At 49.8% G+C, this 57,671-nt stretch carries 50 protein-coding genes (2 of these 50 running past the window's edge); 14 read left to right on the forward strand and 36 right to left on the reverse strand.

What is annotated here, in order from left to right; all coding sequences use genetic code 11:
- Positions 1-23, forward strand: the final stretch of a protein-coding gene (ispA, locus tag QP938_10045; GenBank protein ID WIO73634.1) for a (2E,6E)-farnesyl diphosphate synthase. The gene continues 859 nt to the left of window position 1, outside the view; 23 of the gene's 882 nt are visible here — the last part of the coding sequence; its start codon lies beyond the left edge, outside the window; it ends in the stop codon at positions 21-23.
- 475 nt (positions 24-498) lie between these two features.
- Positions 499-2,433, forward strand: a complete 1,935-nt coding sequence (gene dxs, locus QP938_10050; GenBank protein WIO73635.1) for a 1-deoxy-D-xylulose-5-phosphate synthase — start codon at positions 499-501, stop codon at positions 2,431-2,433.
- Positions 2,434-2,566: 133 nt separating this feature from the next.
- Here dxs and pgeF read toward each other — a convergent pair whose 3' ends face one another.
- Together pgeF and rluD are read right to left on the reverse strand one after the other, a co-directional pair.
- Entirely contained in the window at positions 2,567-3,313 is a 747-nt protein-coding gene (gene pgeF, locus QP938_10055) for a peptidoglycan editing factor PgeF (protein WIO73636.1), read from the reverse strand.
- Complete coding sequence (rluD, locus tag QP938_10060) at positions 3,294-4,268, reverse strand: 23S rRNA pseudouridine(1911/1915/1917) synthase RluD (protein ID WIO73637.1); 975 nt, start codon at positions 4,266-4,268, stop codon at positions 3,294-3,296. The genes pgeF and rluD overlap by 20 nt, the downstream gene beginning before the upstream one ends.
- Positions 4,269-4,365: 97 nt before the next feature.
- Here rluD and QP938_10065 point away from each other — a divergent pair, with 97 nt between their 5' ends.
- The 4 genes from QP938_10065 (at position 4,366) to QP938_10080 (ending at position 9,373) form a co-directional block, all read left to right on the forward strand.
- Positions 4,366-5,349 carry an outer membrane protein assembly factor BamD gene (locus tag QP938_10065; GenBank protein ID WIO73638.1) on the forward strand — a complete coding sequence of 328 codons (984 nt, stop codon included), beginning with the start codon at positions 4,366-4,368 and terminating at the stop codon, positions 5,347-5,349.
- 150 nt (positions 5,350-5,499) lie between these two features.
- Positions 5,500-6,333 (forward strand): ammonia-dependent NAD(+) synthetase, encoded by an 834-nt coding sequence (gene nadE, locus QP938_10070; protein ID WIO73639.1) that lies wholly within the window; start codon positions 5,500-5,502, stop codon positions 6,331-6,333.
- A gap of 41 nt (positions 6,334-6,374) precedes the next feature.
- Positions 6,375-8,006 (forward strand): ATP-binding protein, encoded by a 1,632-nt coding sequence (locus QP938_10075; protein WIO73640.1) that lies wholly within the window; start codon positions 6,375-6,377, stop codon positions 8,004-8,006.
- Complete coding sequence (locus QP938_10080; protein WIO73641.1) at positions 8,003-9,373, forward strand: sigma-54 dependent transcriptional regulator; 1,371 nt, start codon at positions 8,003-8,005, stop codon at positions 9,371-9,373. The genes QP938_10075 and QP938_10080 overlap by 4 nt, the downstream gene beginning before the upstream one ends.
- Positions 9,374-9,581: 208 nt before the next feature.
- Here QP938_10080 and QP938_10085 read toward each other — a convergent pair whose 3' ends face one another.
- From QP938_10085 to murJ, 13 genes are all read right to left on the reverse strand, one after another.
- A complete protein-coding gene (locus QP938_10085; protein ID WIO73642.1) occupies positions 9,582-10,031 on the reverse strand; it encodes a type IV pilin protein in 450 nt (149 codons plus the stop codon).
- A 32-nt stretch (positions 10,032-10,063) separates the two neighbouring features.
- Complete coding sequence (locus tag QP938_10090; protein WIO73643.1) at positions 10,064-13,393, reverse strand: PilC/PilY family type IV pilus protein; 3,330 nt, start codon at positions 13,391-13,393, stop codon at positions 10,064-10,066.
- Between the two features lie 14 nt (positions 13,394-13,407).
- Positions 13,408-13,899 (reverse strand): pilus assembly PilX N-terminal domain-containing protein, encoded by a 492-nt coding sequence (locus QP938_10095; protein WIO73644.1) that lies wholly within the window; start codon positions 13,897-13,899, stop codon positions 13,408-13,410.
- A 60-nt stretch (positions 13,900-13,959) separates the two neighbouring features.
- Entirely contained in the window at positions 13,960-14,925 is a 966-nt protein-coding gene (locus QP938_10100; protein WIO73645.1) for a PilW family protein, read from the reverse strand.
- Between the two features lie 2 nt (positions 14,926-14,927).
- The gene (pilV, locus tag QP938_10105; protein ID WIO73646.1) at positions 14,928-15,500 is read right to left on the reverse strand and encodes a type IV pilus modification protein PilV; all 573 of its coding nucleotides are present in this window, start codon (positions 15,498-15,500) and stop codon (positions 14,928-14,930) included.
- A 23-nt stretch (positions 15,501-15,523) separates the two neighbouring features.
- Positions 15,524-16,024: a GspH/FimT family pseudopilin gene (locus QP938_10110; protein WIO73647.1), complete on the reverse strand. Its 501-nt coding sequence runs from the start codon at positions 16,022-16,024 to the stop codon at positions 15,524-15,526.
- A 227-nt stretch (positions 16,025-16,251) separates the two neighbouring features.
- Complete coding sequence (locus QP938_10115; protein ID WIO73648.1) at positions 16,252-16,794, reverse strand: GspH/FimT family protein; 543 nt, start codon at positions 16,792-16,794, stop codon at positions 16,252-16,254.
- 75 nt (positions 16,795-16,869) lie between these two features.
- On the reverse strand, positions 16,870-17,826 hold the full coding sequence (gene ispH / locus QP938_10120) for a 4-hydroxy-3-methylbut-2-enyl diphosphate reductase (protein WIO73649.1): 957 nt from the start codon (positions 17,824-17,826) through the stop codon (positions 16,870-16,872).
- The gene (gene fkpB, locus QP938_10125; GenBank protein ID WIO73650.1) at positions 17,826-18,266 is read right to left on the reverse strand and encodes an FKBP-type peptidyl-prolyl cis-trans isomerase; all 441 of its coding nucleotides are present in this window, start codon (positions 18,264-18,266) and stop codon (positions 17,826-17,828) included. The genes ispH and fkpB overlap by 1 nt, the downstream gene beginning before the upstream one ends.
- Positions 18,259-18,765, reverse strand: coding sequence for a signal peptidase II (lspA, locus tag QP938_10130; GenBank protein ID WIO73651.1), 507 nt, complete (start codon positions 18,763-18,765; stop codon positions 18,259-18,261). The genes fkpB and lspA overlap by 8 nt, the downstream gene beginning before the upstream one ends.
- A 93-nt stretch (positions 18,766-18,858) precedes the next feature.
- Complete coding sequence (gene ileS, locus QP938_10135; GenBank protein ID WIO73652.1) at positions 18,859-21,672, reverse strand: isoleucine--tRNA ligase; 2,814 nt, start codon at positions 21,670-21,672, stop codon at positions 18,859-18,861.
- Positions 21,673-21,725: 53 nt separating this feature from the next.
- Positions 21,726-22,685, reverse strand: coding sequence for a bifunctional riboflavin kinase/FAD synthetase (gene ribF, locus QP938_10140; GenBank protein ID WIO73653.1), 960 nt, complete (start codon positions 22,683-22,685; stop codon positions 21,726-21,728).
- Positions 22,686-22,811: 126 nt separating this feature from the next.
- A complete protein-coding gene (murJ, locus tag QP938_10145; protein ID WIO75653.1) occupies positions 22,812-24,353 on the reverse strand; it encodes a murein biosynthesis integral membrane protein MurJ in 1,542 nt (513 codons plus the stop codon).
- 812 nt (positions 24,354-25,165) lie between these two features.
- On the opposite strand from murJ, the gene rpsT reads away from it, so the two are divergent.
- On the forward strand, positions 25,166-25,432 hold the full coding sequence (gene rpsT / locus QP938_10150; GenBank protein ID WIO73654.1) for a 30S ribosomal protein S20: 267 nt from the start codon (positions 25,166-25,168) through the stop codon (positions 25,430-25,432).
- 75 nt (positions 25,433-25,507) lie between these two features.
- On the opposite strand, the gene proB is transcribed toward rpsT, so the two are convergent.
- The 4 genes from proB to rplU all read right to left on the reverse strand — a co-directional run bounded on the left by proB (position 25,508) and on the right by rplU (position 28,678).
- Complete coding sequence (gene proB / locus QP938_10155) at positions 25,508-26,635, reverse strand: glutamate 5-kinase (GenBank protein WIO73655.1); 1,128 nt, start codon at positions 26,633-26,635, stop codon at positions 25,508-25,510.
- A 104-nt stretch (positions 26,636-26,739) separates the two neighbouring features.
- The gene (gene cgtA / locus QP938_10160; GenBank protein WIO73656.1) at positions 26,740-27,948 is read right to left on the reverse strand and encodes an Obg family GTPase CgtA; all 1,209 of its coding nucleotides are present in this window, start codon (positions 27,946-27,948) and stop codon (positions 26,740-26,742) included.
- A gap of 132 nt (positions 27,949-28,080) precedes the next feature.
- Positions 28,081-28,338 carry a 50S ribosomal protein L27 gene (rpmA, locus tag QP938_10165; protein ID WIO73657.1) on the reverse strand — a complete coding sequence of 86 codons (258 nt, stop codon included), beginning with the start codon at positions 28,336-28,338 and terminating at the stop codon, positions 28,081-28,083.
- A gap of 25 nt (positions 28,339-28,363) precedes the next feature.
- On the reverse strand, positions 28,364-28,678 hold the full coding sequence (rplU, locus tag QP938_10170; GenBank protein ID WIO73658.1) for a 50S ribosomal protein L21: 315 nt from the start codon (positions 28,676-28,678) through the stop codon (positions 28,364-28,366).
- A 297-nt stretch (positions 28,679-28,975) separates the two neighbouring features.
- On the opposite strand from rplU, the gene QP938_10175 reads away from it, so the two are divergent.
- The 3 genes from QP938_10175 (at position 28,976) to QP938_10185 (ending at position 32,874) form a co-directional block, all read left to right on the forward strand.
- Complete coding sequence (locus tag QP938_10175; GenBank protein ID WIO73659.1) at positions 28,976-29,938, forward strand: polyprenyl synthetase family protein; 963 nt, start codon at positions 28,976-28,978, stop codon at positions 29,936-29,938.
- Between the two features lie 36 nt (positions 29,939-29,974).
- The gene (gene pgi, locus QP938_10180) at positions 29,975-31,612 is read left to right on the forward strand and encodes a glucose-6-phosphate isomerase (protein WIO73660.1); all 1,638 of its coding nucleotides are present in this window, start codon (positions 29,975-29,977) and stop codon (positions 31,610-31,612) included.
- A gap of 182 nt (positions 31,613-31,794) precedes the next feature.
- On the forward strand, positions 31,795-32,874 hold the full coding sequence (locus QP938_10185) for an NADH:flavin oxidoreductase (GenBank protein WIO73661.1): 1,080 nt from the start codon (positions 31,795-31,797) through the stop codon (positions 32,872-32,874).
- 1 nt (position 32,875) lies between these two features.
- On the opposite strand, the gene QP938_10190 is transcribed toward QP938_10185, so the two are convergent.
- Together QP938_10190 and galU are read right to left on the reverse strand one after the other, a co-directional pair.
- Positions 32,876-34,252 (reverse strand): phosphomannomutase, encoded by a 1,377-nt coding sequence (locus tag QP938_10190; GenBank protein ID WIO73662.1) that lies wholly within the window; start codon positions 34,250-34,252, stop codon positions 32,876-32,878.
- Positions 34,252-35,109 carry a UTP--glucose-1-phosphate uridylyltransferase GalU gene (gene galU / locus QP938_10195; GenBank protein WIO73663.1) on the reverse strand — a complete coding sequence of 286 codons (858 nt, stop codon included), beginning with the start codon at positions 35,107-35,109 and terminating at the stop codon, positions 34,252-34,254. The genes QP938_10190 and galU overlap by 1 nt, the downstream gene beginning before the upstream one ends.
- Positions 35,110-35,297: 188 nt before the next feature.
- On the opposite strand from galU, the gene fabB reads away from it, so the two are divergent.
- Positions 35,298-36,515: a beta-ketoacyl-ACP synthase I gene (gene fabB / locus QP938_10200; GenBank protein WIO73664.1), complete on the forward strand. Its 1,218-nt coding sequence runs from the start codon at positions 35,298-35,300 to the stop codon at positions 36,513-36,515.
- Positions 36,516-36,580: 65 nt separating this feature from the next.
- Here fabB and QP938_10205 read toward each other — a convergent pair whose 3' ends face one another.
- The 8 genes from QP938_10205 to QP938_10240 all read right to left on the reverse strand — a co-directional run bounded on the left by QP938_10205 (position 36,581) and on the right by QP938_10240 (position 50,221).
- The gene (locus QP938_10205; GenBank protein ID WIO73665.1) at positions 36,581-39,016 is read right to left on the reverse strand and encodes a thioredoxin domain-containing protein; all 2,436 of its coding nucleotides are present in this window, start codon (positions 39,014-39,016) and stop codon (positions 36,581-36,583) included.
- A gap of 236 nt (positions 39,017-39,252) precedes the next feature.
- Positions 39,253-42,282, reverse strand: a complete 3,030-nt coding sequence (locus QP938_10210) for a TonB-dependent receptor (protein ID WIO73666.1) — start codon at positions 42,280-42,282, stop codon at positions 39,253-39,255.
- Positions 42,283-42,414: 132 nt separating this feature from the next.
- Positions 42,415-43,467 (reverse strand): FecR domain-containing protein, encoded by a 1,053-nt coding sequence (locus tag QP938_10215; GenBank protein WIO73667.1) that lies wholly within the window; start codon positions 43,465-43,467, stop codon positions 42,415-42,417.
- Positions 43,464-44,048, reverse strand: a complete 585-nt coding sequence (locus QP938_10220) for a sigma-70 family RNA polymerase sigma factor (GenBank protein WIO73668.1) — start codon at positions 44,046-44,048, stop codon at positions 43,464-43,466. Before QP938_10220 ends, QP938_10215 begins: the two co-directional genes overlap by 4 nt.
- A 291-nt stretch (positions 44,049-44,339) precedes the next feature.
- Positions 44,340-45,383, reverse strand: a complete 1,044-nt coding sequence (locus QP938_10225) for a thioredoxin family protein (GenBank protein ID WIO73669.1) — start codon at positions 45,381-45,383, stop codon at positions 44,340-44,342.
- An 89-nt stretch (positions 45,384-45,472) separates the two neighbouring features.
- Complete coding sequence (locus QP938_10230) at positions 45,473-48,424, reverse strand: TonB-dependent receptor (GenBank protein WIO73670.1); 2,952 nt, start codon at positions 48,422-48,424, stop codon at positions 45,473-45,475.
- Between the two features lie 158 nt (positions 48,425-48,582).
- A complete protein-coding gene (locus QP938_10235) occupies positions 48,583-49,641 on the reverse strand; it encodes a FecR domain-containing protein (GenBank protein WIO73671.1) in 1,059 nt (352 codons plus the stop codon).
- Complete coding sequence (locus QP938_10240) at positions 49,634-50,221, reverse strand: sigma-70 family RNA polymerase sigma factor (GenBank protein ID WIO73672.1); 588 nt, start codon at positions 50,219-50,221, stop codon at positions 49,634-49,636. Before QP938_10240 ends, QP938_10235 begins: the two co-directional genes overlap by 8 nt.
- A 166-nt stretch (positions 50,222-50,387) precedes the next feature.
- Between QP938_10240 and QP938_10245 the strand changes: the two genes are divergently transcribed.
- Positions 50,388-51,149: a glutamine amidotransferase gene (locus QP938_10245; protein ID WIO73673.1), complete on the forward strand. Its 762-nt coding sequence runs from the start codon at positions 50,388-50,390 to the stop codon at positions 51,147-51,149.
- A 21-nt stretch (positions 51,150-51,170) separates the two neighbouring features.
- Here QP938_10245 and QP938_10250 read toward each other — a convergent pair whose 3' ends face one another.
- The 4 genes from QP938_10250 to QP938_10265 form a co-directional block, all read right to left on the reverse strand.
- Positions 51,171-52,055 (reverse strand): fused MFS/spermidine synthase, encoded by an 885-nt coding sequence (locus tag QP938_10250; protein ID WIO73674.1) that lies wholly within the window; start codon positions 52,053-52,055, stop codon positions 51,171-51,173.
- Positions 52,036-52,647, reverse strand: a complete 612-nt coding sequence (locus QP938_10255) for a fused MFS/spermidine synthase (protein WIO73675.1) — start codon at positions 52,645-52,647, stop codon at positions 52,036-52,038. Before QP938_10255 ends, QP938_10250 begins: the two co-directional genes overlap by 20 nt.
- Positions 52,648-52,735: 88 nt before the next feature.
- The gene (gene ssb / locus QP938_10260) at positions 52,736-53,257 is read right to left on the reverse strand and encodes a single-stranded DNA-binding protein (protein WIO73676.1); all 522 of its coding nucleotides are present in this window, start codon (positions 53,255-53,257) and stop codon (positions 52,736-52,738) included.
- A gap of 140 nt (positions 53,258-53,397) precedes the next feature.
- Positions 53,398-54,756, reverse strand: coding sequence for an MFS transporter (locus QP938_10265; GenBank protein WIO73677.1), 1,359 nt, complete (start codon positions 54,754-54,756; stop codon positions 53,398-53,400).
- Positions 54,757-54,875: 119 nt separating this feature from the next.
- Here QP938_10265 and QP938_10270 point away from each other — a divergent pair, with 119 nt between their 5' ends.
- Positions 54,876-55,190 carry an MGMT family protein gene (locus QP938_10270; GenBank protein WIO73678.1) on the forward strand — a complete coding sequence of 105 codons (315 nt, stop codon included), beginning with the start codon at positions 54,876-54,878 and terminating at the stop codon, positions 55,188-55,190.
- Positions 55,191-55,193: 3 nt separating this feature from the next.
- Here QP938_10270 and QP938_10275 read toward each other — a convergent pair whose 3' ends face one another.
- Entirely contained in the window at positions 55,194-56,762 is a 1,569-nt protein-coding gene (locus QP938_10275) for an MFS transporter (GenBank protein WIO73679.1), read from the reverse strand.
- A gap of 180 nt (positions 56,763-56,942) precedes the next feature.
- Between QP938_10275 and QP938_10280 the strand changes: the two genes are divergently transcribed.
- Positions 56,943-57,122 carry a DUF3012 domain-containing protein gene (locus QP938_10280; protein ID WIO73680.1) on the forward strand — a complete coding sequence of 60 codons (180 nt, stop codon included), beginning with the start codon at positions 56,943-56,945 and terminating at the stop codon, positions 57,120-57,122.
- A 61-nt stretch (positions 57,123-57,183) separates the two neighbouring features.
- Here QP938_10280 and QP938_10285 read toward each other — a convergent pair whose 3' ends face one another.
- Both QP938_10285 and rlmB read right to left on the reverse strand, forming a co-directional pair.
- On the reverse strand, positions 57,184-57,621 hold the full coding sequence (locus QP938_10285) for a hypothetical protein (protein ID WIO73681.1): 438 nt from the start codon (positions 57,619-57,621) through the stop codon (positions 57,184-57,186).
- A gap of 2 nt (positions 57,622-57,623) precedes the next feature.
- Positions 57,624-57,671, reverse strand: the 3' end of a protein-coding gene (gene rlmB, locus QP938_10290; GenBank protein ID WIO73682.1) for a 23S rRNA (guanosine(2251)-2'-O)-methyltransferase RlmB. 690 nt of this gene lie beyond the right edge of the window; 48 of the gene's 738 nt are visible here — the last part of the coding sequence; its start codon lies off the right edge, out of view — the gene reads right to left on this strand; the stop codon is at positions 57,624-57,626.

Below are 57,671 nucleotides of genomic sequence, written 5' to 3' on the forward strand. Positions count from 1 at the left end.
ACATCGTAACCCGCAGTCATTAAGAGCGGATTCTGCACACATTGTGGTGGCAAGAGGATACGGGGACAGGTTTCTGGAACTCGCCGTACTCCCCATAGGTAAAGAGTCATCCATGTAGGCTCGAGGCCAGCGTCCGTGCTGGCCACGATTCCAGAAACCTGTCCCCGCACCCTCTTTTCGCATCGAGAGTCGAACACCAAATAACCACTGCGCTTGAATAAATCCCCAATATTCAATGCAAAGACCCGGGGCAGGTATTGCTTTTCTGGACCGTATGCGACATGGACGTCGCATCCGAGCTACATGGATGTACTTGCCGCGTGTTCAGGAAAGCAATACCTGCTCCGTGTCGCCACCATAACTTGTGTACAGAACCCACCAGTGTTCATTTCATCTACAGACAGCAGCACAATTCCTGAGCGAATTCAGGGTCAAATTGTTGTAATATTGTTCCCTTGGCTTATCAGCAGGCAGTGTGCCTGGCACTAGTGAAACCCTATGGCAGAAAAGTTCACCGAAATCCCGCTTACCCGCCCCGACACGCCGTTGCTGGACAGCATCGACGCCCCTCAACAGCTGCGCGAGCTGGATGAAGAGCAACTGCTGCAACTGGCCGATGAACTGCGTGCCTACCTGCTATACAGCGTCGGTAAAACTGGTGGACACTTCGGCGCTGGCCTCGGAGTGGTGGAACTGACCATCGCCCTGCACTATGCCTACAACACCCCTTATGATCGACTGGTGTGGGACGTGGGCCACCAGACTTACCCACACAAGATTCTCACTGGCCGTCGCGAGCAGATGTCGGGAATCCGCCAAAAAGACGGTTTGTCCGGCTTTCCGAAACGCAGTGAAAGCGAATACGACACCTTTGGCGTTGGTCACTCCAGCACCTCCATCAGTGCTGCACTGGGTATGGCACTAGGCGCAAAAATGGCCGGTGAACCGCGCCGTACTGTTGCAGTAATTGGCGATGGCGCAATGACCGCGGGAATGGCCTTTGAAGCCCTCAACCACGCAGCCCATACCGATGCCGATATGTTGGTGGTACTAAACGACAACAATATGTCGATCTCCCACAATGTCGGCGGCCTGGCTACCTATTTCTCTAAAATCTGGGCCAGCCGCTTCTACAACACCATTCGCGAAGGGGGCAAAAAAGTACTTAAGGCCATCCCCTCCGCTGCTGCCTTTGTTCGTCGTACCGAAGAGCACATGAAAGGCATGGTGGCTCCGGGAACCCTGTTTGAAGAGTTGGGCTTCACTTATATCGGCCCGATTGATGGCCACGACCTGCCGCAGCTGATTCACACGATCGAGAATTTGCAGCACCTGACTGGTCCAATTCTGTTGCACACCATTACTCGTAAGGGCCAGGGCTTTATTCCTGCGGAAGAAGATCCGGTGGGCTACCACGCGCTAAGCAAGATCGAGCCCAAACAACCTCCTCAGGTGGCTGTAAGCCAACCTGACAAAACTATTAAAAAAGCAAAGCCCAAGTACCAGCAGGTGTTTGGCGACTGGCTCTGCGACATGGCGGCTCAGGATCAACGTCTCGTAGGTATCACCCCGGCAATGTGTGAAGGCTCCGGCATGGTGGAATTTGCCAAGCGGTTTCCGGATCGATACCACGACGTTGCCATTGCCGAGCAACACGCTGTGACACTGGCTGCCGGGCTGGCCTGCGAGGGACAAAAACCCGTAGTGGCAATTTATTCGTCTTTCCTGCAGCGCGCCTACGATCAGCTGATTCACGACGTCGCCCTGCAAAACCTGGATGTCACTTTTGGCATCGATCGCGCCGGACTGGTGGGTGAAGATGGTGCCACCCATGCAGGCAGTTTTGATTTGAGCTACCTGCGATGTGTTCCCAACATGCTGGTAATGGCCCCTTCTGACGAAAACGAGTGTCGCCAGCTGCTCTACACCGGCTTTGCATTCAACGGCCCTGCCGCCATACGCTATCCACGCGGCAGTGGAACCGGGGTCGATATTGAGCAGGAAATGACAGCCCTTCCGATCGGTAAAGGCCTGGTTCGTCGTGAGGGCAAGCGCGTTGCTATTTTGAGCTTTGGTACCCTGCTGAATAACGGAATGGAAGCAGCAGAAGCACTCAACGCCACCGTTGCCGATATGCGCTTTGTAAAACCACTCGATGAAGCACTGATTACCGAGCTTGCCGAGAAACATGAGTTGTTGGTGACGTTGGAAGAAAACAGCATCCATGGCGGCGCTGGCGCTGCAGTCTCCGAGTACCTGGCGCACAGTGGTGTGGTAATTCCAGTCTTACATCTCGGCCTGCCGGACAGCTATCTGGATCATGCAAGCCACAGTCAGCAGCTCAAAGCCGTCGGCCTGGATGCTGCCAGCATTCAGCAGGCCATCGAACAGCGCCTGCAACTACTGGATGGAAAACACTCAGCAGCTTTGTAAAAGACCTGCCTGAAAAAGGTAACGCTATTCACTTAAGTTATCGGAAGTACTTGTCATCCCCGCGTAGGCGGGAATGACGATATTTCTTAAGTGGACCACATTACGTCTGAAAAAGGGCCTGCGAAAACAAGCCCTATTCAATCCAGATCAACGAGGCCATTCGGCCGGTTACCCCATCGCGTCGGTATGAATAGAACAGGTCTGGTTGACTGTAAGTGCAGTAATTACCGCCATAGACAGCATTTACGCCAATCGCATTAAGCTCTGCTTTAGCCAGCGCATAAATATCGGCCTGCAATCTATCACCCTTCCCTGCTATAAACCCGGCATCAATCTCCTTGCCGTGCCCTGAATTTATCGCGTTAGCCTGAAAGGCCGCTTTAACTTCAGGACCGACCTCAAAATGTGTTTGGGAAATGGCCGGTCCGAGATAGGCCAGAATTTGACCCGGCTCCACCCCCATCGCATCGACTGTATTTCGAAGCACACCTCCAGCCAGCCCTCGCCATCCCGCGTGAGCGGCTGCAACCACACTGCCATTCTCGGCGCAAAACAGAACCGGCAAGCAATCCGCCGTCAGTACTGCGGCGGCCAGGCCGGGTGTGCGACTGACCGCTGCGTCTGCTTCCCGCTCAACGCCATCAGCTGATGCCTCAACCACGGTTTTCCCATGAACCTGATGCAACCATTGAGGAGATTGTCCAAGGCCTGTTGCATCGTTCAACAGGGCCCTGTTACTCGCCATATGCTCTTGATCATCACCGGTTCGTAACCCGAGGTTAAAGCTGTCCCAGGGAGCTTCACTGTACCCGCCCAGACGCGTCGTCAGAACCGCTTTTACCTCAGCGGGTGCAGGCCAATCAGGTGTCAGCAGTTTCATTGCGTTTCAATACCGACAATAGATTCTGGAAATCTTCCGGCAGCGGCGCATCCCACTCCATCTCTTCGCCAGTATCCGGATGAATCAGGGCCAGTGAAGCAGCATGCAGGGCTTGACGCTTAAATCCATGCCTAAGCAGCTCAACCAGCTCTGGCGTTGCATTTCTAGGTAGTTTCAGCCGACCAGCGTAAGTAGCATCCCCCACCAACGGATGGGCAATATGGGCCATGTGGACACGAATCTGGTGGGTGCGACCGGTTTCCAGCGCCAAGCGAACATGAGTGTAGTCTCGAAAGCGCTTGATTAACCGATAATGGGTAATGGCTTCCTTACCGCCAAATTCCACCACCGCCATCTTGGTACGCGACCTCGGGTGCCTGCCAATGGCGGCCTCAACCACGCCACCTCCGGTCATGGTCCCCATTACTACCGCCTCGTATTCCCGAGAGACAGTGCGGGCCTGCAACTGTTTGACCAGATCATGGTGTGCGGTCAGCGTTTTCGCCACTACCATCAAGCCAGTCGTATCTTTATCCAAACGGTGGACAATACCCGCCCTTGGCACTGACTCCAGTTCCGGGCAGTGATGCAGTAACGCGTTCAATACCGTGCCATCCGGGTTACCAGCAGCGGGATGAACAACCAGATTGGCGGGCTTGTTAATCACCAGCAGCGTGTCATCTTCGTAGACAATATCCAGGGGAATATCCTGGGCCTGCCACTCTCCTGCAGGCTCCAGTTCAGCCGCCAGAGTCATTAATTCGCCCCCCAGCAACCGCTCCTTGGGCTTGCGCTGCTGACCATCCACTTGCAGTGAACCGTCCTCTATCCACTGTTTTAAGCGTGATCTTGAGTATTCATGGAACAATTCCGCAGCCGCCTGATCCAATCTGGACCCTGCGAGTGAATCGGGCACCTGTGCTTCGCACTGGATGGTGGATTCTTCATTTATCATAGAGTGATCGTTATCCCACTTTTGCTAACCACACTGCTGTGGTTAAATAACCGGCTATTGAGCCGAAAAATAATCAGATCGTTAAGGATCCGCGTTGATGCGTATTTTAACTCCCCTTTGTCTCTGTCTCACCCTTTCCATTACAGGTTGTTCATGGATGGGCTTTGGCGACGATGAAGAAGAAAAGAAATCGGAAACCGAAAACTACACCGAACGCCAGTTTTACGAGGCTATCGAAAAGAGCATGCGTGCCAACAACTGGCAGCGCGCCATCCAAACTCTCCAGGCCCTGGAAGCCAAGTACCCCTTCGGCGGATACGCCGAACAGGCTCAATTGAACCTGATCTACGCCTATTATCGCAGTCGTGACTACCAGGCCGCTATTGCTGCTGCCGACCGCTTTATTCGACTCCAGCCTCAACACCCTGACGTTGATTATGCCCATTACCTGAAAGGTTTGGCCGCTTTCAGCGAAAGCCGCAGCTTTGTGGGCAACTTTCTGCCAACGGATATTACCAAACGCGACCCCGGCGCTGCCCGTGAATCCTTTGCAGCTTTTAACCAGCTGCTGTCACGATACCCCAACAGCCCCTACGCCGCTGATGCCCGCAAGCGCATGATTCACCTGCGCAACCATCTCGCGCGTTATGAAATCCATGTTGCCAATTACTACTTTAAGCGCGGCGCTTACCTGGCGGCGGTCAATCGCGGCAAATATGTGGTTGAGAGCTTTCAGAAAACTCCTGCCGTTGCCGATGGACTGGCCATTATGGCACAGGGCTACTTCCTGCTAGGCATTCAAGACCTGGCAGATGACGCTGTTTCTGTTCTGGTTGCCAACTACCCGGATTACCCGGCACTGGACAAAGACGGCAATTTCAACTTCCGCGAAGACGTCAGTGGCGAAAAACGCCCCTGGGTTAACAAGCTGTCATTTGGCTTGATCGGCAATCCTGAAGCGCCCGGCTACGACACCCGCGAGATCTACAACCCGGTCTACAAACCCAAGCACGGAAAAGGCCGAAATGTTGAGGAAGAGCGCTCCTGGCTGAGCATCCTCACCTTTGGTTTGTTTGATTGAACAACTTCAGATAAAAAAAGGAGCTTCGGCTCCTTTTTTTATGCCTGTAAATCAACCTTTGGATCCATACACCCAAAGGGACTATGCCTTATTGCTGTGGTAATCTAAGGTTCGTGTAATAAATTAAAACAGCGAGCAAATTCAGAAGTAATGGACAGAGAATCAATCATTCAGGAAATGCGGGTATTACCCCGGATTGAACCGCAATTTGAAATCCAGCGCCGCGTTGCTTTTATCAAAAAGCAGCTGCTCCAGTCTCACTTGAAAAGCCTGGTGTTAGGCATTAGTGGCGGTGTCGACTCATCCACCTGTGGCCGACTCGCTCAATTAGCTGTAGATGAATTAAACGCGGAGACCGACGGCGGCTATCAATTTATTGCTGTGCGCCTCCCCTATGGGGTTCAGGCAGATGAACACGATGCCCAGGCGGCACTCAGTTTTATCCAGCCCACCAAGAGTCTTGCCATCAACGTTAAGCTGGGTGCTGACGGGATACACGAAGAGACCCTGGGTGCCATGCAGGAGTGTGATTTATTGGCGCACACATCTGATTTTCATATCGACTTTGTCAAAGGTAATGTAAAAGCCCGTACTCGCATGGTCATACAGTACGAAGTTGCCGGACTGGTAAGCGGCCTGGTTTTGGGAACCGATCATTCAGCCGAAAATATCACCGGCTTTTTCACCAAATTTGGTGATGGTGCCTGTGATTTGGCACCGCTGTTCGGGCTTAGCAAACGCCAGGTCAGGTTATTGGCAAAAACACTGGGTGCCCCGGATGAACTGGTAGGTAAGGTCCCAACAGCAGATCTTGAATGCCTTTCACCCTCTAAAGCGGACGAAGAAGCATTGGGTATTCGATACGATGAGATTGACGATTTCCTGGAAGGGCTGCCTGTTAGTGACGAAGTCGCCGAGAGGCTGATTTCGATTTACAAATCTACCCAGCACAAGCGCCAGCCCATCCCGACCATTTACGATTGATCGGGCGGGCGACCGGAGAAATAACTATTACAAGCTCAACAATGAAGCAATCAAATAAAAAACTGGACGCCCTGAAGGATCAGGGTAACCGGTCTTTGCTCAGGGTTTACACTCTCTACCGCTTTGCTTTAGCCGGGCTTATTCTGGCCATGCACCATTCCGGCATTGCCAATGATATTCTCGGCAGTTATCGACCGGAGCTGTTCTCCTATACAGCTATCGGCTACGCCGTAATCAACACATTGACGCTGATATTTTTTATCCGCCCATCCGTAACCCCCAATACAGCACAAATATTCTTCCTGGTACTAGTGGATATTTGTGCCATTACGCTGTTAATGCATACCAGTAATGGCATTCAAAGTGGCTTGGGATTCTTGCTGCTGGTCTGCGTTGCTGCAGGTAGCCTGTTTATCTCCGGGCAACTGGCGTTGTTGCTTGCTGCTGTGGCAAGTATCTGTGTTATTTCGACCAGTATTGTTCGTTTACTTGGCGAGGACTCCAGTAACAACACTGTCTTTCAGGCAGGACTGCTGGGCGTATTACTGTTTGTCACTGCCCTGGCCTTTCAATTACTGACCCGCCGACTTCGTCGAGCACAGATAGATGCTGAGTCGAAAGCACAACGCGCTGCACAGCTACAGCAACTGAACAAACATATTATCGCGCGGATGCGAACCGGAATTATTGTGCTTGATTCAGACAGTCACATTCAGCTTATCAATGACGCCGCCAAAAGACTACTTGGTGATGAAGCCAATCAAGAGAATCTGTCTCAAGGAAGCTCATTAACTTCTGTGCCAACCTTACAAAATACTTACCAACACTGGAGAGAATACCCCTGGATTCGTCCAGAAGTCTTTCAGGAAAACAATGCCGGTATTGAGGTCCAGGCAAATTTCACTTACCTGACTGAAGGTGAAGAGCAACAAATTCTGATCTTTTTGGAAGACACCCGCACCCTCTCCCAGCATGCCCAATTGATAAAACAGGAGTCTCTCAGTCGGCTGACTGGCAGTATTGCCCATGAAATTCGTAATCCATTAGGCGCAATCAGCCATGCCGCGCAATTACTGGAAGAAGACCCGCAACTGGGCCAGCAATCGCGGTTGATGCAAATCATTAAAAAGCAGAGTGACCGGGTCAATCAAATCATTGAAAACGTTCTACAACTTTCCAGGCAGCAACCACCCAAATTACAGAAGCTCGACATCAAAGCCTGGCTTAACGACTTCATTGAGGATTATCGCGCTACTCATGCTGACCAGATAGTCATCGACCTCAATATTGAGGATCACTGTCAAATACAATTTGATCCTTCACAGCTCAATCAGGTGGTTAGTAACCTACTGGACAACGCCCTGCGATACAGCAATGAGCACAACAACTGCCACTGGGCTGGCATAACACTATCAACGTCTCAATCCACCGGACGTCCATATCTGGATATAGAAGACAAGGGCCCAGGCGTTTTACCTGAAAATACAGACAAAATATTTGAGCCTTTCTTTACAACTTCGCATCAAGGCTCTGGTTTAGGTCTATATATTTGCAGAGAACTTTGCGAATTGAACTTCGCCACCTTGAATTATCATCCCAGAAATGGCGAAAATGGCTTTTTCCGAATCGGGTTCGCGCATCCTGATCGCTTGCTGCCGGGGCAAATGCAATGACAACTGAATCCACTGCATTAATAGTCGATGATGAGCCAGATATTCGGGAGCTCCTCTCAATGACATTAACCCAAATGGGGTTAAGGGTAATTGAGGCTGAGAACCTGAACAGTGCTCGCCAGCTTTTGAATATGAATCCAGTCGCTTTTTGCCTGACCGATATGCGCTTACCAGATGGCAATGGATTGGAACTCGTCGAACATATTCAGGCAGATTATCCTGAAGTACCTGTCGCGGTGATCACCGCTCATGGCAACATGGAAATTGCTGTTGACGCCTTGAAAAAGGGTGCGTTTGATTTTGTCTCCAAGCCAGTCGAGCTTGGCCGCTTGCGCCAGATTGTTCAATCCGCACTGGAGTTGAATGAAAGCACTACCAAGTCAGGCCAGCACCTTCAGGACCTGCTTGGTAACTCACCCGCAATGGATACACTGCGCAACCAAATACGCAGGGTGGCTAGAAGCCAGGCACCGGTATTCATCAGCGGTGAATCGGGCAGTGGTAAAGAGCTGGTTGCCCGAGCTATTCACTATAGCGGCCCCAGAGCCAATGGGCCTTTTATTCCAGTTAACTGTGGCGCGATTCCTTCCGAGCTGATGGAAAGCGAGTTCTTTGGCCACAAAAAAGGCAGCTTTACCGGTGCTTATCAAGACAAACAAGGGCTTTTCCAGGCCGCTGACGGCGGCACACTGTTTTTGGACGAAGTGGCAGACCTCCCCCTGCAAATGCAGGTAAAACTGCTCCGCGCCATTCAGGAAAAATCCGTACGCCCCGTAGGTTCGGAAAAAGAGATTCCTACCAACATTCGCATTTTAAGCGCCACACATAAAAATCTTCCCCAAGAGGTGGCCAACGAGAAATTCAGGCAGGATCTTTTTTACCGCATCAATGTGATCGAGTTACTGGTACCGGCTCTCAGGCAGCGAACAGAGGACATACCTGAACTGGCCCAACACTTTCTGCGTGAGTTTGCCAGTGAAGCTGAAGTAAGCTGTCCCAAGATTAGTCGAGAAGCCTTGCAGGCGCTCAATGAATACAATTTTCCGGGCAATGTTCGCGAGCTGGAAAACATTCTGGAAAGAGCATTCACCCTCTGCGATGGCCAGACTATCAAGGTGCATGACCTTCAACTGCGGGATCAAGTACCAGCAAGCTCAAACGGAAATTCCAACGGCTTCACAAATATCAGCGACCTCTGCGCCCAGCAAGTGGACTGCATTGACGATTTTCTTGAAGAAATCGAAAAAGAGATATTGACTAAAACACTGGAAAAAACTGCCTGGAATAGGACAGCCGCGGCCAAAGAGCTGGGAATTTCTTTTCGCCAGATTCGCTATAAATTGAAGAAACTTGGACTTGATGAGTAGCTACCTGTATCGGGGAAAAACCTCCACCCCGCATTACATGTTGCTGCAAACTACCTAACTGTCATTCTGAGCGTAGCGAAGAACCTCGTTATTTATTTCCAAGCCAGAGATCCTTCGCTAAGCTCAGGATGACACAATCGGGCTAACCCCCATTACACTACGATGGCCGTAAACAATATTATTTCCGTAGAATCGCTTCAAACCAAACTTACCAGCAAGTATCGGTCGCTGCCGTAGCTCCATCAGTCTGGTATTTCAGCCCCTGCTCATCAAGACCCAGAGTTTTACAGTCGGTATCCTTCGTCTGTGATTTTTGTGGCGTAGCCTTAAGAGTAAACTCCAAACCGCCATTAGCCGTAGTCGCATCCAGCAGGTAAATGGTGTCATCAGTAATAGCAGCTGACGCATCGCCATCGGCAGTAACGTAATAATCTGCAGCAGGATATCCCAGGTCTGTCAGGTCATCCGTATAGGTTTTATTGTTGACAAAATACTGCTCCTGTCGAGCAGCGATCTCCATCAGCTCAGCTTTACCTATTGCACGCTTGGCCTTTAACACTTGCCCAAAGTAACTGGGAATAGCTACCGCAGCAATGATGGCAGCAATGGCAACCACCACCATCAATTCAACCAATGTGAAGCCTTTTTGCTTATTCATATATTTCACACTCAATTTCTCAAATTTCAAAATTAAAGCTCATCCATACCGGGTTCACGCCAGTAGATAATGAATTTGGATTTAACAGTACGGGGAGGTGCACCTACTTTTGTGCTGCCATCAATAATTCCGTCGCCATCCGAGTCTACACCTATACCACCACCTGGAATAATAATGGCATTACCAATAGAAACCACACTGGGAGGGATTCCCGGGCCAACATCATAGCTGCGCTGATTGTCCAGAACAGCTGATCCATCGGATAACTCAACGAGATACACGTAACCATTACCCTCTGTGACATCACAGATGCTAACGGCATCCGTAGGGGCATAACTGGTAAACAACACCACACCAGCATCAATCAGTGGTGATGCCAGGCCTTTTTCTCCTGCAATTCCCAGCTCCAGCTTCCAGCCATTGGTTTTCGCAGAGGTACAGGCTGAATTGGTGTCGTCACGAGTGACACAGCCAGTCACATCATCCAGATCAGAAATGGTAAGTGCTGTCGCGCTCCTGGCCGCACTGCTTCCGGTAGTCGTATTGCGATCCTTAATCAGGAAGGCGTAGTTAACAACATCGGTATTTAATGGATCAGCACGGTTACCACTGGTAATTACCACACCATCGTAATCACCAACAGAGTCATAGGTGGGCACTACTTCCGGCTGATGGAAAAATCTTCTGTCGGTCGTTACTCCATCAGTACCCAATTCAGCCAGCTTGCTAACGAACCAATTATCTTTTCTGTGATCACTGTTAGTACCATCCCCTTCAGGAAGGTCAACACGCCACACCGCACCTCCAGTATCGCCCACATACAGTCGATCAATAATACCGTCACCATTTGAGTCAAATGCGGTCACTTTTGAAGGAATGCTATCTACCATATCCGCATGTTGGTAGTTTGTATTGGAAGCACTGCTATTACCTTGAGTAGCCTTCCAGATCAAAGCTCCTGTTCGGGCATTAACGATATAAATGGCATTGCCAATAGTGTCGTCCGCATCACCCAGATCCTTTCCTACACGGTCAGTCAACGCATCATTCCAGCCACCGTTATAACCACCGGCAAAAATAACCACACCTACTGATGAGCTGCCGTATTTCACCTTACCCACGATAGGGTCAGAAAAGGTAAGACCAAGCTCGGAAAAGTCACTGTCAGTATTGGTTATTTTCCATTTCAAGGTCGGGTTGGCGGTAACGTCCGAGACGTCCAGCGCATAGTAACTTTTTCCACCGCGGCGCAGACCAAAATAGACATAGGCCTCATCAGAATCGGCAACACTGATAGTACCGTCACTATTGTTGTCCACAACAAACGCTGTTGGTGTACCGTCAACGCCGTAAATCATTGCAGAGCTGGAACGGGAATCACTACGCAATTCAACGAGGTTTGGCAGCAATTCTCTCGGCATAAAGGCAAAAACCTCTTCACCGCTTTCGGCTCCACCACTGGTAGTGTTTTCATAAATATGAAAGAAACCGTCATTGGAGCCCATCATCAAGCGAATATTGGGATTAGATTCGCTATGACTGCCGGCTGTACCATAGTTTAAGGCCAATGGCTGTGAGTGAATTGATGACCCCAGGATCCAGCTTCGCACATCAGTGTCATCACCATCACCATCTGTGTCATCAACATCACGACCACGAGCCCAGCGGATTAATTCCAGTGCCTCATCATCAGTCGATACACCAAGCTCGGACCTCAACGTAGCCGCGATAGCAGTAGTTGCGTTTAACGCTGTAAATGTCGACCCGGAAGAAGGCTCCAGATATAGCTGTCTTGCGTCGGTCTGTGAATTCATATCCGGAGCAACGTCAGTAAGAAAACCTGGCAACTGCTGCCCAGCACCACCGCGGTCCACTTTACGGCCATCTTTACCGGTAACGAAATCATCTTGCTCAGATTCTGTGGGATCGGGCAAATTTGCACTGTCGGTCCAGTATGTAAGCGCAGTGAGCTTTAATCGGCCTTTATCATCGCCTATTTCCTCGAAGGCACTTACGTTGTTGGCATCAACGATGTCATCAAAAATACCGTCGCCAGCATCAGCGGTGCCATCACCATCTGAGTCAACATCAATAGAATCAACAAGCTTGAGTTTTTTCAGGTTTCCAGGCCAATCAACGGTTCCCTGCGCTTCAAACAAAGCCACAAAGAGGCTGTTCAGCGTTTCGGTACGGTTAAAAACGTTTACTGGTACAGACGAAGCCACAAACGTAGAACTTACAGAGATAATTTTTACAAGAGCAGCTTCCAGATCTTCTTCCAGCTCTACGGCATCATCGAAGTTCAATACACCTTGCCCTGAGTTACCTGCTGCAGCCCAGTTGGTAGTTGAACCTTTACTTCCCGAGTCAGAAATTACCCAGGTAATCAGGTCTTCTGTCGCTGATGTTCCGGTAATATCGGAGCCAACCAGATCATGGTCAGCCATATAATCGAGCATATTTTCGAATTTGGCACTGGCGCTATCTTCTGGCATTGCGCTTGCAATTTCAGAATCCAGGTCATCATCCTGGTTAGCTACGTTCATTGCCATAACGATGGCGTACAGGTTAGTACAATCAAATTCGGTAAACTGGCTTGGCGAAATATAGTTTGCAGATATCCCTAAACCTAAGAGATCCTGCTGGATAGTGGCATCAAAGGCTGGATTTGGTGCAACAATACTCTGGAAGTTATTGGATGTACCGGCAGCATCACTGTATTGAACTTCAAGGCCATTCCAGTAACTGTACATTTCATAAAATGTCTCACTGGGCTGAAGCTTATGTGACTGGCTGTTATTTGATGGGGCTTTTATCTGGCGCAAACGCCAGATCAGGTAATCTTTGTAAAGAGGAGTCGGGACATCAACACCACCATTGGTGTTACTCCAGTAGGTTTCAAAATCACCATAGTTCGAACGTTCGGTAAGGTCTGTAGGAATCTCAGCACCCAACTCGTTATAACCTTCAAGAATGGTTCCGCCATTGTCAAAGTTACTAATGGAAAGCGCCATATGGATGGAACCAAATAACAGATCTCCATCAACATTGGTTTTTGACAAAAGAGATTCCATGACTGCTACAAATACTTCATAGCGAGTTACAGTATCGGAAAGGCTAATACTATTGGTATTTCGATAATTAACTAATGCAGCTGCAGCTCCTGCTGACATCGTCGCTTCACAGGCATCATCAAAACTGCTGCAGTGGGTTGCAAACACACTTGGTCGCCAATCCAGCATCATCATTAACAGTGGCACAGAGCCAGCTGATGATTGCAGATAAATATCAATATCGTCAGCCTTGGAAGGCTGCGACAAAAATGTCATCGGCAGTAACAATACGGCTAGTAACTTTTTCATTTCACTGCTCCCGGTTAATCCGCCTGGTTGTCCTGGCTGGATTCAACCACTTTTCTCATTAGTCCCTGAATCACTTGTGCTTCACCAAGCTTGACGGCGCTACCAGAGTAACTGGCACCAACCTCATAAAGCTCCCAGTCGCCCGAGCTACCACCCAGCGCCTGGTCTTCAGCCAACCTGATTCGAGTCAGCACATCCACCTCACTATCGATCAACTCGATCCAGGTAGTAGTGGTAACTCCTGTAGGTACCGAAACCGTTGCTGTTACTGTTGGAGTCGCTCTATCCCCCTCATTCGCAATCAGGTCGTAAGCTGTATCTTCATTCACAGCTACAAACGTTGAGATTGCCTGAGCAGTCTGGAATGCCTCTTCACGAAACTGTTCGTTACCTGCCATCTTGAATTCCAGCTCACTGGTTTGCATCACGGTTGTTGCAAGTAATGCCATTAAAAGCAAGAAGATCATGGCAATGATCAAAACCGCCCCTTCTTGACGGTTTTTCAAACGAATTTCTCTTTTATGTCTCACACCTAAAACCCTCTGGTTGGGTTTGAAATACTTCTATTAAATTCTTGGAATGCCAGCGTTTCGCAACTGTACTGAGGTAGAAAACACCTTGCGCAAATAACGGTCATTTTTTGCTGCGATGACTTTACTACCCAATGTATATGATTTGTCATCTGTATATCCGACAGGCGCTTCATTCACACTTCTCACCAACAGATAGATACGCGCCATAATCGCATCCTGGATTTCAGAGGCGTCAGGCGCAGTCTCAAACCGATTGGATACACCGTCATTATCAGTATCAATTCCAAATTCGATCTGCATATTTTCAATGCCTTCCACCAGGGCTGATGTAGTCATTTCATCGCCCTCCAGCTGTTCAGCACAAAGCGTCGGAACATCATCACCAGCCGTCAACGAATAATCACGCACATAAAATACTTTGGCGTAATACTCCCAGTAATTGGATAAGGAGCTGGTTGAGAAACCGGTGCCGTAATGCCAGCTGGAATTACTCTTTTCTACATGAAGATACCATTGGGTAGCATCACCTGAAGCACCGGCGTGGGCAGCACCCGACTTTATTGTCATATCACCAGCAGTTCGCTTGACAGTGACGATATCGGAATCGGCTTGCAATGTACCTGTAGTTAAACAATTGAGAGTTTTACCTCGTACCGTAGCCGTACTACTGGAATAATCATTGATCAGATCAATTGGCTCAGTGCCATCCAGCACCCAATTAACCCCTGCAACACAGTCCTTCGTGACACTTTGAGCGGAAGCAAGCTTATTCGTCATACCACCGAAAAAGCCGGCTTGTGTTAAGTTGGATTTCAGCAAATTAATGGCGTAGCGGCCGTTTTCCTGAAGTCGCGCAGCTTCTTCCTCAAAGTTAAAGTTTCTGCGGCTATCGATGTAAATATTGATGATACCCGCTGATAACAGAAGCCCAAGTACCAGCGCCACCATTAACTCTACAAGCGAAAAGCCTTTACAGTTTTTTGGAGCAAAATGAATCATTCTTACAGCTCCCCGATAAAGGTTGAGATGGTGAGGGTACGACGAAGTGCATCATCAGTACCGTAGAGACCCAGTCCCTCTCCACAGGTATTACCACCGGGGCTACTGGTTTCTGCCGCCCCACGCCAGGCAATGGTCACTGTGACATTACCCGAGTTATTAGCGATGCATATTGTTGGGGAGACCAACCCCCCGACATTACTCTCCTGAGCTCCAAGGACCGCCTGCTCAATTTCGTATAAATCGCGTGCGGCCAGTTGTGCTGTAGTGCAGTTAGCTCCGTCAGCACTGCAGTCGGTACCCGCAGAACGGGTAGAGCTGCCGCCCCCCAAAGTTGTTACATACGTTGCCAGTTGGTCAGGGTTGCCACGCATACGCTCTATCAGGTCCCTGGCGTACCCCGTAGCCAAAGAGCGTTGCGTACCTTCATACAGGTTTCGCTTTCCTGCCATCTGCATTGCAGCAACCCCGAGAATGCCCACTGCAGTGATCAACACCGCTATCAGCACCTCAATTAATCCTGCACCCTTTTGCTTGTAACCAAACTTTATGGCTCTACCGGTACGATAATTCATCGTCCTAATTTGCTCCTGATGCATTATGGGCAGCTAGTAGCACCCTTTTCTTTATGCGCACGCCCTGTTGCCTGAATACCCAGCAGGTAACCCTGAGAGGTATCGCCACTACGACCACAGACATTAAACCGGCTCACAGAAGAGCCACTGCTGTTTACTGCAGTTCCATTGGCGGCAAATGTTATGTAGGAAATACCTGATATACGGGCAGTAATGTCACCACTGAGTGCACTCTGGGTGCGAATGGATTCTTCACCACTATCCAGAACCCCGTCACCATCATCGTCTGCAAAAATGGCCCAGCCCGACTCAAAGTTACCAGTGGTATTTGCCCGAATCGTCACTTCCTGGTTTCTTTTCACAGCCTCACTTCTGGCTGTCAGCAGAGCGGTATATAACATCGACGCGCTGGTCTCCGTTCTGCTCCTGTCCAGGAAAGCACTAAAGTTTGGAGCCGCTATTGCGGCAATAATTGCCACAATAGCGATGGTGACCATCAGCTCAATCAGGGTGAATCCACGCATTTTTATCGCCTTTTTATTCATGGTGCTTGATATAGCAAATTAACCCTTCAAAATGTCAAAAATCAGACGACAGGAAACATAAGCCGACCGAGAACCATTGACATCGCTGGGCGGCACAAAAATCCTGTAAATGCGCCAGCAAATCACCACTATATCGGGAATACAATTCGGAAAACGATGTGTATATCTCACTTTTCAGAGCTGTATAGTCACCCTGATTAAGGCCGCTAATTACCACAGTCTGCCCCTCTCGATCGACGCGCCCTTCCAGTGCGATTAATTACTATTTCCCGGCCAAACTCATCACCACCGGCACTGTGACAAATCGACCAGGTTGAATTTGCCATACCGGTGCTTCCTACCGGAGTACCATCCCCTCGATATCCAATCCAGGTCATAGAAGATCGACTATTGGTCAATACGACCTGATCAGATATTGGCTCGAAGTAACGGATAACTTCCTGTGAGTCTTCAGCCTCCAAAGAGCCGTCACCTTCTGTATCGACCCACATTAACCAGCCATCATTCCAGCTGATACCATCGCAGGAGCGACCTGACTGACTTTGGCAGAGACGAACCGTGCTGTTGCGCTTTATTGCCTCCATTCGCATTAGCTGCAGTGCAGACATCAAGCAATCCGCCTGCGCGGATACACGACTATTTTGAAGGAAGGTTTGAAAAGACGGTGCGGCGGCTGCCGCCAGAATCGCAACAATGGCGACAGCGACCAGCAACTCGGACAGGGTGAATCCTTTGGGATCGGTAAACATAGAGCCTCCTGCTCTTTGGCTTTCCTTGCCGGCAACTCACTCCTTGAGTCGCCTCGAATACTTAACACTAGATAACTAGTTTGTTTCCCGCAACTCTTTGGGAATGGAAAAACGAATATTTTCTACTCGACCATCCATCTCGCTCGGCACTTTGGCACCAAGCTCCTGTAATCGACTGACAACCGATTTAACCAGTACTTCCGGCGCGCTGGCACCGGCGGTAATACCAATACGCTGAACTCCATCAAGCCACTTGGGATCAATATCCTGATCCGAATCGATCAGGTAGGCACTGGCACCACAACGCTCGGCAAGCTCACGTAAACGATTTGAATTGGAGCTGTTGGGTGAACCTACAACCAATACCAGCTCGGCCTCCAAGGCTAACTGTTTGACCGCATCCTGGCGGTTTTGGGTGGCATAACAGATATCGTCTTTACGAGGACCACTGATCTGTGGGAATTTTTCCCGCAGTGCGGTAATTACCTTTGCGGTGTCATCCATGGAGAGCGTGGTCTGGGTAACGTAAGCCAATCGAGTCGGGTCACGCACTTCCAACTTGGCCACGTCGGCCTCGTCTTCCACCAGATAAATCGATCCGCCACTGCTGGCATCGTACTGCCCCATGGTGCCTTCCACTTCCGGGTGACCGGCGTGACCAATCAGCACACACTCCTGGCCATCGCGACTGAAGTGGGTAACTTCCATATGAACCTTGGTCACCAGTGGACAGGTGGCGTCAAACACCTTCAGGTTGCGACGATCCGCCTCCTGACGCACAGCCTGCGACACACCGTGGGCGCTGAAAATTACAATTACATTGTCAGGTACTTCGTGCAACTCATCGACAAAAATCGCTCCGCGGGAGCGCAGGTCATCAACCACAAATTTGTTGTGCACCACCTCGTGGCGAACGTAAATTGGCGCACCAAACTTATCGAGAGCACGGTTAACAATATCGATGGCACGATCAACTCCCGCACAAAAACCGCGCGGGTTGGCCATTTGAATTTCAACGCCGTTGTTGCTCATCAAGCTGCCTTTACTGAAATAATCTTTACATCAAACTGGATAGTACGCCCCGCAAGCGGGTGGTTAAAGTCGATGGTGACAAACTCATCATTCACCTCGGCCACCACACCTGGCAATTCAGCCTGATTGGCGTCGGCAAAGGACAACACCAGACCGGGCTCCAGATTCAGGCCCGGATCAAATTCACGACGATCCATTTGTTGCAGATTATTGGGATTTGGTTGGCCAAAGCCCTGCTCAGGGGGAATACTGAAGCTTTCCGATGCTCCGGCACCAAGCCCCAACAATACCTGCTCGAATCCAGGCAACAAACTGCCATCACCCACCGTAAAAGTAGCTGGCTTACCTTCGAAATTACTGTCAACCGCCGAGCCATCTTCCAAACTCAAGGCAAAATGCAGGGTCACTTCTGTGCCCTTTTGAATTACTTCACTACTCATTGACTACGTTACCTTTTGGATCGGATTCGGGCTTTTTTGCAAACAGCGACTCCCATGCCAGCAGGATGGCACCTACGGTGATCGCCGAATCGGCAATATTAAATGCGGGGAAATGTTTTCCATCCCAGTGGAAGTCCAGAAAATCAATTACATGGCCCAACACAACTCGGTCGTACAGGTTGCCCAGCGCACCGGCCAAAACCAGGCTGAGAGCCAAACTCAGCAACCGCTCCTGTTTTGAAAGTCGACTTATCCAGACTGTTAGCGCCACTGAAACCGCCAGCGATAATCCACTGAACAACCAGCGCTGCCAGCCACCAGCATCATGCAAAAAACTGAATGCAGCACCTTTGTTGTAAGCCAACGTCAGGTTAAAAAACGAGGTGACCTCAATCTGGTTAAACATAAGATTACTGTCGGCCCAGGCCTTGGTGATCTGGTCGATTACGATAATCACCAGGGCCAGCAGGTACCAGGGTGTTGCTTGTTTGAAACTCATAATACTAACTTTGTGTTGTCGTCATTCCCGCGCAGGCGGGAATCCATAAGACCATGCTGGATCCCCGCCTGCGCGGGGATGACGGTTAATACGTTAGGCAAACGCTCTCGATTCACCTTCACCAAAAGCGTTCTCTTCACAGCGACCACAAATAGTCGGGTGCTCAGTGCTTGTACCAACATCTTCACGGAAGTGCCAGCAGCGCTCACACTTGTCATGAGAAGATTTAACTACAGCCACACCCAATCCAGGCATCTCGCTTGGATCCACCTCACCAGCATCCGCCATTGGAGCGACAAAGGCCGCGGAAGTAATCAGTACAAAGCGGAGCTCATCACCCAGCTTGTCCAGCAACGCTTTCAACTCGTCATTGGCGTACAGGGTCACCTCTGCTTCCAGAGCGGACTTAACAACACCCTCGTTGCGTCTGGCCTCAATTACCTTGTTGACCGCTTCTTTGACCTCAACAATTTGCTCCCACTCCTGGCGACTGAATGCCGCTGAAGCACCAAGCTCCGGCAATTGGTACCACTCCGCCAGGAATACCGACTCCTCGCGCTCGCCCGGCAGGAAGCCCCAGATTTCATCAGCGGTAAAGCTGAGGATCGGTGCAATCCAGCGAGTAAAGGCTTCGACGATATGGAACAGCGCGGTCTGCGCCGAGCGACGCGCCAAACTGTCGGTTTTGCAGGTGTAAATACGGTCTTTAATGATGTCGAGATAAACACCACCCATCTCGTTCACGCAGAAGTTGTGCACTTTCTGGTAAATGGAATGGAAGTTGTAGCTGTCGTAGGCCGCCTTCACGTCACTCTGCAGCTGAGCAGTAACGTCCAGGGCCCACTGATCCAGCGCCAGCATATCTTCGGCTTTGACCAAATGCTCTGCCGGGTCAAAACCGTCCAGATTGGACAGGAAGTAACGGGCAGTATTACGAATACGGCGATAAGAGTCCGAAGTACGCTTGAGGATTTCATCCGACACACTCATCTCGGTACTGAAGTCCGTCGCCGCAACCCACAGGCGCAGCACATCCGCACCAAGCTGATTCATGACCTGCTGGGGTGCCACGGTATTACCCAGGGACTTGGACATCTTGCGACCATCTGCATCTACGGTAAAGCCGTGGGTCAGTACGGTTTTGTATGGTGCAACGCCATTCATGGCGATTGAAGTCTTCAGGGACGACTGGAACCAACCGCGGTGCTGATCCGACCCTTCCAGGTACAAGTCAGCAGGGAAGCGAAGGTTGTCCCTGCGATTTACCACGGCATTGTGAGTAACACCGGAGTCGAACCACACGTCCAGAGTATCGGTCACCTTCTGGTACTGGTCTGCCTCTTCACCCAACAGCTCACTGGCATCCAGGTCGTACCATGCATCCATACCGGATTGCTCAACGCGCTTGGCAACTTCTTCGATCAGACGAGAAGTCTCCGGGTGCAGCTCGCCGCTCTCTTTGTTCACAAACAGGGCAATCGGCACACCCCAGGTGCGTTGACGGGAGATACACCAATCCGGGCTGCCATCCAGCATGGAATCGATACGAGCCTTACCCCAGCCCGGCAACCACTCCACTTCGTCAGCTGCTTTCTGGCACTGGTCCAGCAGGCCGTTCTTATCCATGCTGACAAACCACTGCGGCGTGGCGCGGAAGATCAGCGGGGTTTTGGTCCGCCAGCAGTGCGGGTAGCTGTGAACCAGCTTGCTCTGGGCCAGCAGTCGGCCGTTTTCTTCCAGGACCGCAACGACTTTTTCATCTACTTTGTAAACGTGCTCGCCGGCAAACAATTCGACCTTGTCACGGAAGATACCGCTGTCGTCGATATTGTTGAGCGTGTCGATGCCGTACTTTTTAGACACCACAAAGTCGTCAGCACCATGGTCAGGAGCAGTATGTACTGCACCAGTACCAGCATCAGTGGTCACGTGCTCGCCCAGAATCATTGGCACCTGACGGTTGTAGAACGGGTGCTGAAGCAATAGCTTTTCTAACGCCGCCCCCTTACAGCGACCCACCACAGTGTGCTCTTCCACACTCCAGCGATTCAGCACGGATTCAACCAGTGCTTCTGCCAACATAAACCGCTGCTGCTCGCCATTGATCTGGCACTGGACAAACACATAATCCAGATCGGCATGAACACTCACTGCCATATTGGAAGGCAGTGTCCAGGGTGTGGTGGTCCAGATCACCACAGACAGGTTACCTTCACCTTCGATACCGCCTGCGGCATCGGCAAAGGCTGCAGGGTCTGCAACCGGGAACGCCACGTCGATAGAGAATGAGGTTTTTTCCTGATACTCCACTTCTGCTTCCGCCAGCGCAGAGCCGCCTACCACACTCCAGTAAACCGGCTTGTAGCCTTTGGTGAGGTGTCCGTTATCGATGATTTTTCCCAGCGAGCGAATGATATCCGCCTCAAACTGGTAATCCATGGTCAGGTAAGGGTTATCCCACTCACCAAACACACCGAGGCGAATAAAATCTTTCCTCTGGCCTTCAACCTGACGTTTGGCGTACTCGCGACACTTCTGGCGGAAAGTCTTGTGATCGACCTTAACGCCAGCCTTGCCAATTTTGGTTTCCACCTTGTGTTCAATTGGCAGGCCGTGGCAGTCCCAGCCCGGCACATAAGGGGCATCAAAGCCACTCATAGTGCGAGACTTAACCACGATATCCTTTAGAATTTTGTTAACGGCATGACCGATGTGAATATCGCCATTCGCGTAGGGAGGGCCATCGTGCAGAATAAACTGGTCGCGACCGGCACGGGCCTTACGAATCTTTTCGTACAGGCGGTTTTGCTGCCAATCTTTCAGCATGCCAGGTTCGCGTTGCGCCAGGTTCGCTTTCATTGCAAAAGCGGTTTTTGGCAAGTTCAGGGTCTGCTTGTAGTCGCTCATATCAGTGCTTATCGCTCATTCAACAAAACATGTAGGGCGCGCCATGCGCACCATCAACAATCGGCAAAGAAAACCTTTGCCTGCTCAATATCATTTTCAATAGCTGCCTGCAGCTCTTCCAGCGAGGCAAATTTCAGCTCTTCACGAATTTTGTGCTTAAACTCTACGGCAATTCGCTGACCGTAGATATCACTATTCCAGTCAAACAGATGTACTTCCAGAATCGGCTTCACACTCTGCTCAACTGTAGGGCGGACGCCGACATTGGCAACGCCCTGGATTCGCTGACCAGCCAGTACTACCTCAACCGCAAAAACCCCGCTCAGTGGAGCCCGATAGCGGAACAGGTGTACATTAGCGGTCGGCACTCCCAGTTTACGACCCAGCTGCTGGCCATAAACCACTTTACCTGTAATCATGAAGGGCTTGCCTAATAAGGTTGCCGCTTCATCAAAATTACCCGCCTCCAGTTCGCGACGAATTCGAGTACTACTGATCCTCTCTTCGGAGCGAGCCACTGTGAGTGTATCGCGCACTTCAAAACCGTGAACCTTGCCGGCTTTCTGAAGCAACTCAAAATCACCGCTGCGATCACAACCAAAGCGAAAGTCGTCACCAACTACCAGGGTCTTCACTCCAAGACCATTAACCAGAACCTGCTCGATAAACTGCTGCGCCGTCAAACCGCGCAATGCCGCGTTAAACGGCAAACAACAAACTCTGTCGATACCTTCGGCAAACAGTGCGTCAATTTTCTCCCGCAACCGCATCAGTCTGGCTGGAACCTGCTCCTGACGCTCTCTTTTACCAAGAAAGTATTCCTGTGGCTGCGGCTCAAAGATCATCGCAAGTGACGGCAGATTAAGTCGAGCCGCCTCATCACGTACCTGCTTCAGTATCGCCTGATGACCAAGGTGCACACCATCAAAAGAGCCTATCGTGACCACATTGCCACGATGCTCAGGACGAAGGTTGTGCAGGCCTCGAATAAAGGTTTTCTGGTGACTGGGCACTATGGGAATCGCATATTGATATCAAAGCGCGCCAGTATAACAATGTTTAGATGAGAGATGGGAGACGAGAAACGGGAGATGCAGGAATGAAACGCAGTTAACATCTCACGTCTTTCATCTCACATCTCATGCGCCCTTCAGGCCATCTCCACGCAGATGACGCAAGCGCACGCCACCTGCCATCAGCGCTGCCACATACACCGCCAATCCACCACCACAAACAATCAGGATTCTGTAGCCTCTTTCCCACCACTGCCAGCTTGCCCAGTCAGTAAACCACTGGTTAAAGCCAAACAAAGCAGCTGCCATTAGAAGATTGGCAACAAGCAGGGTAATAGCAAATCGTCCACGCCCCGGTTGTGGCTTGTAAACCCCGTCTTTCCTCAATCCGCGGTAAAGAAGGCCCGCATTGAGAATAGCCGACAGGGAAGTCGCCAGCGCCAGCCCAACATGCCCCTTACCACCATCACCCAGGTAAAACTCCAGCGGAACAGCAAAGACCACGTTGAATACCATATTCACTACCATCGCAATAATGGCGATTCGAACCGGCGTTTTCATATCTTGGCGAGCGAAGTAACCTGGCGCCAGAACCTTGATCAACATAAAGGCGATCAATCCCACCGAGTAGGCACGCAAACTCATCGCCGCCAACTGAATTTCTTCGCCGTCAAATTTGCCTGATTGAAACAGGGTTATCATCAAAGGCTCTGCCAGCATAAACAGCGCCACCATAGCCGGAACGGCGATATACAGCACGCTGCGAATTGCCCACCCCAAAGTGGCCTCAAACCGGGCACCACCACCGGCGGTGTGCTGACGGGAAAGACTGGGCAGAATCACCGTTGCAATTGCCACCCCAAACACCCCCAATGGCAGCTCATACAGGCGATCCGAGAAGTAGAGCCAACCGACGGCACCATCCCGCATAAAGGCAGCCAAAACCTGGTCCAACAGCAAGTTAACCTGGCTGACTGATACACCAAAAATGGCTGGCGCCATTAACAGCAGTATTTTCTTCACTCCCGGATGACGCCAATCCCAGCGGGGGCGCGGCATTAAGTGCATTTTCATCAGGAAGGGAATCTGGAACAGCATCTGGGCAGCACCCGCCACAAACACCCCCCAAGCCAACGCCATCTCGGGCTCTTCAAAGTAATTCACGCCAACGATGGCAGCAGCAATCAAACAGATATTAAGCAGAACGGGTGTGAATGCGGGTATCGCAAAGCGGTCAAAGCTGTTGAGTATGCCACCCAGCATGCCCGCCATGGAGATAAAGAACAGATAGGGAAATGTAATCTGCAACAGCTGACCAGTTAGCTCAGCTTTTTGCGGCGAACCACGAAACTCAAAGCCATAGGCCAGCAAGGACGCTATTTGAGGCGCAAAAAGCACTACCAGTGCGGTCACCACAAGCAGAACCGATCCCAATGAGGCAGACACTCGGTCGATCAGACCTTTTACTGCAGATATGCCGCCTTTCTCGTGATATTCATTCAATACCGGCACAAAAGCCTGGGCAAATGCACCCTCAGCAAACAAGCGACGCAAAAAATTGGGAATCTTGAAGGCCAAAAAGAAGGCATCGGCGGAGCCACCAGCACCAATAGTATGAGCAAACACAACATCCCGAACCAGACCGAGCACTCGGGAGATCATGGTCATTGAACCGGTGATCAAGCTGGAACCAAGCAGACCCCGACGTTTAGTAGACTCTTTTGATTGTTCTTTTTGCTGTTCCACACGTATCCCCTAGATCGAATGAGCGATTGTAAGGGGGTACCAAGCGTGAGCCAAGGAATAAAGACTCGATCTACATTGGTGGCGACGCAATACCAATCAAGCTCCTGAAACTCGCTGTAAACCCTTCCCTGGGCGCTCGAGGCCAGCATCCCGTAGGGCCTGCTGAGGCTAATTGCATACATACTGCTGAAAGCTATTTTTTTGGTCGGCAAGGCAGAAGGAGCGTAGTGTAGTCACTCTACATGAGCGACTGATAACGCGGCTGACCGAAAAAATAGCCTCAGCCCTTCGGGTTGCACCCCAAAAGCGCCACTCTGCGTTCTTCGTCGTTTATTTGGATCAACCAAACTGCTCTCCTCTTGCCTTGATTGGCGCTTTTGGGGTCGCAACAGTAAGTATGCAATTAGCCTCAACAGGCCCTTGCCACGGTTTCAGGAGCTTGATTGATATCGCCTCTTCTCGTGTAAGGCCGTTATTACAAATACATTTAGCAGTAAAACTTCCGCCGCTCTTGCCAGTGGATAGTGATATGGACTCGAGACCGTATACCGCATGGACGCGGTATACGAGCCTACATGGAAGACTCTTTATCCAAGGGAGTACGGCGTGTCTCGAATCCATATCACTATCCACTCGCACCAAACAGTCCCGAAAGACAGTTGCACACACCACCGAAAGACTGTATATTGCCGCGTCCTTGAAACCTGACCAGAATTTTTAAGAGGAGCACACAGGTGGCTAACTCTCCACAAGCACGCAAGCGTGCACGCCAAAGCGAAAAGCGTCGCTCGCACAATGCAGGCCTGCGCTCCATGGCGCGCACCTACATCAAAAAAGTTAACGCAGCTATCGAAGCTGGTGACCACGCAGCCGCTCAAGAAGCATACAACGCAGCTGTACCGGTAATCGATCGCATCGCCGACAAAGGCATCATCCACAAAAACAAGGCAGCTCGTCACAAGAGCCGCCTGAACGCTCAGATCAAAGCCCTGGCCGCTTAAGCCATAGCTCTGAGCGCGGATGCGCCATAAAAAAACCGGCCACTGGCCGGTTTTTTTATGGCTGTAACCTGCCTGCTAGAGGGTAATCACCAGATTATCCCTATGGATCAACTCTTCACCATCCACATACCCCAAAAGCGCCTGAATCTCACTGCTGGGCTGACCAGCTATCTTTCTCGCCTCATCCGCACTGTAACCAACCAATCCACGGGCTACTTCCTGCCCATGCCCATTGAGGCATCGCACCAGATCACCGCGATGGAATGAACCATCCACTGCCCTCACACCAATCGGCAGCAAACTTTTACCCTGCTCGGCCAACACTGCCACAGCACCATCATCAAGGGTCAAAGCCCCTTTAAACTGCAGATGCCCAGCGAGCCACTGCTTGCGAGCCGCCACAGGCCTTTGATCCGCCTGCAAGCAAGTACCCACTGACTCACCATCCCGCAAACGCGTTAACACCTCTGGCTCACGCCCCCAGGCAATCAGGGTATGCGCCCCGGAACGCGCCGCAAGCCGGGCTGAACGGATCTTGGTGACCATGCCACCTCGCCCCAAACCACCAACACTGCCTCCCGCAACAGCATCAAGCGACTTATCCATCGCCATAGCCTCTGGGATCAACTTTGCATCCGGGTTACTGCGAGGATCACTGTCAAACAAACCCTTCTGGTCGGTAAGGATCGCCGAAACATCCGCCTCCACCAGGTTTGCAACCAAAGCGGCCAGGGTGTCATTGTCACCAAAGCGAATCTCATCCGTTACCACTGTGTCATTTTCATTGATCACCGGCACCACATCCAGATCCAGCAACGCCCTTAGTGCACTGCGCGCATTCAGGTAGCGCTCACGATTTGAGAGGTCGTCATGGGTCAGCAGCACCTGCGCCGTTTTAACACCATAGCGCTGGAACTCACTCTCCCAGGTTTGCACCAACCCCATCTGCCCCACAGCAGCTGCAGCCTGCAGCTCATGAATAGTTTCCGGTCGCTTTTTCAATCCCAGTCGAGTCATTCCCGCGGCCACAGCGCCTGATGACACCAATACCACCTCAACGCCCTGGTTGCGCAACGCCACCAACTGCTTTACCCACGAGGCAATGGCCGCGTAATCCAACCCCACCCCATTATCAGTCAGCAGCGCACTTCCAATTTTCACCACCCAACGGCGGGACAACTTCAATTCGCCTCTAGCACTCATTAAGTTCAACTTCCGCAATAACAGCCAATAAAAAGGCTGCTTTGGTTACCCAAAACAGCCTTTCGATTCTATAGGTCCGCGACCAATAACTCTAGAGTGTACCTCTACTCCCCATGGGTGTAGACCACCTCAACATCGTAGTCGTCATCATCCCAATCATCGTCATCGGAATCCTGGGCCTGCCCCTTGCGAGCGGCGCGGTGCGCTATACGCAACTCTTCAATACGCTCACGCGCCTCCTGCTGCATCTGCTCGCGACGCTGAACCTCAAGCTCAGCCAGCTCAGGGTTCGCAGCCTCAGTCTCGGCACACTCTTCAATGTAATCCATTATTTGAACGCAAATATCGCCAGTCCCTTGCTGCGAAATAGCCGAAATGGTAAAGACCGGCCCTTCCCAGCCCAACTCCTCAACCACCTCACGGCACCGCTCTTCACGCTCCTCTTCCGGCAGCAGATCCACCTTATTGAGAACCAGCCAGCGATCGCGCTCAGCCAGAGTCGGACTGAAGTTCACCAACTCATCCTCAATAGCAGCGGCATTCTGGGCTGGCGTAGTGCCATCATAAGGCATCATATCGACGATATGAAGCATCAGGCGAGTGCGGGTCAAATGCTTAAGGAAACGAATACCCAGCCCAGCACCCTCAGATGCACCAACGACCAATCCCGGCACATCGGCAATCACAAAACTACGCTGACCTTCCATCCCCACCACACCCAGATTAGGCACCAGGGTGGTAAACGGGTAATTGGCCACCTTCGGCTTGGCCGCCGAAACCGCACGAATAAAGCTCGACTTACCAGCATTGGGCATACCAACCAGCCCCACATCCGCCAGAACTTTCAGCTCAAGCTTCAGGTTGCGAGCCTCACCCTCTTTACCAGGGGTAGTCTGACGCGGTGCGCGGTTGGTACTGGACTTAAAGCGTGTGTTACCAATACCGTGCCAACCACCCTGCGCCACCATCAGGCGCTGGCCGTGCTCAGTTAGGTCGCCAAGGGTTTCGTCGGTATCAGTATCAATAATTGTGGTCCCTACCGGCACCTTCAACACCAGATCCTCACCCTTGCGACCAGTACAGTTGCCCCCACTGCCCTGCTTGCCACTCTCGGCATTGAAGCTGCGGGTGTAACGGTAGTCCACCAGGGTATTGAGGTTGATATCCGCCTCCAGATACACGCTTCCGCCATCACCGCCGTCGCCACCATCCGGACCACCTTTGGGGATAAACTTCTCACGCCGAAAGCTCATGCAGCCATTGCCGCCTTTACCAGCCTGAACGCGAATTGGAGCTTCATCAACAAATTTCATGTCTTCTCTTTCCAGTATTGGGTGCCACCGACCACTCTCTCGCCAACCATTGTCGCCGACTGCCTGAAAGCATACGCCATAGGCACAAAAAAAGCCCCTCGCGGGGCTTTTTCGATATTGTTCTACTTAAAATTAAGCAGTAACAACATCTACAAATTTACGGTTTTTGTCACCGCGAGTGGTGAACTCAACCTTGCCATCAGCTTTGGCGAACAGAGTGTGGTCGCGGCCGATGCCTACGTTGTTACCAGCGTGGAACTTGGTGCCGCGCTGACGAACGATGATGCTGCCGGCCGAGATTACTTCGCCGCCGAAGTGCTTAACACCAAGGCGTTTACTTTCTGAATCCCGTCCGTTACGAGTACTACCACCAGCTTTTTTGTGAGCCATGATCTAGTCTCCTGATAATCTGTTATTAACCGGCGTTGATGCCGGTAATTTTCACCTCAGTAAACCACTGACGGTGGCCCATTTGCTTGCGGTGGTGCTTACGACGCTTGAACTTGATGATAGTCACTTTCTCGCCGCGACCGTGAGAAACGATCTCTGCAGTCACCTTGGCACCCTCAACAACAGGGGCACCCACTTTGATAGTTTCGCCGTCGGCAACCATCAGAACTTCGTCGAAGTTGATAGTTTCGCCAGTAGCGACTTCCAGTTTCTCCAGACGAAGGGTTTCACCTTCCTGGACGCGATGCTGTTTACCACCGCTTGCAATAACCGCGTACATAATATGCTCCACATTAGCTGTATGGGCCAACTTGCATATCACTATAATTGAAACTAAGCGGCTATTAAGAAGCTAAATAGTCCCAAAACGAGCGTGAGTCGAGCCCCAAATTCGAGGGCGTGGATTCTACGCCAAAGAGAAAGCCACCGCAAGGGTCTTTTTCAGCTTGTTTCCAACCCATTAAATCGCCCCAAAACGCCTCCATTACAGGGCATCAAGCTTGACACTCAAGTAGGTGGCACCTAGGATGCAAACCCCTGCCATTATACCCTGCTTAATAAAGGAAGACTTCCCGGGATGCTGCCCTTTCACCGCGCTGTCGAAGACGATTTTCTGGCTGTAAACGACCTGATCATCAACCAACTGCACTCTGACGTCGGTCTGGTAGAAAATATCGGCCAATATATCGTCGATGCCGGCGGCAAAAGGCTGCGCCCGCTGCTGGTTCTGCTGGCCGCTAACGCATGCGGATATCAGGGTAAGCGCCATATTGAACTGGCAGCGATTGTCGAATTTATCCACACCGCCACCTTGTTACACGACGACGTGGTGGACACCTCCAATATGCGCCGCGGTCGCGCTACTGCCAATGCCAAGTGGGGCAATGCCCCAAGTGTCCTGGTAGGTGACTTTCTTTACTCGCGTGCTTTCCAGATGATGGTTGCCATCGGCGACATGGACATCATGCGCATTCTTGCTGATGCCACCAACATCATTTCCGAAGGTGAGGTTCAGCAGCTGATCAATGCCGGTAACCCGAATGTCACAGAAGATTCATACAATGAGGTGATTCGCAAAAAGACCGCTCAATTATTTGAAGCTGCGGCTCATTGCGGAGCGGTTCTGGCAACCGAAGACAGCACCAGACGCGAGGCGATGCGTCGTTACGGCCATCACCTCGGCATGGCTTTCCAGCTGGTCGATGACGTACTGGATTATCAGGGCGACGCCGAAAGCCTGGGCAAGAATGTCGGTGACGACCTTGCCGAAGGCAAGCCGACCCTGCCACTGATTGCCGCCATGAAAAACGGCACCGAAGAGCAGGCAACGCTGATTCGCTCGGCCATTGAAAACGCCTCCCTGGACAATCTGGACGCGGTGGTTGAAGTGGTGAAATCCACAGGGGCACTGGACTACACCATGGCCTGCGCCAAGCGCCACAGCGAATTGGCTGCCGAGCAATTGGATGGTTTAGTGGACTCGACCGAAGCACAAGCCATGCGCAACCTGGCTGAGTTTGCCATCTCCCGCACCTATTGATGCGCCCCGGTTGGGTGCGCCCAACCGGAGCAACTGATGAGCTCAACAGAAAGGCTGACCCAACTCCCCATCTGGGAGCAACTGCAACAATCCAAGCTACGGCTCGCCGACATTCACCTGCAAAAGCTGTTTGATGAAGACAGCGATCGCGCAAGGCAATTCTGCACCGAAGGCGCGGGCATCTTTCTGGATTACTCTAAGAATCGAATTGACCAAACCGCCCTTGAACAACTCCTTAAACTGGCCGAACAAAGCCAGCTTCAAGAGCATATCGAGCAGCTGTTTTCCGGCGGCCCACTCAACAACACCGAACAACGCCCGGCACTGCACACTGCTCTGCGCAATTTCGGCCCGTCAGAGCTGCCGGAAGAGCATCAAGTTCAGCAATCCCTGGATCAGGTACAGCTGTTTGTAGATGCCATTCACAACGGCCAGATCACCGGAGCAACCGGTCAGCCTATAGAAACCGTGATCAACCTCGGTATTGGCGGCTCCGACCTCGGCCCACGACTGGTCGTGGATGCCTACCCGAAGCGCCGCCAGAACCTGAGCGTCGAGTTCGTCTCCAGCCTCGATATCTCCGAACTGGAAGAATCACTGGCACAGGCAAACCCGCACCGCACCCTGTTTATCATCTCGTCCAAGAGCTTTCGCACCACCGAAACACTGAAAAACGCCGAACAGGCTCGGGATTGGCTAGATAAAAACGGCATTCCAGCCTTTCGTATCAGCCAGCACTTTGCCGCTGTAACGGCAAATCCCGAGCGCGCCAAACAATTCGGCATCAATGAAAACCTTATATTTCATAACTGGCAGTGGGTCGGCGGCCGTTTTTCGGTGTGGTCTGCCACCGGGCTGCCGGTCGCTTTGGCGCTGGGTATGGAAAACTTCAACGAGCTGCGCCGCGGTGCCTGGCAAATGGATCAGCACTTTCGTCACAGCGAATTCGGCAACAACCTGCCAGTGCTGATGGGTCTACTGGAGGTCTGGTACAGCAGCTTCTGGGGCGTGCAGAGCCGTGCAGTACTTCCCTACTCCCACAAATTAAGATTACTGCCAGCCTACCTGCAACAACTCACCATGGAGAGTCTCGGCAAGCGTGTTGGCCGCCACGGTGAAGCGCTGGAGGTAAATACCGATACAGTAATCTGGGGCAGTGAAGGCACCAACAGCCAGCACTCCTTCGTGCAGATGCTGATGCAGGGCAACTCCACCATTCCGGTGGACTTTATCGTGCCGCTCAAACCCGCCAGCCGGGAAAAACAGATTCACAGCCAGCTGTTCGCCAGCTGCCTGGCCCAAAGCCGCGCCCTGATGACCGGCCGCACTGCCGAACAAGTTGCAGATGAATTAAAACAGCAAGGCACCTCAGACAACGAGGTAGACCGCCTGACACCTCACAAAATCATTCCCGGCAACAAGCCCAGCAATACCCTGTTGCTGGATGACATCTCGCCCCGAACTCTCGGAGCACTGCTGGCACTGTATGAGCACAAGGTGTTTGTGCAGAGCGTGATCTGGAATATCAATCCGTTTGACCAATGGGGCGTGGAGCTTGGTAAACAGATTGGTAATTTGCTGCACAAGATTCTGGAAGGTGAAGCAGACACTAACGAACTGGATAGCTCCACAACCACCCTGATCAACCGGTTTCTACGTAGCCCGACGACCTGAACTATCTGGATTGGGTGTGACTGTTTGTGACCGTGGCCAGCATGGACGGGTCTACGGCGTGTCACAGACAGCCACACCCAATCCACTCATGGCACCAAAAACACCTACCCTATAACCCACCAATAACGTTTTGTTGAATAATCTCGACTCCACCAAATCCTCTCTATTCAACAGGAGCTCCGATGGTTGATGCATTTGCCCCCCTGTCTTTCACCCGAGGCCCAGCGATGAAAAACCGCATTGCGCTTGCCCCGCTCACCAATCGCCAGAGTAATGAAGACGGCACTCTTTCCGACGAAGAGCTGCACTGGCTGAGTATGCGCGCACAAGGTGGCTTTGGCCTGACAATGACCTGTGCAGCTCACGTACAGGAAAATGGCAAAGGCTTTCTCGATCAGCTGGGTGTGTTCGACGACAAACATCTCGACGGCCTGACTCGCCTCGCCGCATCGATCAAAAAGCACGACAGCCTCGCCATTGTGCAGCTGCATCACGCCGGGGTTCGTTCACCCAAAGAGCTGATTCCCGGCCAGCCGGTCGGTCCTTCCGAACATGAGGAGACAGGCTCCAGAGCCCTGTCCACCGAAGAAGTAAAAACACTGGTAGCGGACTTTATCGCAGCCGCAGTGCGCTGTGAAAAAGCCGGTTTTGACGGCGTAGAATTGCATGGTGCCCACAATTACATCATCTGCCAATTTCTCAGCCCGGAGTACAACAGCCGCAATGACGAATACGGCGGAAGCCCGGAAAACCGTGCGCGCATTCTCTGGGAGATTATTACCGGTATTCGCCAGCTATGTAGCCCCAACTTCTCTTTGAGTGTAAGACTGTCGCCAGAACGTTACGGCCTGCGCATGCAGGAGATGCTCGACCTGGCTGAAAACCTGATGGCTTCCGGCCAGATTGATTTTCTTGATATGTCACTCTGGGATGTGTTTAAAGAGTCTGAAGATCACAGCTTTAAAGGTCACAGCCTGCTGTACTGGTTTGCCAAACTGCCCAGGCACGGTGTTCGACTTGGGGTTGCCGGCAATATTCGTACGCCCACTGACGTTAAAAATGTTTTGGAGGCAGGCGTGGATTTTGTCGTTATCGGTCGCGCAGCAATAATTCATCACGACTTCCCCAACCGTATGAAAGCCGACCCAAACTTTCAGCCGAGGACATTTCCGGTTTCAAAAGATATTTTGAGCGCCGAAGGCGTATCGAAAAAATTCCTCGACTATCTCAGCTTAATGCCTGGACTGGTGATAAAAGAGTAATTTATTCACCGGAAATCAGCGCCAGCAGTTCAGCAGTTTTCGCCTCCATCAACTGCGAATTGGCACGGCTCTCCACATTCAACCGTACCACCGGTTCGGTGTTGGAGAGCCGCACATTAAAGCGCCAATCGGCAAACTCCATACTCAGCCCATCGGTGTAATCAATTTGTTCGGCGTCCTGCCGATATTTTTCTTCGATCAGTTTTAACGTCGCTTTAGGATCGGCAATTTCACGATTTATTTCGCCGCTTACCGGGTAGCGCAGCTGACACTCCGCCACCAACTGCGACAGGGACTTACCGCTTTGGCAGAGTAATTCCGCCACCAGCAGCCAGGGAATCATGCCGCTATCACAGTAGAAAAAATCACGGAAATAGTGGTGTGCACTCATCTCACCGCCGTAAAGCGCATCGCAATCACGCATACATTGTTTGATAAACGCGTGGCCGGTTTTGCACTGCACCGGCATACCTCCGTGACGCTCGGCAATATCTATGGTATTCCAGGTCAGGCGCGGGTCGTGAATGATGGCACCGCCACCATGCTTGCGCAAAAATGCTTCTGCCAGCAGGCCAACCATGTAATAGCCTTCAACAAAAGCACCGCCCTCATCAAAAAAGAAACAGCGATCAAAATCGCCATCCCAGGCGATACCGATATCGGCCTGATGATCCAGCACCGCTTGTGCCGTGATCTGGCGATTATGCTCCAATAGCGGATTGGGCACTCCATTCGGGAAGTTGCCATCGGGCTCGTGCTGTAACCTTATAAATTCAAACGGCAGGTGCGTTTCCAACAGGTCCACCACCTCACCTGCACCACCATTACCGGCATTCACCACCACTTTTAACGGGCGCAGCTGCTCAACCTCCACGTAACCCAGCAGGTGTTCGATATAAGCACTTTTATCCAAATCCACGACCAATGTGCCGCGCTTTTCCACGGTAATAAAATCACCCTGCTCGGCCAGTGCCTTGATTTCCAACAGGCCATTGTCGCTGGAAACCGGCCTGGACTGCTCGCGCACAAATTTCATGCCGTTGAAGTCTTTCGGGTTATGGCTGGCGGTAACCGCTATGCCACCATCAAAATTGCCATGAGAGGTGGCAAAGTATATTTCTTCGGTGCCACACTGACCGATAAAGGTCACATCGACGCCAGCATGGCGTAGCCCTTCGATCACCGCGTCGCAAATCTTCGGGCTGGTCAGGCGAATATCGTGCCCCACCACCACTCGCTTTGCCTGTAAAAACTCACCAAAGGCACGACCGATGCGATAGGCGATACCGGTATTCAGTTCATCCGGCACTCGGCCGCGAACATCGTAGGCTTTAAAACAGCTCAAGCTCGTCACCGCTTCCAAAACTGGTGTGTCCATCAGGCACTCCGTACTTGTTTTTTCGTCTCTTCCGCGCAGTAGACGTTCTGGTAAAAATAGTTGGTCGCTTCAACAAATCCGTGAACGTTACCGCAATCAAAACGACGACCTGCGAACTTCAACGCCAGTACATTACCCTGTTTAGCCTGCTCAAGAAGGGCATCAGTGATCTGGATTTCACCACCCTTGCCAGGTTGGGTGCGGCGTAAAATTTCGAAGATATCCGGTGTCAGAATATAACGGCCGATAATCGCCAGATTACTTGGCGCTTCTTCAACGGATGGCTTTTCCACCATATCGGTAATTTGCAGCAGGTTGTCTTCAATCGACTCACCGGCAATCACCCCAAAGCGGGAGACCCGTTCCATAGGCACCGGTTCGATCGCCACCACGCTTTTGCCATAGCGACGATACACCTCGGCGAGTTGCGTCATCACACCATCGCCAGCCGGGTTGTGGCAGAGGTCGTCCGGCAGAATCACTCCAAAGGCACCCTCTTTTACCAATGGCTCAGCAGAAAGAATCGCATGCCCCAGACCTTTCATCTGGCGCTGACGAATAAAACTGTATTGGCCCGCCTCAATCACATCGCGGGTTTCATCCAGCAACGCCTCCTTACTGGTACCCTGCAGCTGGTGCTCCAGCTCATAATTGCAGTCAAAGTAGTCCTCAATTGCCTGCTTGCCACGACCGGTAACAAAACCCATTTTGGCCATACCGGCAGACAGCGCTTCTTCTACTGAGTATTGCAGCAGCGGCTTGTTCACGACCGGCAACAGCTCTTTGGGTACCGACTTGGTGGCAGGCAGAAAGCGGGTTCCATAGCCCGCAACGGGGAACACACAGCTCGAAATCATTACATATACCTTTGGTTTTGAGCCATGATCTCCCGCCGTCTTGGCAGCTCTCTTACAACCAGATAACAATATTGTGACAATCAACCTCCATCACAGGACAAGTGCATCAAAATGGCATCGGTCAATGACTTTAAGTACAATGCGAGGTTTACCCCCATCTAAATTTAGAAAAGGTACTGAGGTATCGTATGAAGCGTGCGGTCATTACAGGCATGGGTATCGTTTCCCCACTGGGCAACGACCTGGCAACCGTTATGGATTCCCTCAAAGAGGGTAAATCCGGTATTCACTACAAGGAAGAGTACAAAGAGCTTGGTCTGCGCAGCCACGTCGCTGGCCGCATCGACATTGACCTGAGCGAACACATCGACCGCAAAACCATGCGTTTTATGGGCAACCCTGCCGGTTACGCCTACGTGGCGATGAAGCAGGCCATTGAGCAGTCCGGCCTGAGCGAAGATCAGGTTTCCAATCCACGCACAGGAATCATCATGGGTTCCGGCGGTTTCTCCGGTGACAAGTTTGTGGAATCGGTAGATATCATGCGCGCCAAAGGCGTAAAACGCATGGGTCCCTACCGCGTTACCCAGATCATGGGCAACACCGTTTCTGCCTGTCTGGCGACCCCGTTCAAAATCAAGGGCGTCAACTACAGCATCACCTCTGCCTGCGCCACCAGTGCCCACTGCATTGGCGCGGCCGTTGAACAGATTCAGCTCGGCAAACAGGACGTAATTTTTGCCGGTGGCGGTGAAGAGGAACACTGGTCCATGGCTGCGATGTTCGACGCCATGGGTGCCCTGACCACCAAATACAACGAAACCCCGGAAAAAGCCTCCCGCGCCTACGACGCAGACCGCGACGGCTTTACCATCTCCTGCGGCGGTGGCTGTGTGGTAGTGGAAGAGCTGGAGCACGCCTTGGCGCGCGGTGCCAATATCATCGCTGAGATTGTAGGTTATGGTGCAACTTCGGACGGCTACGATATGGTGGCCCCGTCTGGTGAAGGCGCGGTACGTTGCATGCAACAGGCACTGTCTACCGTGGAAGCACCCGTTGACTACATCAATACCCACGGCACCAGTACGCCAGTAGGTGACACCCAGGAACTGCAAGCCATCACTGAAACCTTTGGTGACAATGTTCCGAGAATCAGCTCTACCAAATCACTGACTGGTCACGCCCTCGGCGCAGCCGGCGTTCACGAAGCCATCTACAGCATCCTGATGCTGCAGGATGACTTTATCGCCGCTTCTGCCAACATCGACAACCTCGACGAGCGCGCCGCCAATATGCCAGTAGTTACCAAGCGAATCGACAATGCCGGCCTCAATACGGTTATGTCCAACAGCTTTGGCTTTGGTGGCACCAACGCCGCGCTGGTTTTGCAGCGTTATAAAGGCTGATATTCGGCTAACATAAAAAAGGCGCTCAATTGAGCGCCTTTTTTATTTCGAGAAAAATAAAAATTTTATTCGCCCAACAACTCCTTCAACTTCTCATCCAGCTTCTCCTGACGAACATGCTTACCGACAATCTTGCCGGTAGAGTCCACCAGGTAATTGGCCGGGATACCACTGACACCGTACATCTGGCTCACAGGACTCGAGAATGCCTTCAGGTCACTAAGGTTGATCCAGGGCAGCTCCTCCTCATCCGAGGCCGCTTCCCAGCTTTCTCGACTGTCATCCAGTGAAAAGGAGACAATTTCGAAACCCTTGTCATGATAATTCTCGTAAGCGGTTTTCATATGTGGAATCTCGGCACGGCATGGCCCACACCAGGATGCCCAGAACTCCACCAGCACATACTTGTTGTTCGCCAGTACATCGCTCACCTTGTAGGGTTTTCCGTCAAGGTTGTTCGCCTCAAAATCCTGGGCCTGAGCTCCAACAGCCATCGCAGCCTCACGCTCCATCATCAGGATACGCTCTTTAGCTCGGGCAATACTGCTATCCAGAGGGCGATAATCAGACAGTTGAGCTTTCAGGCTTTCCAGTTTGTCCAACCTCTCCTTCAGTTCAAGGCCATTCATGGCCTCGGAAATCGCCAGATAACGAAGATATGGATTGTCAGCTGTCATCAGTTTTTGAAAGTGCGCCTGTTCAATTGCGCTCTTTTTCTCATTCACTTCACTGTATTGCTTATGCAGTGCTTGCTGATCCGCTTCCGGCATATCCGGGGTAAATTTGCTTATCAGCTCTTCAATCTGCTTGGTTAAAGCCTGGTGGTTTGAGTCCTGCTCATACGCGCTAAGTTGTTCGTACAACGGCCCATTTTCCACCTTGACCATTTTGTTATTCATATCAGCAGTGATGACAACACCTGGCTCCATAATCACATTCCTCCAACCCAGAGGAATAGAACCACCATTAGCCTGTATGGATAAACCAAGACGCTCCACGGCTGTTACTGGTAGAAAAAACTCAAATTTCCCATCGACGAGCGACACTGTTTCAATAACATCCACTAAACCGGTTGACGTTGAACCAGGTTCTTTGGGGCGCCAAATTTGTGCTTCCAAGGTATTGGGGTCGACTCCCATCTCCAGCATTTGATCCGTGACCTTAAACCCACCGCTCACTGTCATAGAGGGAGGGGTATTCCTCATTATTCGGTCTAGCAAAACTCTTTCTGTCTGGTCAGCCGGGGAGTCAGTTAAACTGTTGCGGTAATCCATAAGCACTTGCTCAGCCTGCTCAGTTTTACCCGCTTGACGCAGAATACCCGTATAATCCAAGGCGCTTCTGGTACCAGGGGCCAGCTCGAAACTCTTGGCAGCATATTCCAGAGCCTGACCCAGATATTTTCCTTCCGGGTACTCACTCAAAGCACTTGCAGCTCTGGAGTAATTTGAAGTACTGGGATCAGCCTTAACAGCTTTAGTCACCTTGTCATAGAGCTTATCCCACTGACCAGAAGCCTTCAGGTACATCGGCTCCATTATTGGTTTCAGGTTTTCGGGCAATGTAGCCGCATGAGGCCTTCGGCTACGCTCATGATCTGCTGCTGCTTTTAACGGGCTTTTTTCAAGATCCTCGATATACTTGAGATAACCTTCTTCACCCGCCTGCGCGGCATCGAGTGTGGCGTACCAAGTTGCACTCAGTATAAATTCTGTGAGGGCGGTTTCCGATGCCACCTCACTGAACTCCTGATAGTGATCCACCACAAATTCCACCCACTCATTACCGCGCGGTTTGTGGTAGAGGTAGCCAGACAGAACCGGAAAGTCCTCTGCATTGATCATTTCGGTCAATGGCTTTGAGTGAATGTAGTCTTCAACTATCTGGCGATTTTTTGCCCTCAGCTCCGGGTTCTCGCTACGGCCTCCCAGCGCCAACTCAACTCCGATTTTATCCATCAGTTGACGTACAAATGTGTCATCGCGCTCACCGTTGTCATAGCGAGCCATGAGCTCAGCAAGATCAGAGCCTTTCTCACCCAACAGACGTGCAGGATAATCAAGAAACTCCGCCTCATTCATTGAGCCAGTTCGAGCGATTTCTTCTCCATTGGATTTCAGGTACAACAGTGTAGGGAAAGACCCTACGTTATACTGATCAGCAATGACTGGGCCGTTAATATCTTCGTCTTCAGCATCGAGCTTATAGCTGATAAAGCGGGCATTGTAGTAATCCCCCACGTCCTTTTTGGGGAACACCTCGGCGGCCATTATCTTGCAGGGGCCACACCACTCGGTATAAACATCGACAAAGATTTTTTTGTTTTCAGCTTGCGCCTTGGCTAACAACTCTTCCCAACTGCCATGGAAAAAATCGATACCCATTACGGGCTGTTCAGATGCTGAGTCTTGATCGGCAACAGCCTCATCAATCGTTGCAGATTTTTCACCACACGCGCAAAGAAAAGTCAGCAAAGAAACGGCTAATATTCGTTTAAACATATTCCCTCCAGAGTAAATAAGAACACTGAATTGTGGATATAAAAATCCACTGTCCATTAAATAGTCGCTTTGTATAATTAGTGCACATCCGGAAACTAACGTCATTCCCGCTTTCGCGGGAATGACGCTTTGTATTTTTAGCGCTGTTTCCGGACGGACATCAATTAGATTTTCCTATAAAAAATGGGGCATACAGTCCATGTATACCCCATTTTTTTACCTTCTATTCCTGACGATTAAATCAGGTCAAAGTTTTTCGTTACTTCAAGGAACATTGTTCTTCCCTTGATATCAACTCTTCTTGGATCGAATGGCGTTCTGTTCATAATGAACGGGAAACTCTCGTTCAATACATTTCGAATACCACCGGTGAACTTCAAACCATTATCCATCTTATAGTGGCCTGTCCAATCAAAAGTGACATATTCCTCCACACTTGTACGATCACGCTGCGGATCACCAAATGGTACTTCTGGTTGGTAACCATAAGAGTCAGAATAATTCATAGTCAAAGTACTTCCGTAACTACCATTATTCCATGCCAACCACTGTCGGAACTTCACCCGATCCGGGCCTCGCAAGTCGTTATCTCTATACTCTCGAGGAAGAGTCTCCAAGAACTGGGTATATTGTTCTTTGGTATATGTACCCGCAAATCCGTATTCAAAACTTCCCCAATCATTGTCAAAGATATAACTGACATTGACATCAACCGCCTTGACCCCCTCAAAAGCAAAATTAACAGGTCTTGAGCGATAAGTGGTAATTTCACCGGTATCAGGATCGCGATCCACACTACCAGGAGTCGTCAGATACAGGTAAGCGTCTCGACTCAACAAACTAAAAGAACTGTTAATAACGTCCCTGGTTTCAATCTCAACATAACTTGCAGAGAAGGTAAGCCCCTCCAGCATGCCAGATGGCGTCCAGTCAAAACCGTAGGAGGTGTTATCAGATAATTCTGGCCTTACATATGGGTTACCCGCTGATCCGAAGGGTCTTTCAACAATAGGTAATCCCGATACTGGATCCGTTGTAATCCCTTGGGAGTTGATCGTACTGGCAATATAGCCAACTATGTATGGATCAACTGGGAAAGTGAACAAATTATCCAACCTTGGAACTTTGAATGATTCACCCTTGTTTGCGCGAATTTTAAATTCCGGTGTGAGATGCCAGGCGAATCCATATGATGGTGACGTATTTGTATAGGTAACTTCCCGTTCAGGTGCCTCATCTCCATCAAAGGGACCTGTGATACTGTACTCTTCCCAACGGGCGGCTGCTCGAATTTCAAAGGACTCTACCAGTGGAAGTCTATTATCAGCACCAATAACCGGAATATTTATCTCTGTAAATACCGCTTCAGTGTCACGTTCAGGGTTTCTTGTAAGCAACTGAGTGCCTATATATCCATCGTATTCACGAGATTCCTTGCGCCAGTCAATACCAATTACAGCGGACACATCGCCGCCGGGCAAAGCAAATAAATCGCCGTTAGCGCTCAGGTTAACCTGTGTAGCCTCACCATCTGTAATGGTTGGCTTGGCGTATTCATCATTCGCCACGAAATAGAGAGAAGAAATAGTTTCCGAATTTTGTGTACTGCCATCTCCAAACGGATTGAACGCAGTATCAGGGTTGGTATCAGCTACGGCCTGTGCCAGCAAGTCATCATTGAGGCCATCAAAAGCCCTTGTATAGGAGGATTCTATACTGTGGTTAACATAACCTTCCGCCTTCCAGTTCGAGAACGGCAACTCCGCATCAAATCCCAATACCGCACCGATATTCTTTGAATCTGTAGTAACTGTCGAATACGGCAGCATCCCGAGCTCGGACTCACCATCAAATACATACTGCACAACCAGAGAGTCACCGGTTCCATTAAACGGGTTTGTTTCAGGTACCTCAATAGTTTCGCCTAACGCCCCCCTGAATGCATCGCTTTTATTGCGACCATAATTTAATTCCATATAACCCGATACAGTTTCGGTAATATCCTGATCTACTCGAAAACTAACCGATAATGCGTTTCTGGAATCAGAAGCATGCTCATCGATAGGACTATATGGCTCCAGATAATCCATACTGATTTCGTCCAACGTCAGAGGCTGGGTGGAATCACGATTAGGATCAATACCACCTAAAACTGGGCCAGGACCTTCAAAGAAGTACAAGCCAGGCGGATAGAAGGGATAGAGTTCATTATAGTCAACCAAGCCTATCGGCCCGTTAATGGCACCAGGCCAACTAAACCGATCTTGTGACCGCCAATCATTGCCACCTTGACTCCTGAAGTCAGAAGTTGTCCAACCTACTTTCTTATTGATTACTGGCTTAATTTCTTCATAAGAAGCTGCACCCGCCATATTTCCGCTGCCCCAGGAAAATCCAAAGGACTGCTCAAAGCGCAATTTATCGCCACCATTACGTGCAGCCTCATAACGTACGGATGTTACTTCTTCAGCATCATATCCCTTACGAAGAATAAAATTGATCACGCCTGCAACAGCATCAGCACCATAAATGGCAGATGCACCATCGGTTACTACCTCAACACGATCAATTGCAGCGAAGGGAATGGTATTAAGGTTTACAGTAGAACCGCTGAATGCGGTGCTTCCAGCCACACGGCGCCCGTTCACCAACACCAGAGTTCCATCCGTCCCTAATCCGCGAAGGTTGGCAGCAGCTCTACCCAAGGTACCTACGGAGGAGCTGTTATCTAATGCTGAGGTCAAAGTAACATCAGAATAGTTTTGCGGAAGGCTGCGAACAATATCTTCAACGCTATTGATGCCCTGCGCCTTGATTTGATCCATGGTAATAACGGTAGTTGGCTGGGTCGGGCTTACATTGCGCAGTCTGGATCCTGTCACCACTACTTCTTCTACTACATCTTTGGCTTCGGCCCGCTCTGCTTCGGCAGGGTCGTCAGCGCGAATCATCACCATGTCTTCTGACATGTACTCGTAGGTCAGGCCCGTGCCTTTTAAAATGCCATTCAGGGCATCAGACAATCTGTACTCACCACTTAGTGCGGGCACATCAATGTCACGACTTACACCATCAGCCAAAATTATCTGGTAACCGGATTGTTTGGAGAGTTTGAGTAAAGCGGTGCCCACTTTTTGGGCATCAAGATTAATTTCGACTTTATTCTGCGGATCTGAAGCAAAAGCACTGACAGAAGAGATCACCAAACCTGCTGTGATAGCTGCCACCAGTCGAGTTCTTTTTAAACCTGTTGTTAGATTTTTCATTTACCCACCTCGTATGAGTTGTTTAAAACGCATCCTTGTGAAATCGCGGATGTCTACTCATGGTTCACGGATAAATATCGAAAAACCCTGAATTGAAATTAATATAATTTCAAAACAACAACGCTTTTTGTCCTATTTGCCTTTAATCACATAGCTATCAAAATGACGAATCACCCTGATTGGGTAAGCCTGTTCAAGACTTTCAAGTGCCGCATCTATCTCTGTGGTTTTTACTGACGCCAGAATTTTTAAATCAAGTATGGATTCATCCTCAATCAGAACTTTCTTGGCAGAATAGCGATTGAGTTCTTTGGCCACTTCAAAAAGAGGATCATCATCAAACTGCACAAACCCTGTGGTCCACCCCTGATACTCATCAATGGAAACCGGTGCTGAACCGCGCATTTTGTCCGATAAAAGATCGTAATCTACCACTACGCCTGCACCAACTCGGTACTGTCTATCTACAGGCAAATCCATCTGGCTTCCAATTTCTGGTTCCAGCTGGGTTGCCATAGCTGACGCTTTTTGACCATCATCCTGAAAAGACACCAAGCCCTCCATTACAGCCAGCTGGTAGCTTTCAGGACTTTTATATACGTTAAATCTGGTTCCCAACACCTCAACTGTTTTGCTACCCAACTCTACACTGAAGGGGCGTAAAGGATCTTTTGCAACATCAAAAATTGCCTCTCCCCTTTCGAGGATAACCCTGCGCTGACCATCGTTAATATCGACCAGCATTAGGGTACCGGTATTCATTTGTACTGTACTGCCGTCTTTCAGTTCGACTTGCTTTTGTTCACCAACCCGTGTCACATAACGCAAAACAACATTTTGATCAGAAACCTCAGGGCGCCAATCCAGCATCAAGGTAACTGCAGCAGCCATTAATAACGTGGCAGCAATTGGTAGTGGACGTAAATACCTGGTGATCCCACCGCTCGTTTCATCCTCAAGTGGCTCATCCATCATCTCCAGGATATCCGGATCGTTTTCAAGCCCCTGCATTTTTGCCAACGCATAATTGGTATCGTCAAAAGCCTGATTAAACTCGGTATCCTGTTCACGCCATTCCCTAAGTTTTGACTCTTCAGAAGCTGTTAGCACACCTGAATAAACACCAACCAGACTCTCGGAAGAGCGGCGAGTAGTAGCCCTGTCTGTATTCGATTTGATGCTCATTGCGTACCTCCTTCCCTGAGCTTCCTTCCTGCTTCACGTATGCGCGACATCGCCTGCGCCATATAATTTTCTACTTGCTTTACATTTAAATTCATAGAGTCAGCAATTTGTCGATAACTCATATTTTTGAATCTATGAAGCAAAAACACTTTGCGCCAATGGGGTCGCATTTCTGCAATTACACTCTTGAGATACTCCAACTCTTGCTCAGACTCCAGAATGCTCTCGGGTGTTACCTCGACAACCTTCTCCTTCTCAAGTGGAAACTGCTCTACCGAATACCGTCTCTCGTGTTCCTTGTGTCTCTCTATATCCACTATCAGGTTATTGGCTGTAGTGAACAGATAAGAGCGCACGCTGCCTTGGGTATTGCTCATTCTGGCCTCCAAGTCTTCCAGCTTGGCGATTCGGGCAAATACCTCCTGAATCACGTCCTCCGGCTCCTCCTGAGGGCCAATGCGCCGACGAATAAAGGTGCGCAAAGCCCTCCCGTGCTCGTCAAACACGCGTGCAAGAACTTGTTGGCTGACAGTCCCGCGATGAGACGCCAGATTAACAACCTTGGGCTTTTTGTCGGTCATTCATTAAACAAACTTTTTGGGGTACATCCAGGTACACGGCTGAGGAGGTCAAAACCCTAAGTGGGTTTAGAAAGGATAGTTCAAATTAGTGAAACATTGAGACCAAAGTAACAAAGATGGTCACGATATGGCAAGTCCGGTGCATATCTTTCAATGCAGTGACTGAGAAGAAGATTATGGTCAAGCAAACAATAGCTACTATTTCATGCTGTGCTATAGCTCACGAGCGGAGGAAATTGCTAACAAAAAGGACGATTGAAGCAATCGTCCTTAATAACTCTCTAACCCCCTCTATCGATTGCTACCCATTGACTCTACTTTTTCCAGAATCAGATCTTTATTTCCTGCCAGCTCTGTTTGAGGGGCCATACTAATTGCATTTTTGATAATCAGTTTGGCTGATTCAATATCACCATTTTCAGCAACCATGAATCCCTGAGCCACTTTGAACTTTTGACGGGTTACAATAGAGTACCTACCATCGGAAGACACTTTACTCAAGAATGCAATGCCATCATCCAGCTTCCCAGATCTTGTAAATCCACTGACAATAGAACTACTCACAAATCTTTCCATTATTTTACCTTCAGTTATGTAACTAAATTCCTCAAAAGTGGACAGCAGTTTTTCCAACGCTTGCTCAGGTTCCATCTTCTGGGCTTGTCCAGACACAACCATTAAAGTTTCATTACCCCGAATATTGCGATATTTATTGTACAGTTCTGAGTCATTACCTTCTGAAAGAGTAATAATCTCTTTAGCCATCCCTACCCTGTCCTCAATAACTGCACCCTCAGTGTTGAACAATTGATCCAACAATCTGGCACGCTCTATCCCGACTGCCTTATCAATCTCTCCCTTCAATTTCGCCCTTTCGTCTCTTTCATCGACAATTTTTTTCAAGTGATCAACATAGGCTTCTGCCCCACCCTTTTGATAACCAGTAACAGCAAAAGGGTTAACAGAAGCGTCGGTTAGATAAATAGCAGGATATCCTCGCGGCTTGAATACTTCTTTCCACTTCTCGTTGTGAGCGTGCTGCTCTTCAGTGATGACATCTTCATCCATAGGGAAATCCAGATATACCAGTACAAAATTCCCTTTTGCATAATCCAGGAACTCCTGTTTCGATAAAACCTCTTTATCCAGTTTGATACACCAGCCACACCAGTCAGAACCAGTGAAGTACATGAAGATGTTCTTTCCTTCTTCTTTTGCAACTTTTTGTGCTTGATCCATATCATCCAGCCACTGTTCGCCCTTCTCAGCCAATGCAGAGCTAAAAAAAGCAACCAAACATACAGATACCAAAACTTTCGATAGAGAGTTCAACACAGGATATTCCTCAATACATATAAATTCAGTGAAAACCGTTACAGGGATGTAAAAAAGCCCCGCCTAATGGCGGGGCAACACCTTCGGGTTTAGTAAAGGTCGTAGGATTTATTTACCTCCAGGAAAATAGTCCGTCCGCGAGTATCCACTCGACGGGTATCCCATGGGTAGCTTAAGCCGTCATAGAAAGGGAAATCCTGATTGAGAACATTGAGAACTCCACCATTAAACTTCCACCCTGACTCCTCCACCGCGTAAGAACCAGTCAGGTCATAGGTAATATAGTGCTCTACCAAATCCTGATAAGTGTCTGCCACACCTGTTGGCGAATAACTGCTGGAATAATTAGCGACCAGATTAAGGTTGATATCATCTTTAAACCAACTGATTTCTCCGCGCGCTTTCCACCTGTCAATACCGACATCCGTATTATCTTTTTTAACCTGCGCAGAGTTGGGAGTAAACTGATCATTGAGCTTGCCCGTGTAGGTGGCATTCAAGCCCACTCTGAATGAGCCGTAATCAGAATCGAAATCATAGCTAACTCGCGTATCAACAGACTCACTGTAACGTTTTGAGACATTGACCGAATAAAGGTTAAGCTGACTGGCTGAACCATCGGGGTTATACGAAAGGACGCCCGGCAATGCCAGCACTCCATTTCGATCGCTAAAGAAAGCCTGGAGTCCGTCCGCAATCAAATCACTAATTTCGATATTGGCTTTTGTAACAGAGACAGATAGTCCTTCCAGAGCGCCATCAGGATTCCAATCAAATCCATAAGAAACGTTATCGGAAAGCTCCGGCTTCAAGTCCGGATTACCGCCAAGTACTGTAGGTGGACGCTGTAATCCCAAGTCCGGCCTATTAGGATCGATAAACGAGAAGATGCCAAATGCAAAAATGTCCTGCCTGCCAAATAAATCCGTCAAAGTGGGTGCTCTGAACGACTCACCTTTAGCTGCTCGCAGCTTAAGGGTGTCGATCGGGTACCAAGCCAATTCCAATTTCGGAGAGGTACTGCTGAACTCCTTCTCAACAGACGTGCCAGATCCCTCAAAAGGGCCACTAACCGTGTACTCGTCCCGTCGCAGGGCATATTTCAAGTCAAGGGAGTGAACACCTGGCATCTCACGAATCAGCGGCACTGATAGCTCAGTAAAATACGACTTAACATCTCGATCCGTTTTGTCCACAAGCAGTCCACTGCGGGCATAACCTTTAGAGTGATCGAGTCCCTCTTTTCGGTATTCAGCCCCCACCACCGTTCTGACCTCACCGGTGGGCAGTTCAAACAAACCACCTTGAAAAGACACTGAATAGTCGCGCAAGTCAGAAAGGGTAACGGACGATGGCACTGCGCCAGTAGCATCATATGCCAGCAACCCTTGCAGGGCTTCCGGACTTTGAGCGCTTCCATCTCCAAATGGATTAATTATTTGCTCAATAGGCAGAGGATTGCTGTCACCATCTACTCCAGCGAGACGCTCTAGTAAAAGGTCTTTATCAATCTGTAAAACCTTAAATTGTGACTTTTCATCACTTTTCCCCATGGAAAAATTCATGGTCCAGTCTTTAAAGGGCAACTCCGCATCAAAACCCAGAGTGTAGGAGACCGCTGTCTGATCACTATTGAATCTGCCGTCACCCAACTGGGCAACTTCTTCTGGCGAGAATGCATAACTGGCGTAAACGGTGCTGCCAGTATCATTGTACGGGTTGGTTGTTGGAACCGCCTGTTTGGTGAACTTTATCGTTGATGTGGTGAGCTGGCTTAAAGTTTCATTACGGTTATAACTGTATTCAGCAAACAGACTAAAACCGTCAAACAACTCCTGGTTAATGGTGAAATAAGCCGATTTCTGCTCTTGAGTGGATGTGCCATCTCCGCCTTCACCTTCAGCAACATAATCATAGGGAAGCACATTGGCTGGTGAAAGGTTACCATTGATCCCACCGGTACCATCATCACCTTGTGGCAGGGAACCCAGTAGCGTTGCGAATCTGGATGCACTATTGTACACAAGACCCGGACGACCAACGTCCGTTGCACGACGATCACTCCCCCCCATAGATCTAAAATCCAGTGTCGTCCTGCCAGCAGCGCGGGAATCTACAGGATCCGTCTCGGTATAAGCTATATTCAACGTCGCGTTTCCGCCTTCCCAATTAAACCCCAGGGTTTGATCCAGAGTAAGCTTTTTAGCGTCGTACCGGCTGGTCTCGTAACGAATGCCGGTTTCACCGCCACTGTAATCTTTTCTGAGGATAATATTGATCACGCCGGCCTGCGCATCGGAACCATAAATAGCGGATGCGCCATCACTCAGGATATCTACCCGGTCTATGGCGTTGAATGGTATGCCATTCAGGTTAACGGTACCGTTCTGAAAGTAAGAGGACTGAGGCCAACGCCGGCCATTCACCAAAACCAGCGTGCTAGCGCTACCAAGCCCACGCAAGTTGGGGGCCGAATGCCCCTGCGCACCAGGGCTGCTAATGCCTTCATCCAGCGTAGACGCGGCATTGACGTCACTGAAGTTCTGGGTCAGGGATCGCATGATATCTTCAATGGATCCAAAGCCCTGACGTTTGATATCGTCACTGGTAATTGTCAGAACGGGGCTACCTGTTGCCGCTACGCCCTTCAGACGTGAGCCAGTAATAACTATTTCTTCAACTTCTTTTTTAGCCTCTGGCTCTGCGTGACTTTCAGTACGAATCATCACCATATCTTCGGATATGAATTCGTATGTCAAGCCAGTATTTTTCAACAGCTCTGTCAGTGCTGAATCCAGGGTGAAATCACCGTTGAGTGCTGGCAGCTTTACATTTTTTTGTGTTTGATTATCAAAAACTATTTGGGTCCCAGACAGCTCAGCCAGCTTGAAAAGTACCTTATCGGCCTGTTCAGCCTTGATATTTATTTGAATTTTTGATTCTTCATCTGCCAGAAGTGCAGAGGAAGCGGACATTACCAGTACAGAAGAAACGGCGATTGCCAGTTTCTGCTTTTTCAGTTTTTGAAGAACTGTCTTCATGTACCCACCTCGTTGAATATTGACTTGGTTCCGGAGCGTATTTTTCTGTTGCCCTCACTGGATATACGAAACCCAACCAACATTCCCTCAGTTGTTTTGAATATTTTCTCCTTATCTGAAATCTCTATTTAATTCTACTCTTGAATTATAGTCGCTGGTTAATCCTTATCAGAACCAACCACTACAATACGGTCAAAATATTTTTTCAACTTGATGGGGTTTCCTTGCTCCAACCCCATCAGAGCAGATTCAATTCGATCTACACGAAGAGCTGCATAGATTTCCAGATCCATAATTCCCTTGTCTTCGATTAGAATTTTCCGGCCGCTGTAACGATTCAATTCTTTTACCACTTCATAAAGTGGCACTTTTGAGAACTTCAGCATTCCGGTTCGCCATTGATGACTCAGATTGATATCTTCCGGTGTTTCTGCCAAAAACTGGTTTGAGGTATCACTATAAGTTAATTGCCACCCTGCCCTGACACGGGCTTGATTATCGGCAGGAATGCTCTGTACAGAATCGGTCGATAGCACTAATGGATTAGCTTCTGATAATGCAACATCATTCGTATTGTGTACTACAACCTCACCTTCAGTGACTGCAAGCTCAAACCCATCAAGGTCACGCTGGATATTAAACTCTGTACCCAATACCGTGACCGATTTGTCGCCCAGAGAAACCTTGAATGGCCTGTTGGGATCAGACTCAATATCAAAATAAGCTTCACCACGTTCAAGTATCACCCTTCGCTCATTACCAGTGGCATCTGCCAGCAGCAATGTGCCTGTATTCATGGTGATAATACTGCCATCTTCCAAAGTAATGGTTTTTTGCTCTCCCACCCTGCTTACATAGCGTGACAAGCTGTCTTCGAGTACGAGCTCAGGTACAAAATAGAGATAACTGCCTACAAACAGAGACAACAACAGTGACGCGGCTATGGACCATTTAAACCAGCGCCCAGCCACAACTGCTTTACTGTCAGGGGGGTCAATCAGGGCATCATCCATTAAAGCCTGGATATCAGCATCATGCCGCAGCTCATCGACATCCGCCAGAAGATGATTAAGCGCTACAAATTCCTTTTCAAATTCAGGGTTGTCACGTTCAGACTCTAAACTTTTCTCTCCTGAAACAGAGATATTATCGCTGTGAAGGTCTGCTACAGACTTTAGGGCTTGTGCTCTCATTTCTTCGACATTCACATTAGTCATTTGAGTTACCCTCCATGGACTTAATCTCTGATTTCTGCACATCACGAAGTTGCGCTAATGCTCTCAAAATGTAGTTTTCAGCTTGCTTGCTGGTAATACCCATTTTTTCAGAAACCTGTTTGTAACTCATAAAGTGGAAACGGTTCAGCACAAAAGCCCTTCTCCATGAAGGCTTCAATTTTTGGATTGCTAATTTAAGCGAAGCCATCTCTCGTTCTGCAATTACAACCCGTTCCGGCCCAGCTTCGTTAACTAAGCCATCACTTCTGTGGCTCTGCTCCTCATCATAGCCTCGCTGGAGCGTTTCTTTGCGTTCAAGGTCTACGATGTAATTGTTAGCCATCGTGAACAGATAGTTTCTGCCTGAGCCCTGTATACGCTCTTCAAGACCATCCATATTGGCCAGCCGGGAGAATACCTCCTGAACCACATCTTCGGTATCTACACGGCTGCGGGTGCGCCGTCGGACAAATGCCCGAAGCGAACCGGCATGATCGTCAAACAGCCTCTTCAGGATGCGATCACGGGCGCTGGTGTTGCGATTATGAAAATCGACAACGTTTGGGCCGTGCTTTTTCATTGATGTGCCGATATCTGGTTCCTCCCTATAGTTATATACGAAGGTAACCATGGAAACCCTCAATTGGGCTCATGAATAATTTTATTTCATATATTTCAATTAGTTAAAAGATCAGAAAGGAAACTTGCTACACTGAACTCATTAACAATGATAAACCTCAGTCACCATGAGCAAACCCCTACTTATTCTCCAGCTCCGCCCGGAACAGCAAACTTCTGACAGTGAGTTCGAAGCAATACTGAAATATGGCGGTTTGCCAAGGCAGGCTGTTCAGCGGCTTCGCATTGAAAGCACAGGGATTCCGGATTGGCTGGATCTTGATGACTACTGTGCGGTGATTGTTGGTGGTAGCCCCTATGATATCTCCACGCCTTTGCAGGAGAAGTCAGATATTCAAATCAAAGTTGAACAGGACTTTCTAAAATTACTGGATCAGGTAGTAACCCGCGATTTCCCCTTTCTTGGCGCCTGCTCCGGTAACGGCTTGCTTGGCCTTTACCTGGGAACCCCTATTACCAATCGCTACAAGGAACCAGTAAGCTGCGTTTCCCTGAAATTAACAGATGAAGGCAAACTAGACCCGTTACTGGCAGGGTTTCCAGATGAAGTAGCAGTATTGCTCGGCCACAAAGAAGCCTGTGAAGTTACCCCGGAAGGGGCGACTCTTCTTATGAAAGGCGAGGCCTGTCCGGTACAGATGTTTCGTGTTGGCAGCAATGTTTACGCCACCCAGTTCCACCCGGAAGGGGACCCTGATGGCTTTATCACACGCATCCATATCTATAAGCATCATGGATATTTTGAGCCACATGAGGCTCAGGAGCTGATCGAGAAAGTTCGCAAAGCGAAAACGCCCTTTGCGCAAGAAATACTGAAACGGTTTGTAGCGCGTTATTGCAACCAGGATCTGACGGATCTAACTAAATAACTTCTCATTTTGTAATTGAGGCTATCTTCCATTCAATATATTCACGGGTGAGTATTGATCGGTCAGCACTTTGGCGGATTTATCCCAGTCTGGTTTTTTGTTAATGCCGTTAAATAATTTGGCGGATTCAACACCATATTTTTCCAACATTGGAGCCAGTTCAACCATATTGCGATACATATCGGTTTTACTTGGCAGGTCTCCATTGCTCATCATTAAAATCCGGTTACCCAAACCTGATTGGGTCAACAGATAAAAATGCCCAAATGCAGCATGGTAGGTTGCTGCCTCACTATCGATTAATTCACTTCGGCTAAATGTATTTGCCAGCAGCACCCCTTGCGGAGTCAGGATTTTTCTCAACTCCTGAAAAAACTCCAGTGTCATTAAATGACCAGGAATATAGTCTCCGTTAAAAGCGTCGAGAATGATGAAATCGAACTTTTTATTTTGAAGGCCGGCCCGCTTCACAAATACACGCGCATCCTGGGTAACGACAATATTGTTTTCATCACTGTTAAAATGAAAGTATTTCTCTGCAACCTTCACAACCGCCGGATCAATTTCCACGGAGGTGACTTTTGTGTTCGGAAAAATATCTCGCAAAGTTCGCGGTAGAATACCTCCGCCCAGACCAATAACCAGAACCTTTTTTGGCTGCGGATTTAGAAATAATCCGCCCATCGCCATCCTGGTGTAGTTCAGGGCCAATAGATCCGGATGTTCAAGAACAATGCAGGATTGATTGCTTTCACGTCCTCCACGGGAGCGAAACTTCAGGCAGCGTATTCCCTCAACCTCTTCGACAAAAAGATTGCGATACAGGGATTTTTCCTGATGAATAACTTCTGCAGCCGCGTCTACTGACCAAATAAGTAACCACAGGCTAATCAGCAACAAGCGCATTGTTTACCTCCCCCTTCTGAAGCAGTGAGATCACTCCCAGCGAGATCAGCATCGCACTGTTACACCAGATAATTTGATCAATTTCCATCCAGGCCACCAGGTAAAAAGAGGTGAGAATGGTTCCCGCCGCACTGCCAAGTGTGGAAACAAAATACAAAAACCCAGCAGCTCGGCCACTACTCTCGCGAGACTCTACTAGTAACCTTACGGCATAAGGAGCTGCCATCCCCATAATTACCGTGGGCAGCATAAACAATAGAAGCGAGGCCAATAACGCTCCACCACGGGGGTCTTCTACATTCAGGAACACCATTTCCATGGTTCCGCTGTCCAGAAGCACAATATGGAACAGCGATAACCCAGCGACCAGGAACAGTACTCCAAATTTTTTGAAACAGGGATTCTTCAGTGACCAATGGCCACCCAGTAAATACCCCAGTGACAAAGCCAACATATACACCGTTATGATGCTACCCCAGACATAAATACTGGAACCGAAGCTGGGAGCCAGAATCCGTCCACCGAGTAACTCGGTACTCATAATGGCAAACCCCATGGCAAACGACATCAGTAATAACAACGGTGTTCTCATTACGTTTTCCTTTGAGTTTTGTCGGATAAAAAAAGGCTCTGCCGTATGACAGAGCCTTTTCGATATTTATCTATACTTTAGCTGACGATTAGAACGGAATATCGTCATCAAAGTTATCAAAGCCACCTGCTGCCGGTTGTGGTGCTGACTGAGGCTGCTGCTGAGGCGCCTGCTGCTGTGGTTGCTGATACTGTTGTTGTGGCTGTTGCTGTTGCTGTTGCTGCGGTTGCTGATACTGCTGCTGTTGACCACCGTAACCACCCTGATCACCGGCGCGGCTATCCAGCATTTGCATCTCGCTGGCAACGATTTCCGTGGTGTAACGATCCTGACCGTCCTGTCCCTGCCATTTGCGGGTACGCAGAGAGCCTTCTACATAAACCTTGCTGCCTTTCTTGAGGTACTCACCAGCGATCTCACCGAGACGATTGAAGAACACAACACGGTGCCATTCGGTACGCTCTTGAGGTTGACCAGTCTGCTTGTCTTTCCAGGTTTCCGAGGTGGCAATGCTGACATTGGTGACGGCGCCGCCGGATGGAAGATAGCGGGTTTCCGGGTCCTGGCCGCAGTTGCCGACCAAAATAACTTTGTTAATGCCCCTTGCCATGAGATGTTACTCCTACGTGATATTGACCTGTTATATGTGTGCAATGCGGTGTCGTTCTGGGACGCGGTGCATGTGCGTTCAGTTTCCGTGCATTGAGCAGGCTAGTGTATGCCAGACGGGGTAGCTCGGCAAACAGGTTTTTAGTGCCAGAGGTAAGGTTGCAGACGCTCCCAATCCACCTCTTTTTTATCGATTTTAGCGTACACACGCTGCTCTTCAGGAGCCATTACTACCTGCTCTACGCCGGGAAGTGCTTCCAGCTCAAGAAGGTAGCCATCTCCGTCTTGGTACTTAAGCACCACCCCGGACAGTGTGCGAGGTGACTCCATGGTGCTGGCCAGCAGCCACCAGACAGCGGCCAGCCCGGACAGTGCCAGGAACAGCCCTTCCACTCCAACCTGTTGAATCAGCCAGCCACCCAGGATACCGCCCATAAAGGTGCCTAAAAACTGGCTGGTGGAGTACACCCCCATAGCCGTGCCGCGCGTACCCGCAGGAGCGGTTTTACTGACCAGTGAAGGCAGCGATGCCTCCAGCAGGTTAAATGCCATAAAGAAGGTGAACAATAACGCCAGTGCTGGTACTACCGATTCAAACCCTTGAGAAAAACCAGCCAGCGACAGCGCAGCCAGTGCAATAGCGCCCAGGAATACAGGCTTCATTTTGCCGCCTTTCTCGGCAACGATAATGGCCGGAATCATGGCTAGAAATGATCCCCCCAACAACAGCAGGTATATCCACCAGTGGCTGGCGCGGGCAAAACCAAGCTGGCTTTCCAGAATGGTTGGCACCGCCACAAACGAGGCCATCAGAATCAGGTGCAGCAGGCCGATTCCCACATCAAGCCGCAGCAATCGGCCATCCTTGAGGGTTTCGCCCAGCATCGCTGGCACGGTTTGGGTTTCGCGATTTACAGCACCGACTACCGGCGGTGCCTGAACCTTGATCCACGCCCAGAGAAAACCCAGCCCGCCCAACAAGGCTGTCGTCCAAAACACCCCGGAGAGACCAAAGAAGCCACTGATTACCGGCCCGGCAATCATGGCGAGTAAAAAGGCAAATCCGATACTGCCACCGATGCTGGCCATCGCCTTGGTGCGGTTCTGCTCACTGGTTACATCTGCCACCAACGCCATCAATGTACTGGCAATGGCTCCAGCTCCCTGCAGGGCACGGCCGATAATAATTCCCGAAACTGACTCGGCCAGTGCGGCAACCACACTACCTAAAATAAAAATCAGCAACCCGGCCAGAATCACCGGCTTGCGGCCGATACGGTCAGACATTAACCCCAGGGGAATTTGCAGCAGCGCCTGGGTTAACCCGTAAACCCCAATCGCCACCCCCAGCAACATTGGTGTGGCGCCACTGTAATCCTCAATAAAAAGCGCCAGAACCGGCAACACCATAAAGAGCCCCAGCATGCGCAAACCATACAAGCCGGCAATGGAAGCCACGGCACGGCGCTCAAGGGGACTGAAGGAGTTGGTGTTTCTCAACCTGACGATCTCTGTGGTTATTGGTAAAGCGCGGGATTCTAGCAGAAATGTGCATGGTTCATCAGTAGCGAAGGGTGGCAGGGTTGGGCAGACTCCCGGGAACGGGTATTCTTCCTGACATGGAACAGTTAGCGACTCCCCAACAGCGAATTTACGCGGTATTAAGATCGATCCCCACTGGCAAAGTAGCGACTTATGGTCAGGTCGCCGAACTTGCCGGCCTGCCTCGAGCCGCCCGCCTTGTGGGGACTACCCTGAAAAAACTCCCCAACGACTCAACCCTGCCCTGGCATCGGGTTATCAATGCCGCAGGCAAAATCAGCTTCCCCTCAGAGCATCCCGGCCACACAAAGCAAAGGGGGCTACTACTTTCAGAAGGCGTACTGTTTTCTGGAGATAAAGTGAATTTGAGAATTTATCAATGGCAGCCGTAATGGCTACTCTTCCTTTATTCTTCCATCTATAGACAGATGGCGACTTGCCAACCACACCAGCAGAAGAACCGGCAGTCCCAACAAGGCTGTAATCATAAAGAAGTTGGAGTAGCCAACTACAGTTGAAATAGCTCCGGAGTAACCGCCCAATATTTTGGGTAACAATGTCATCAGCGAGCTAAAAATCGCGTATTGCATCGCTGTGAATGACACACTGGTTAAACCGGACAAAAAGGCAATAAATGCCGACAATGCAATACCACCAGAAAGATTATCGGCAGCAATGACAAAGTAGAGCATCCAGGGGCTGTAACCGGCTTCTGCCAACAGCATAAACAATACATTTGTTGCCGAAGCAAGGAGCGCCCCCACAAACAACAATCTCATCACACCGATACGTAACGCCAGCACCCCACCCAAGAATCCACCAACAATAATCATCAAAAAACCAAAGGCTTTTGAGGCATTGGCAATTTCAACTTTACTGTAGCCCATATCCTGATAAAAAATGTTGGCTATTACTCCCATCACAATGTCAGAGATTCTATAGAACCCGATCAGCAGCAATAAAATCACAGCGGTTTTCAGGCTATAACGATTAAAGAAGTCTGTGATGGGCGCAATGTATGCCTCTTTCACCATCTCCTTATTTGCCGCACCAGCTTTTAACAGTAGCCAGGTAATAACCAATGCAACTGTTCCAGCGCAGATTAAACGTATCCCCTCAACAACTACCGAGGCCAAAACATCGTTGGCAAACCACGCCGATAAGGTACTAGTTGCCTCTTGTGAAATTGAGGACGTCTTCAAAAAAAACAATACAAATGCTATTGCAGCAAAAAGAAAGAGTGCGAAAAACCTTAAGTAATCCTGATTGGTGTAGTGTGACTCAGTAACTATTTTGTCTGGCTCGCGAATCACCAATGTGGTCACTACACCCACTAATGCACAAGCCGCCATAGTCAGATAGGTGTTACGCCAGGCGTTATATTGATATGCATCTGCAGTTGACCCCCAGTAACTGGCTAGATACAGAGCACCCGCACCGGCAACAATCATTCCAACACGATAACCGGCCATATACATGGAAGACATCATTGGCTGAAGCTTTACGGTTCCGGTTTCAATCCGATAGGCATCAATAACAATGTCTTGAGTCGCACTGGAAAAGCCCAACATTACAGCGCCCATAGCGATCATTGTTAAGTGAATTTCCTCACCAGTACCGGGATTGATGTTTGCCATTATGCAGATCGCCGAGATAATCCCGAGCTGAGCAAATAGCAACCAACCTCTACGCCTGCCCAGAGCTCGAGTCACAAACGGCAACGGTAACTTATCGACAAGTGGTGCCCAGATAAACTTGAAGGAATACCCTAACGCTGCCCAACTGAAGAAGGTAACTGTTGATTTATCGACTCCCGCCTCATTAAGCCATAATGACAACGTTCCAAAAATAAGCGCGAGCGGCAGTCCTGCCGAAAACCCCAGAAAGAGCATCCTTAGCACTTGCGGCTTTAGATAACTGCGAGATGCTTCACTCCAGGATAATTTTTTTTGTACGGATTCCATATGCTTCCAAAATAACGTCAATATAGGGCTTCGCCCTTTTCAATCACAACACTATGCAGTGATTCACAAACAGACTCAATAAGACCATCAATTTTTGACATATCACTGAACGTCGCGCTTGCACCGTACATTTCACAAGGGCAAACTTGATGCAGTATTCAAACATGACAGGAGAGAAGTATGTTCGCAAGAATTTTAATCGGCCTCGCCATGATTGGCTGCCTGAGCGCCTGTAGCCCGGAAGTTGGCAGCAAGGCCTGGTGTGAAAAGATGGAGAAGAAACCGAAAGGTGACTGGACTGCCAACGAGATGGCGGACTACACCAAGCACTGCCTGTTTCGCAGCGACGACGAAGATTAATAATCAGGCAGAGTTAATCAGGTAGAGTTGTCGGCACCTGTAATGCAGGTGCCGGTTGTTATTACTTCTTCAGACCTTTGGCCCAAAGATAATATTGCCGGCAAGTGGGCATAACCAAATCCAAAACACAGAGTACGATCAGGTATAACGCCATTCCCTTCACAATATAGTGATCAGTCTGTTCAGGCAGTACTGCTGGACTCAGCGCCAACATCAATGCGCTGATTCGTGCAAAAATTCGGTACAAGTGGCTGTCCATAGCAAAGTGCCATGCCCCAATAAACGCAGACACTATAACTCCCGCCCACGGCAGCACCGCCACCGAAAATTCCTGACTAACCAACGAATAAATGATGGCTGCTATTGCAACAAGCCCGATCAGAAACAGAGAGAACTCCATTACTTTTAAAACTACAGGGCGGCGCTGAAATTCCTTGGGTATCGGAGCAGTCAGTTTGAAGACATCTTTCAATGCCCGAAATTTATTGCTCACAATCATAACTACCTTCTTTGCCGTACCGCTTCAAACAGACAAACACCGGTTGCCAC

The organism is Porticoccaceae bacterium LTM1, from assembly GCA_030252795.1.
Classification (GTDB): domain Bacteria; phylum Pseudomonadota; class Gammaproteobacteria; order Pseudomonadales; family Porticoccaceae; genus SCSIO-12696.

What these genes read in the sequence shown, in the direction of transcription:
- QP938_10210 (WIO73666.1), bottom strand. Translation starts at nt 42,282, where the DNA reads ATGAAAAATCTAACAACAGGTTTAAAAAGAACTCGACTGGTGGCAGCT.
- rpmA (WIO73657.1), bottom strand. Translation starts at nt 28,338, where the DNA reads ATGGCTCACAAAAAAGCTGGTGGTAGTACTCGTAACGGACGGGATTCA.
- pgi (WIO73660.1), top strand. Translation starts at nt 29,975, where the DNA reads ATGAGCTCAACAGAAAGGCTGACCCAACTCCCCATCTGGGAGCAACTG.
- murJ (WIO75653.1), bottom strand. Translation starts at nt 24,353, where the DNA reads ATGACCATGATCTCCCGAGTGCTCGGTCTGGTTCGGGATGTTGTGTTT.
- QP938_10110 (WIO73647.1), bottom strand. Translation starts at nt 16,024, where the DNA reads ATGCGTGGATTCACCCTGATTGAGCTGATGGTCACCATCGCTATTGTG.
- QP938_10075 (WIO73640.1), top strand. Translation starts at nt 6,375, where the DNA reads ATGAAGCAATCAAATAAAAAACTGGACGCCCTGAAGGATCAGGGTAAC.
- QP938_10275 (WIO73679.1), bottom strand. Translation starts at nt 56,762, where the DNA reads ATGGAATCCGTACAAAAAAAATTATCCTGGAGTGAAGCATCTCGCAGT.
- QP938_10175 (WIO73659.1), top strand. Translation starts at nt 28,976, where the DNA reads ATGCTGCCCTTTCACCGCGCTGTCGAAGACGATTTTCTGGCTGTAAAC.
- QP938_10080 (WIO73641.1), top strand. Translation starts at nt 8,003, where the DNA reads ATGACAACTGAATCCACTGCATTAATAGTCGATGATGAGCCAGATATT.
- lspA (WIO73651.1), bottom strand. Translation starts at nt 18,765, where the DNA reads ATGAGTTTCAAACAAGCAACACCCTGGTACCTGCTGGCCCTGGTGATT.
- dxs (WIO73635.1), top strand. Translation starts at nt 499, where the DNA reads ATGGCAGAAAAGTTCACCGAAATCCCGCTTACCCGCCCCGACACGCCG.
- QP938_10215 (WIO73667.1), bottom strand. Translation starts at nt 43,467, where the DNA reads ATGAGCATCAAATCGAATACAGACAGGGCTACTACTCGCCGCTCTTCC.
- QP938_10100 (WIO73645.1), bottom strand. Translation starts at nt 14,925, where the DNA reads ATGATTCATTTTGCTCCAAAAAACTGTAAAGGCTTTTCGCTTGTAGAG.
- QP938_10270 (WIO73678.1), top strand. Translation starts at nt 54,876, where the DNA reads ATGGAACAGTTAGCGACTCCCCAACAGCGAATTTACGCGGTATTAAGA.
- fkpB (WIO73650.1), bottom strand. Translation starts at nt 18,266, where the DNA reads ATGAGTAGTGAAGTAATTCAAAAGGGCACAGAAGTGACCCTGCATTTT.
- QP938_10065 (WIO73638.1), top strand. Translation starts at nt 4,366, where the DNA reads ATGCGTATTTTAACTCCCCTTTGTCTCTGTCTCACCCTTTCCATTACA.
- QP938_10085 (WIO73642.1), bottom strand. Translation starts at nt 10,031, where the DNA reads ATGAATAAGCAAAAAGGCTTCACATTGGTTGAATTGATGGTGGTGGTT.
- galU (WIO73663.1), bottom strand. Translation starts at nt 35,109, where the DNA reads ATGATTTCGAGCTGTGTGTTCCCCGTTGCGGGCTATGGAACCCGCTTT.
- QP938_10230 (WIO73670.1), bottom strand. Translation starts at nt 48,424, where the DNA reads ATGAAGACAGTTCTTCAAAAACTGAAAAAGCAGAAACTGGCAATCGCC.
- QP938_10250 (WIO73674.1), bottom strand. Translation starts at nt 52,055, where the DNA reads ATGCGCTTGTTGCTGATTAGCCTGTGGTTACTTATTTGGTCAGTAGAC.
- pilV (WIO73646.1), bottom strand. Translation starts at nt 15,500, where the DNA reads ATGAATTATCGTACCGGTAGAGCCATAAAGTTTGGTTACAAGCAAAAG.
- QP938_10245 (WIO73673.1), top strand. Translation starts at nt 50,388, where the DNA reads ATGAGCAAACCCCTACTTATTCTCCAGCTCCGCCCGGAACAGCAAACT.
- QP938_10220 (WIO73668.1), bottom strand. Translation starts at nt 44,048, where the DNA reads ATGACCGACAAAAAGCCCAAGGTTGTTAATCTGGCGTCTCATCGCGGG.
- ileS (WIO73652.1), bottom strand. Translation starts at nt 21,672, where the DNA reads ATGAGCGACTACAAGCAGACCCTGAACTTGCCAAAAACCGCTTTTGCA.
- nadE (WIO73639.1), top strand. Translation starts at nt 5,500, where the DNA reads ATGGACAGAGAATCAATCATTCAGGAAATGCGGGTATTACCCCGGATT.
- cgtA (WIO73656.1), bottom strand. Translation starts at nt 27,948, where the DNA reads ATGAAATTTGTTGATGAAGCTCCAATTCGCGTTCAGGCTGGTAAAGGC.
- QP938_10190 (WIO73662.1), bottom strand. Translation starts at nt 34,252, where the DNA reads ATGGACACACCAGTTTTGGAAGCGGTGACGAGCTTGAGCTGTTTTAAA.
- QP938_10185 (WIO73661.1), top strand. Translation starts at nt 31,795, where the DNA reads ATGGTTGATGCATTTGCCCCCCTGTCTTTCACCCGAGGCCCAGCGATG.
- QP938_10285 (WIO73681.1), bottom strand. Translation starts at nt 57,621, where the DNA reads ATGATTGTGAGCAATAAATTTCGGGCATTGAAAGATGTCTTCAAACTG.
- fabB (WIO73664.1), top strand. Translation starts at nt 35,298, where the DNA reads ATGAAGCGTGCGGTCATTACAGGCATGGGTATCGTTTCCCCACTGGGC.
- ispH (WIO73649.1), bottom strand. Translation starts at nt 17,826, where the DNA reads ATGAGCAACAACGGCGTTGAAATTCAAATGGCCAACCCGCGCGGTTTT.
- QP938_10205 (WIO73665.1), bottom strand. Translation starts at nt 39,016, where the DNA reads ATGTTTAAACGAATATTAGCCGTTTCTTTGCTGACTTTTCTTTGCGCG.
- QP938_10280 (WIO73680.1), top strand. Translation starts at nt 56,943, where the DNA reads ATGTTCGCAAGAATTTTAATCGGCCTCGCCATGATTGGCTGCCTGAGC.
- QP938_10115 (WIO73648.1), bottom strand. Translation starts at nt 16,794, where the DNA reads ATGTTTACCGATCCCAAAGGATTCACCCTGTCCGAGTTGCTGGTCGCT.
- rluD (WIO73637.1), bottom strand. Translation starts at nt 4,268, where the DNA reads ATGATAAATGAAGAATCCACCATCCAGTGCGAAGCACAGGTGCCCGAT.
- QP938_10090 (WIO73643.1), bottom strand. Translation starts at nt 13,393, where the DNA reads ATGAAAAAGTTACTAGCCGTATTGTTACTGCCGATGACATTTTTGTCG.
- pgeF (WIO73636.1), bottom strand. Translation starts at nt 3,313, where the DNA reads ATGAAACTGCTGACACCTGATTGGCCTGCACCCGCTGAGGTAAAAGCG.
- ssb (WIO73676.1), bottom strand. Translation starts at nt 53,257, where the DNA reads ATGGCAAGGGGCATTAACAAAGTTATTTTGGTCGGCAACTGCGGCCAG.
- QP938_10235 (WIO73671.1), bottom strand. Translation starts at nt 49,641, where the DNA reads ATGACTAATGTGAATGTCGAAGAAATGAGAGCACAAGCCCTAAAGTCT.
- QP938_10240 (WIO73672.1), bottom strand. Translation starts at nt 50,221, where the DNA reads ATGAAAAAGCACGGCCCAAACGTTGTCGATTTTCATAATCGCAACACC.
- rplU (WIO73658.1), bottom strand. Translation starts at nt 28,678, where the DNA reads ATGTACGCGGTTATTGCAAGCGGTGGTAAACAGCATCGCGTCCAGGAA.
- proB (WIO73655.1), bottom strand. Translation starts at nt 26,635, where the DNA reads ATGAGTGCTAGAGGCGAATTGAAGTTGTCCCGCCGTTGGGTGGTGAAA.
- QP938_10255 (WIO73675.1), bottom strand. Translation starts at nt 52,647, where the DNA reads ATGAGAACACCGTTGTTATTACTGATGTCGTTTGCCATGGGGTTTGCC.